Genomic DNA, 41,472 nt, shown 5'->3' on the forward strand with positions numbered 1-41,472 from the left:
TTCAGGCTCAATGGCGCTTTTACTGTATCCTGCTTTGTTAGATTTACAAATGAGTCACCCTTCACTTATTATCAAGCTAATAGCAGCGCCAAATCACCAAATTTTAAATGACATTCAAAAAAGTAACATAGACTTGGGCATTGTCACCGACGTACCCAATATGCGTGAGTTTGATATAAATAAGCTCGCAAATGAAGAGTTATGTTTAGTGCTACCTAAAAATATCGCACCAACTGGCACATTAGCAGAAACACTTATAAATCAGGGCTTAGTCGATCATCCAGATGCCAAGCATTACCTATCGATGTACTTCGAGCAGTGCCAGGAGCCTAGCCTAAAAAAATTAGTTCCCACAGATATTCCCGTTGTCAGCTACATTAATCAGCTCAGTCAAATTCTTTCACCTGTCGCTAAAGGCTTAGGTTTTACTGTATTACCAAAAAACGCGCTTGAGAATTTTGCTCAAAAAGAACTGCTCACAGTTATTAAACCGCCAACCCCGGTTATTGAAACGCTTTATACCGTGAAAAAGAAAAACAGAACGTTGCCTGAACGCTATAAAGCGCTCATAAACGTGATACATAAACTAACGGGTGGTTAGCGTATAAAAGGGTGTCACTTAAAAGTCAGAGTTTAAAGGTTTGTCCACTGTTGTTTTAAGCCAATTAAATGAACTACGCCCAAACTTAGGCATATTAGCGAACTCCAAACCCAAAAATCAGGCGAGCGCCCTAATGGGTTATTAATGAATAAGAACCCGGCAACGCCTCGTGCTAAATAAACAAATGTAATAAGCATCAAAACTGGGCGCACAAATGGCAATTTAAATATAAGTCCAGCGGCAGAAAAAGCAAACAACGACCATGTTAAGAGCACTAATGCTATTGCAGATGTTATTAATGTAGGCTCAATGCTACCCTGCTCTGCACGTATTGCCATATATTCGCCAGCACCAAAAAAACGATATCAAGTAGCACCAAAGTAAATACAACCCAAATGTAACACAGCAGCAAGTGCACTTAATGCGCCCGCAATAATCAGCCAAATATTCATATATACTTCCATGCCAGCAGTTAACTTTTCTGACTTCATTACACATAACTTCATAAACAAAATCAACACACTAATTGGACTGGAGGTTATTCAAGTAAATAAACTCCCCATATTTAAAAAAACTAAACTTACTAAAGGTGCTCTTTAGCTTAAAAGACATTCATGTTCGAAATAAGTCAAATCAGCACTATTTATGATCTGTTTTGCCATTCTTGAACATAATGACTTATATTATTCAGTAAAATAGTCTATCTTATTGAAAGATAAATTTAGGAAATAAATTACCAGCAAAATGTTCTCAAAAGTTGTAATAATTTGCCTTACATTAAGTTCATTTTTGTCATTTGCCTTAGTGAGCGAACTTAAAACCGATACCTGTAAGAAAAATTTATCACAGTGTATTGCTGATCTATCAGCCACTTTAACGCACACGCCTGCTGCGACACACCTTTGGTTCCATCAAAAACTCACATTAATGGATTTGCTATTTAAAGCCCAAGAATATAACCGCTTGCATAAAGAAGTAGACGACTTGCTGACTCTGCCTTCATTGCCTAAGCGGGTTGAAATACACAGTTATATGTACAAAGTAAAACTTGCAAGCCAAGATGAAGAGGCAGATTTAAGTGAATATATTGAAAGTGTCGATGCCGCATTTTCAAACATGGCACAATGGGATGCGCAAAGTATTATTGATTACGCCACCTTTCAACTGTATACCGGTGATTATAAAAAAGGCTCATCACTGCTGTTAGAACTGGAAACCAAGTTTAACAATCACCCTAATAGCCATATAAAAAAACAAATTTATACAATATTAGGTTACCTAGCCCATAAACAAAATGATTTAGACGCTACACTCACTTATTTACAAATAGCATTAGAAAATGCAAAAAAAGATGATGATATTCATTACTTAGTTATGGCGCATTATAATATAGCGCGCGCACTGCATTTTATGGGCCGTTTAGATGAAGCATTACCGTTATTTCAAGATGTCATCTTACAAGCAAAAGCGATAAATGAAGCGTCATACCAAAGCTTAACAAATTTACGTATTGCTCAAATCGCTATAAAGAAGAAGCTGCCCGACACAGCCAAATCAGCAATCGTTAATATTGAGACCAAACACCTACTGACCCATGATCTCGCCCTTTACAATAAACTGAAACTACAGCTCTAAACTATGTAGCTTAATCGGCATTTCATTTTTTAAAAGCTGCAAGGTAATTCATTTGCTGCTCCAGCAAACAATGGTCAACCCATGTAAGCTGATGCTTTTTGGAACCATCTACAACTTCAATGCGCTCATGAGCGTACGGTGCTCGCTTGCAAACAAATGAGTAAAGCTAAAATGAACAAGCTGTTAGGAACCCTAATTAATCAATATGTAGGGTATTTTGCGTCACATAGTATTCGCTTGATAAGACTGATTAACAACTTCTGGCAATATGTTATTATTTCGGTGAAACCCCACTATGCGATTTACTTTTAATTGCTCACTTCTCACAAACTCTATAAATCGCTTACTATAACTGGGCAGTATTTTAGCGATGGTATTATCAAAAGCGACTTCCAAAAAGTCAGTTTGAAATATGATCCCATCTTGCTCAAAAAAGGCAAAGCTTTGACGCTTTGACCGTGTATTTTCTAAAACGTAAAAACGTACACCATCAATAACTTGTTCATTGGAGAGCGTTTTAAAATTGAATTTTTTTATTACCTCAGAAAAACGGGGAAAGGCTTTTATAGCACTAACAGTATAAGCGTCCGCATAAATTACCGCGCCCTGCTCAACATAAGGTAATAAACCTGAAATATGGTCACTGTAGGGGTGAGTAACATAGACCGCTGTAATGTTTTTCGCTGGGAAACGCTGTTTAATAGCATCGATTACGTGTTTCGATGATTTAGTATTTCTTGACACACCGAACACTGTAATATCGTTATTATTTATTTTCAATAGGGTGTTTCTAGTTGCTAAATCATCGGTGACTAAGTAGAGATCATTGGCTATCGCTTTAACCGTGAGGTCTAACTTTTTGCTTGAAGCAGCTTTAAAGTAGCCAGCGGGTAGCATTAACTTTCCTGTATCTATTTGCTCTATTTCTTCAAATTTTTCAATTCGAGTAATAAAACTAGGATTGACGTCCCCATTATATTTCTTGATAAGCGAATGAGCAAAATAGAAACCATTGTTATATCTGTAGTCGTCATAAAGATAAATGCGCTTTCTACTTTTATTGGTGATTGACACTAAACGCAAAGGCTCAATATTAAATATATATTCCATTGTGCTTTTTTCAGATGGGCGGTGAATTAACGTCACTGTATTGGCTTTATCATCCTGATGATATGCTATTTTTTCATCAGTATTCACTTCATTTATTAACGGCCTAACTGCCATAAAATCTAAATTCATCAACGTGAGATTCTTATACCGTTTAAAGCTATTCAAGCTTTGTTCAATTGCACTTTTCCCTAAAGAAATCCCATTGCGTTCGTAACGTAAGCTTTCTTCATCATTTTGAAAGTGCACTTCATCAAAATACTGGCCTCCAGTAAAATTATGAACAACATTTTGATAGTAATGCTGTTTTTTAGTATCAATCTCGGTGATTTTAAAAGCCTTATAGCGTGTAGGCGCTTGAAAATCCCATGACTGATAAGGATCACTTCGTCCTAAATAACTATGAGTTAATGAAAAGGTTTCAATAGAAGATGTACTTTGATAGTGAGTCTTAATTAAGCTGATAAATGATTTAGCCTCATTGGCATAGGTACTGAGAGTAAAGCTGCTAAGAGCCACTATCGAAAGAAGTGATTTAAAATAAACCCTCAAAATAAATTCCTTTTTATAGGTTAAGTGAGATACCCCACAAAACTTCCTGATAAAAATAGTAAATGCATTAAGCGGTTTATCCGCTAAATGCTTATATTTTAATTACGACTCTACTTAACAGTAGAGAGAATAAGGCTATCAATTTCGTTATTTACAGCACCAATGCTGCTGTTATTTAATATCACATAGCCAAAGTTTAAGTCGGTGACAGAGCGTGATAGCGAAACCCAACCCCGATTAAACCCAGCAAAGCCGAGACTATTGTTTTCTGCGTCCACGACATAGCTCATACTCCAACGTCCATTAGTGTTCGGAGCTGGCTTTATCATCTGATCAATAAGCTTTTCTGACAACAATGTTAAACCGTTATAATGACCCTCTTTGTTGCGTAATACAGCCATATTAAAGCGTGCTAAATCTCTGGGGGTAGTTTGCAAACCTGCCGCAGCTTTTTCGTTGAAGTACACCATACCCGTTATTCTGCCAGTATTATCATAAGGTGTTGCCGACTTATTCATTACCTTTTCAGTAATATTAAAAGTAGAATCCTGCATATTTAGTGGGCCGAATACATATTTCTGCATGTAGTCATCAAATGTCATGCCGGATACATCTTCAATTAGCAGCTGCACCACTGAATACCCACCACCAGAATAAGACCACTTTGTATCTGGCGCATGAATAAGTTCAACGGGTCCAGCATTATTGTTATCACCTTTTAGTGAATCAACAATAGAGGATAACTTTTCACGAGAGTCCCACCCTGAATAGGGTCCCAGCGACAAACCTGAAGTGTGAGATAGGACATTTCTTAACGTTACTTTTTGTACGTCAAACTCAGCGTTAGGAATCTGCCAGCGTTTAAGATATTGATTAATTGGCGCATCTAAATCGACTTTATCTTGGGCGACTAACTGCATTACCCCCCACGCAGTCACCAACTTAGAAATCGAACCTACATTAAACATTGTACGTTGAGTTATTTGTGTTTTCGTTGCTACATCTGCAAAGCCATAGGAACGAAACCCAACGAGTCCATTACCATTGACAAGCGCAATTGCAACACCCGGTGCTTTGTGTTTATCTAAAATTTTGGGAACGGCATTGTCCAAACGCGCTGTAAGCTCAGACACGTCAGTAATTTCTTCGGCAGTAACAAACTTGGCTAAAACAAGCGCCGATATTACTAAAATAGATTTAATCATAACTTTCCTTGTGGTTAAAACCCTTACAAAAAATGCTTAGGTTGTTGAATAGTCTATTTACCTTGAATTTCAGTATTAACTTTTTGGTTTAGGTTAAAATCTTTACCTAAAGAATCACAACAAATTGATTCTGTTGCAGTACAGCGTACTTATGTCGTTATGCCGAACTGACTATCCCTTTGCACCACTAAACGCAAGCAACTGTAGAATAAGATGGATAGTCGATGGGTGTAAAAGATTGAATGGTTATAAGGCTCTGGTTTTACCACTGTCTCGTTTACTCACGAACAATGTAATTAAAAAACCATCTAATTATCTAAGGTATAGCCGAGCAAACGTAAATCACTCACACAAAAGGAAAAATTTTACCCCATTCATTTATTGACAGTCTCTAGCTAGCCATTTTAGATAAAAATATAAAAAAGCCACCAATCAAAGTTAGAGCAACGATCACTACTATAGTGAGTGTTTTTGACTGTAACATTGATTCAATCAAACCTACTTCTGTTTGCATCTTTATTAATTCCTTTGGATCTACGCTATCTCTTGGCCTTGACTTATTTGTACCTGATTTCATTGGCAACTTTGCGTAAACGCTTTTTAATTAAAAGCTGATCACAATAAACAGAAAAAAAGCTACCAACCAAGAAAGAGGCTAGCAGTAACACCCAATATAGCGGCGACTGAACTCCTGAAGCCAAAAGAAATAAATTAAACGGTATAACAAAAAACAAAAATCCTAATACTTTTATAAATTCTCTGAACAGTTGACTACTAGAGTTTGCTTCACCGATAAATGATTGAAGTGTTTGTTCTCGCGTATCACACAAATTAGGAAATGTCTTTTTTAACCATTTTGAATAATTCAATTTTCTATCCTTAACTAATTAGTAAACCTAACAAACTTTTAGATTAACTCGTCTTAACTTTATTTCTATTGATACATCAAAAATAGCCGAGTTCCTATTTCGGGTCAATTGTTCAATTTAATTTCACGAAAAATATAACAAGAGGATATGCTGTTTTTTAGAGGGGGCTTCTAATGGTTGAGTGACGTGTTTTGATGGCAAGGCCCATAGTTAGTTAAAACTACATAAAAATTACTCTGCAACAAAAGCTTACTATAGCAGCCTTGTAATAAACCGTTTCATGTTTTGGAACAGAAAAACAAAATTTTATGTTTTGGTCGATAAACTATGCCGATTTATTCAACAGTCATAATTCTGTAATCTAACTAAAGGATAATTTCTATTCAATTTAACTAATACCAATCCGCAATAATACTTAATTAAGCGAATTGGTATAACGACTAAAAGACGACTGAATTAAATGAACACCGCTCATGTGAGATTGAACTTCGCATTACAATCTCTTGAAGATCCATTGTCGGCTGCAATGGCCCACACATCTGAATTCGATAGCTTGCATTTAGTTGCTAATGATCAGCACGAGATAAACCTTGTCTGCGCTTTACCAGATGACGCCCATGAGAATGATATTATTTCAGTTAATGTCACCCATTTGCTTGCAAGAAATGCCCGTTACACAGCAGCGCACACCGTTACTCAACAAGACCTTGAAGCAGGTGAAGTCAATTTAGTGTTATCTAAAATAGATGTGCCTGAAGGCAGCAATGAGTTTGTGATGCAGTTAATGCTGCATGGTTTACATGCAACATTGAAAGACAGTGCCCAGTTTGATGTTGTGATCTCCCCGCACGAAAAAGGCTACGTTGAGCAGCTACCTGCGACAGCTAACATACCTAAAAACCACTCGATTCGCCATTTTTTTGCTAGTTGTAGCAGTGCGTTATTATCTATTTTTTAGCACTGGTAAACGAGGACTAATCAGCAAAACTAACTTTGCCCATTGTCACATTGGGAATACCTTGTGCTGTATTACCAAAACGCATCTGCCCCCCGCTGAGACATTCATTCGCTAGAATGGCAAATAAAACGGCTTCTTTCGCGTCAGGGTTAATACCCAGTGCTTGCGTATTTTGAATCGCCGTTAACTGAGGGCATAAAGATAGAATATGTTCCATCAACAATGGGTTGTGAACCCCACCTCCACTGGCATATACACTCACACTATCTAGAGCTGCACTACTAAGGTTAATTGCATCGGCAATTACCTGCGCTGAAAAGCGTGTTAAAGTGGCCATTACATCGCTGTGTTTCAGCTCTGTTGTATTAGATAAGGCCTGTGCACGTGCTAAATATTGCATGTTGAAAACTTCAGGGCCGGTTGTTTTTGGAAAAGGCTGTTGAAAAAACAAGTCATCACACAGCGCATTTAATAATGCTTGGTTTATCTGTCCTTGGCGCGCTATTTTACTGTCAACATCGTAGCTCAGTGGCTTAAAATACTGCTGAATATAAGCATCCATAATGGTATTCCCAGGGCCTATATCTGAGCTAAATACGGCACGTGCATCTGCGGATTTCGGAAGATAGGTTAAATTAGCAATGCCTCCCATATTAAGCAAAATGCGATTTTCATCACGGCTGGTAAAAAACAAGTAATCACCATAAACAGCAAGCGGAGCACCCTCTCCCCCTGCAGCAATATGTTTTTGACGAAAATCCCCCACAGTGGTGATACCTGTAGTGACGGCTATATGATCGCTATCCCCGATTTGTAGCGTGCCATGACCAAAACTGTCTTGCCCATGTTGGCTTTTAGGGCAGTGATAAATTGTTTGACCATGACTGGCGATCACATCGATAGAATCAGCTGCCACGTCCCACTTTGAAAGGCACTGGTTTACCATAGTGCCATGTAACTGACCAATCCATGGGTGCAATAAAGTTATCTGCTCTAGGTCGCATTCACGTTTGGCAAATACCGTTTTAATTTTTTGTTTATAGTCGTCATCATAAGGCACTGTATCAAACGCTAACAATGCTATTTTAGTGTTCATACCATGGTTTGAAATTTTGCACAGTGCCACGTCAAGGCCATCCAACGAAGTGCCACTCATTAGGCCAATAATAAGCTTATGCGATTTATTCGCGCTTTCATAAAGCTTAGCAATGTGTGGGTGCATGTCGGTTACCTTTTAATAATTGAATAAACTTACCGAACGTCATACTAATAGTAAAAATAATTACTGCAATAAATAAAATTGCTTAAAAGGGATACCTATCATTGTTATTTTAGTGTTTTAGCCTAAGCTAGCATTAGGTCGAGTTTTTTCCACGATACCAAACGTAAAATAGTTTGTAACAATGGCAGTATTCACATGACCCCCTTTAAAGCGCACACTGCCCTGTGCGCTTTTAATTATAGTTGCCGATTGCACGCCCTAATTACTTGGTTAGACTACAAGGATGTGTTGTTGTGACTTTTTTATCCTTTATCTTCACCAGCGTTAAGTAAACACCCACAGCACTTATACCCAGACCTAAAATAGCAGGTACAGTGATTGCTTCGCCAAACATAATCCAAGCCCATAGTGTTGTTACGGGTGGCGTTAAATAAATAAGACTCGACACCCGCGTTGCAGAACTTTTTGATAAGATCTGCCAATAAAGTCCGTAAGCGCCAAGAGTAGAAAATAGTACGAACCAAGCAACTGCATAAGCAAAGTTAAGGCTAATTTCGGGTACTATACCGCCATTAAAGTAGGCAAGTGGCATAAACAACACACTGGTGATTAAGCACTGTATAGTAAGCGATGGCAATAGTGTCACTTTACTCGGTCTCGCCTTCGCTACAAAGGTTGCAACAACAATGCATACCATACTAAGTAAGGCCAAAGCGTAAGCAAGTAACGGCGAATCATTTAACCCACCAACCACAGTGACTGCGACACCAATAAACCCTAAGCATAAACCTACCCACTGTTTAAAAACAACCTTCTCAGACAACACAATACCAGCGAGAGCAGCGGTGACTATAGGCTGTAAAGAGGCAATTAACGCTGCGGTTCCTGGAGAAACGCCCATATCAATTGCTGCGATGATTGTTGCTAGATAACCAAACATAGCAAAGCCACCAATTACACATTGCTGTATTAAATCCCGTGTAGTTAGTTTTGCTAAAACCTTTAGTGTAAAGGGGAGCAAAATGACGGAGGTGATTAAAAACCGCCAAAACAAAACGGTAAAAATGGAACCAGTATTAGACGCCAACGTCCCTCCGATAAAGCCAGAACTCCATGCGGCGACTAAGCCTATTTCTAATACCGGTATTGATTTCAACTTATTAAACACATTCACCCCAAAAGTAAAACGATCACTCTACTTGCAATGGTAGAGTGATCGTTTTACCATGTCAACTATGAACAAGACTCAAGAAAAGATAGCCAGCGCTTTAGAAACTGCTTTCGCCCAACATGGCTTTGCAGAACAAGGTGTTGATGCGTTAAAAGAAGCCACAGGGGTAAGCTTAAGAACCCTGTATAAATACTGTCCCTCAAAAGAAGCGATGATAGTCACTGCACTTGAGTACCGTCACACTCGGTATTTAAGCACTATTTTCAACTCATTAAATGACAGTGATATCCCAATAGCTGAGCACGTATTTAGTCAAATAGAATTCTGGATGAACAAATACGCCCCAAGCGGCTGCCTATTCCACAATGCAGTAGCAGCCTACCCAAACAGTGAAGCTTTATCAGAGCTATTAACTCGCCATAAATTTGAAGTGGCCAATAGGTTAGCGAATGCTCTAGATCTTAAAGGTTATGAAGATGAGCTATTACTAATACATGAAGGGTTGATGCAAAGCTGGCCTTTACTTGGGAAAAAATCACTCATAATTGCACAGAAATTGGTAAGTGAGTGCCGATAAAGGCGAGATCTTTCGGTAGAACTGTGTGCGTGGGAATTTTCGCTATACCCACGACTCGTTTTGATTATAAGTATATTGGCGGCCTATCACCTATGCAGATCTAAAGCCTGTTTACAGCCAGACTTCGCTCGTGTTTAGCACTGTTCTGGGTGTTACCAACATAAAAGCACCTAAATTAATGATGATTTTTTAACTTTTCTACTCGATATCATTACTACTGTAAACGCTTAAGATTGGATAGTCAGCCTCACCAAACGACACCGTAAATGAACGTCTTTCACCTCGGTCTAATTTAACTCCTTCAGTCATAGATACAGGAGCTTTGCGTTGGCCATCAGCAAACAGTGCCATAAGGTGTGAACCTTCGAGTATTCGAGATCCAGAAGCGTCATTACGTACCGTAACAACCGCTACGCGATGACCTTGCTCACTACTCATTAGCACGGTGTTGAGCAGCGTAAAATCACTGTTTTTTGGTCTAGTATGCGCATCATTCTCGAATGCGAATTGCACGCCTTGCAGTGCAACTTGGTCAACAGATAACACCTGATTATTTGCATTAACACTGAACCCTGCAAACAGCAAAGCAACACAAGGGAGTAATAAGTTTTTATTCATGCTATTCCTTATAAATAAGTAACTCAAATATCAATTACTGTGAATTATCTAATTCAATAAATCTTAAGTTTATAACTACACACTGTGATTATCTGCTCATCTGCATACGGTTATATCAATCATATTGCGCTCTACGCTTCTAGGTCAATTTTCATTAATATAACCTCCTGCCCCCTAAGTAAGCATTTACATCTCTTCAAAGTAGAGGTTTATATGGGCTTTGTTAGCCAGCTCAATCACTTGTGTGTGTTCATCTTCATGGCAAAGAAACAAAATTAACGCATCTGAACCATCATTTATTGCAAGCATTTTAAGTTTCACTGATTGCAAGCAATCAAACAGCGTAGGGGAATGCTCAACACACTCTCTACCAACTAAAGCACCAAAACCATAATTTGTTTCCCTGTAAAAAGCCTCAAGATCTTTAAACAAACCTGACGTTTCAAAACCAATGGGCGTGAGCTTTTGTAGTAGTGACAAAACAAGCAAAGGCTCAGAGCGATTATCGACACAAACAACGGCATTTGCACTACTCAGCGCTCTCACTAATGCATCAACAGGGGTTATATCATCTACAGATTCAATAAAACAATTGTCTTTCTCAAACTCACTAATATCGTCGAAATACGCATCAGGCGAAAAACAATATAAATTAAGCGACTTAACTACCGCGTCATTGTTGTTTGATAGTTTTTTCCCTAAAACGACGAGGGGTTCGGCTTTTTTACCCAAACACAGCTTAAGCAAAAGCGTATTTATCAAATCCATGTGCTTACTCTATACCCAATAAAATAGTGACATGTTCTATCGTGCATTATTAGGTACATTAAAACAATAGTTACTTTTATGGACTACCAGCGTTTGTACTTTAAACTATTGGTTAATTAAATTAATCCACTCAATTGGATTCGAGACAATGAATTGATATTTATTGCCATCTTTTAATACGATTTCAATTGCATCATGTGTATAAGGCAAAATACCCGCAACTTTACCAGTGCACTTACTCACTTTTACAATTTCACGCCGTGCAAACGTATAAGGCCCTAACCCAAATTGTGCATTCAACGGCGCAAAATGAATATCGGTGTTGGTTAGCCAAAATTTGCCGTCGGCTTTGATTGCCCCCTGTTGAATCGTGGCGATGGTCGATTTGATTGTTATTGCATGCATAATAGTATTCCTTTATGTAGTGATGCTTTTAAGTCATTACCAAGTGACAACATTTAAGCTGACTGTATTACCTTTCTCTTGGTTTGCCTACCGTTAAGTAGTGCGCCCAACCACGTATTTTTAACTAATAATAAATAACTTATTTGACCTATAAATAATGTAACCACCACGCTAACTATAAACTTTACTAAAACTGGCCAATTAGTATTAATCAATGGCATCTGAATATAAATCAGCACTGGCACATGTATTAAATAAATCCAATATGATGCATTTGAGATGCTGCGACTGAGCTTACTTTGGTGATTTAAAAAACGATGCCCAAGTAAAAACGTTATGGCGGTTAACAAAATAACACTCAGTCCTTGTGATAAAACATGCAATACATGTAGCTCTCCCGCTGCGGCAAAATACCCCGTAGTTGCGGCGGCAATCACGTCATCTAAGCTTGGCGCGGCTGGTAATAAAGAAAAATAACCAGTCAGTGATAGTGCAACACCCAAAATAAGAGGCCATAAGTACTTATGATATGACCAAATGAGCTGCTGTTTTTTATTAAGCCCCACTCCCAACCAATAAAAACTGCCGTAAAAACCATACGACCATAACTGTGGCGTGAGTTTATCAGGAGCAGGAAATGGAATAGATTGCCCCATTAATGAAAACGTTAACACGATGGGAAGTACAACCCACATAAATAAAGGGTGAGCGCTAAGCGCATCGAATTTATTGCCTAATAAGTTAGTTGTTTTCAACAACCAGTGAATTAAGCAAAACTGGAATAAGTTCCACAAAAACCATAAGTGCATAGTGCTAACAACAGGCTCTTTAATAACTTTAAACACAGCAAAAATCGGCGGTATTGGATTAGCTATACCGGCTCCAAAACTCAAGGCATGGTAGTAAACAGCAAAGCTTAACGGTAAAAATACAATAAAAGGCAGTAGAATATGTTTACTGCGATGATGTAAAAAGCGCGCGTTGCTCGATTTATCTATTAAAAGTGCACTGCAAAACCCTGCAATAATAAAAAATAACGGCATCCGAAATAAGTGCAGCGTATGCGTAATATAATCAAATAGACCATGTGTGCTTGGGTCTGCCGTAAACCAAATATTGCGAAAGAACGGACTGTAGGCTAAAGCGGCATGAAATACGATGCCGAGCAATAGCGCGAGGCTGCGTAAATTATCAATGTAGTGTAATCGACTGTCTTTATTCATTAATGTGCCCAACTAACTTTTATTAATCAAGCATAAATGAATGAGGTTTCATGGCACTAGTCACAAAGCTCATAGACCGAGCTATGACAGATGTCACTGTTTTTACAACGCGAGTTCTGCAATAATTGCTAAAAAAATATGGCCACAGTAATGGAATCAACTATACGACATACAACCGATTGGCATTTCTCAACATTGGCATCGTGGCTTGGGGTGACATCGGCGTGTGCCTATTATGCCAACTCAGAATTAGCACTATATTTGCAAATCATAGTAAGTGGTTCCATTTTAGCTATTTTGCTGTATGTGTTAAAACAACCCAACAAATTTGTTCACGGCGTAGCGCTTGGCTATTTCCTGCTTGTTTTGGCAATGATACAACTGAGTTCAACATCCTTAGTTTTTATCCACCTAGTGATGTTTACCGCGGTTTTTAGTCCTCATTTTTCGCTTCCTAAGATACTGGCTTGTGTTGTGGCCGCCATGCTGGTGTATGGTTTAACGCATTATGCGCGCTGGGAAAATGGCATTCCTTGGATCACGTTTACAATTTGGTTTTTCTTTTGCTTGATGAATTGGTTTGTCAGTCGCCGGATTGTCGAAAGTTTAAATACACATTACCAATCCCGCCAAAACTACAAAGAGTTAAAAGCCACCCAACACATGATGGGGGCGATGCATGCAGCGCAAGAGCGACAAAATATATCACGCGAGCTCCATGATTCACTCGGCCATAAGCTTACCGCGCTCAGCATTAATTTAGATTTTGCTAAAAGAGCTGCAAATGAAGCCACCGTTGAAACCCTCTCTCTTTGCCACCAACTTAGCCAAGAAGTATTGGCAGAGGTGCGCGAAATCGTTTCCACTCAGCGCAATGACAAAACGATACTTAAGCAAGCTCTTGAGGCCATTTGCGAACTAACACCTAATTTACACTGTGATCTCCAACTAAGTAAGGAGACAGAGCAGCTCCCGCAAGACTTTGCCCTGTGTGTATTGCGGTTTACCCAAGAGATGATCAGCAACACCCTTAAACATACCCAAGCAAACCATTTTACTTTGCAGGTGAATGTCACCCACGTGAACCAACAGCCGCTGTTAATTGCAAAAGCGTATCACAATCAACCAGAGACCCATTTACCAAAACAAGGGAACGGATTAGCAGGATTAAATGAGCGAATGGCACAATTTGGCGGTGAATTTTCACAACATCTTGAGCAAGAAACATTGATCAATACCATGACCCTACCACTAAATTTAGAAGAAAAAAGCCATGATAAAGTGCCTACTAGTTGAAGATCAGACCTTAGTTCGTTTAGGCCTCGCTAATTTACTCAACCTCGATAGCGCCATTAATATCGAAGCCCAAGCTGAAGATGGCTTACAAGCGCTTGCACTATTAGCTGAGCATAGTTTTGACATTGCTTTACTCGATATGAGAATGCCGAATTTAGATGGGCTCGGCGTGCTGCAAAAAATGCGTGAAAAGGGTGATAAAACCCCTGTGCTGATCATCACCACATTTGAAGATTGTGATGTATTAGTCAAAGCCCTTAATCTAGGTGCTCGTGGCTATGTGCTTAAAGACATTGAACTTGAAGAACTCATTAGCGCTATCAAGCAGGTCGTTGCAGGTGAGCGAGTATTGCAAAGTGCGGTGACTGATTTTTTACTCAAAAAGCAACTAAGCCCTCAGTTCTGCTTAACAGGCAAAGAACAAACCGTATTGCAGTGTTTGTCTTTAGGCATGTCGAACAAAGTGATTGCCAAAAAGTTAGATAACTCTGAGGGGACTATTCGTAATCATGTGTCACAAATCCTTGCTAAATTAGAGGTAAAAGACCGCACTCAGGCCGTTATAAAAGCTATTAATCAAAACCTAATTTAACACGCGAACAACACCAAATTACTATTTTTGATTAGGGTATATTGATGAACACAAAACGCTTTTTAAGTGTCACTATTTGTCATTAGGCTTGAGTGGTGCAATCAACATAAATAAGAGTAAACAAAACCAACTAATAAACAAACAGGCGACTATCCATGCGAGTTTTTCTTGGCGTCCCACTTTTTGTGACCTAGCAATGAGTATGATTGGCATCACCCACATAATGAATAAAACAAGCAGCAAGGGAAACCAAGATATAAATATTTCAGCAATGTTATCCATTATAAATTCCTTTTTTAGCCTCTGATGAGCCCATAAATTTACCCATGCTTATGGTCTAACCATAACCAAATTCCTAAACCTATTCAATCAGTAAGCTAATTTTCATGACGGATAGTTTATAACTTGTTTATTTAAAACTATTACAGTGAGTTTTATTCACCAAGCCATCTTAATTTGGCCTCTTTCGCTATGTCATCAAATTCAGCTTGCGTGATGTTTCTGCTGGCTAAATCATTTTCAGCTGACCAAACGACTTTCTGATAGTCAAACTCTAAAGCGGCAAGAATATAACCAAGTTTTCTTTCAGTAATCGTGTTTTTATGAAAGTGATACATCGCTAATTGTTTATTCCACGACTCACCGTCTGGCGGCGGTGGCAATGTAAAATCAAGCGTAAGTAGTCTTTCATCTGATATTTTTAAACCGTTTGCTATTGACCCTTTAGCACACTCATAAAGCATATAATCAATTGAGTCTTGTAAGCCATAAAAGTGCCAATCATAACCGGCATTACAGCCTCCTACGATTTTTCCCTCTTTATCAGTAATATCAATTGCGCGTTCAGCACAACCTAAAAGGAAAACCAAAACAACAACCACTGTTAATACATTTCGATACATCAATGAACGCCTCTAAACACGTAATGTGCGCAACATGCGGCACATACATAGCTTGTTAAAATCAGAGTTGTAGCCAACACTATCAGCTGTGATATTCACGCTTTATTCTATTTCACGTTACTCTGACTTAATTAACCCAAAACTGAAGTGAAATAGTTAATTTTGTCACCCATTAAAAAGAAATATTATGCTATTTGCATAAAAATTTGGGTGAAACAATGTGTAGCGCAGCGAAACCGTGCAACTATTAGCACTACAATGTTTTTACAAAGTGATTAATGATCGATTTTTTAATTTCTGGGGCTGTATCTTGGCTGAAACCGTGACCAGTTTTATAAGAGTTATGAACTACTTTATGCTTAAAATGCTTATTTTTTAAATAAACCTCTATGTCTTTAGACATTTGAAAAGATGGCCAAACTTGATCACTTTCTGCTGAAATCAAAAGTATTGGACCGTTAATATTTTCAAATTTGAATATTGATTTATTTACCTGAGTTTTATTTTTTAATGCAACTCTAAACCTGTCGATTAACTTTGCATTTGAATCCAACTCTAGGCCTAAAGCTGGAATATCTTGGCCTTCAATTGTCCAAGCCGACTTCGGTATTGTTAGACCATGCCAAGCAACCTTACTTGGCGTTGTAACAACCACAGATTTAATACGGGAATCCATACTTGCTAATAAAAATGCAGCCTCTGAACCTCTAGAGCCACCAACCACACCAATTCTAGATGAGTCTATTAAAGGATGAGTTTCTAAATAGTCAACTGCATCAATGAAATATTCCATTGGTATTTGATCTAGCGTTTGAGAAATACCTTTTTCTTTAAAATAAGCTAGCCCTAATACAGCAACACCGTGAGGTGCGATCATTTCACCATTAGCATTACCAGTACCTAATCCGCCCTCAGAGCCACCAAAGGCAATTACTACAGGAAGTTTTTTCTCAGTTTTTGGTAAATATAAATTAGCAACTAAGTTTTTATACTCGACTTTATTCACCTCGTAATCATCATTCTCAGCTTTTAGTGAAAAAGAAATTAATGGAATAATGAGTAGTAATAATATGGATTTATGCACGCTGTTTCCTTGTAGTGCTAACAAGCCTAGATTAACTCGTTTTCAATTTATTATTATTGATGATTCAACCATAGCTGAGTTCCTATTTGGGTTCAATCGGTTATCGCTATTTCACGTAAAATATAAAAAGAGAATGTGCGGTTGTTTTAATAGCTGTTTTAGAGGGAATTACAGGTGCTTGATTGGCATATTTCGGCTAAAAAGGCTCCCCTTTTTAGTGCAGCCTATTTTTCAGCTTTGCTATTTATGAACATTGAAAGGAATAAATTTATTTTGGCATTTAAAATACAATAGCGACCTAACGACAGCCGCAAATATCACCGTTGCAGCCTTGCAATAGTGATTACCCATACAGAGATAAACCAACAATTGAATTAATACTCTAAAACCCCACTTCTTTATTATTGAAGATCACAAAGCAACATATTAGTTCTTACAACGAATAGAGAGGTTTTATGCAGGCCATTGAAAACAGACAATTTACTCTAGCATCGCGCCCACATGGCAAACCAACGAACGATAACTTTTCATTTAAAAAGGTGACTGTTCATGCCTTAAAACAAGGCGAAGTATTATTACGCACCATTTATTTATCGCTCGATCCCTACATGCGTGGTCGCATGAGCGATGCAAAATCATATGCTGATCCTGTAGCAATTGGTGAAGTGATGGTGGGTGCGACTGTGTGCCAAATCGAGCAATCAAATAACGATAAATTTGCAGTGGGTGATTGGGTGCTGGCCTATACAGGTTGGCAAGACTATGCCATTTCAGATGGTGAAGGCCTGATGCCGCTGGGTAAAAATCCAAGTAACCCTTCTTATGCACTTGGCATTATGGGCATGCCTGGTTTTACCGCTTATATGGGGCTACTTGATATTGGCGCTCCTAAAGAAGGGGAAACAGTGGTGGTTGCTGCTGCAACTGGGCCAGTCGGTGCCACTGTTGGGCAAATAGCTAAACTTAAAGGCTGTAAAGTTGTTGGTATTGCTGGCGGCAATGAAAAGTGCCAATACGCAGTTGATACGTTAGGGTTTGATGCCTGTATTGATCACCGCTGCGACAATTTTAATGAGCAATTAGCCAACGCTTGTGACGCCGGAATTGATGTTTATTATGAAAATGTAGGCGGAAAGGTGTTCAATGCCGTATTACCCTTACTAAATACAGCAGCTCGCGTACCGCTGTGCGGATTAGTATCGCAATATAACGCGACTGAGTTGCCACAGGGCCCAGATCGTATGGGGGCGCTAATGGGGCAAATACTTACTAAGCGTATAAAAATGCAAGGCTTCATTATTTTTGATGACTACGGCCATCGTTATGATGAATTTGCCACTGACATGCAAAAGTGGCTGAGTGAAGGAAAAATTCATTACCGCGAACATTTGGTCACTGGCTTTGAAAACACCCTCACTGCATTTAACGATATGATTGATGGCAAAAACTTCGGCAAAACCGTTGTACAAGTTAATCAACCACTTTAAATTTACCCTGCGCAGCAAGGGCTGCGCTTTTAAGGACAACCATGATTAAATTACACCACCTAAATAAGTCACGTTCTAAACGCATTATTTGGTTACTTGAAGAGCTAGAGGTCGATTACGAAATTGTTGCGTACCAGCGCAACAGTGACACTTTTTTAGCGCCTGATGAATTAAAAAACGTACATCAACTGGGTAAGTCACCGGTAATCGAAGACGACGGTTTAATTGTCACTGAGTCAGGCGCGATTACTGATTACCTCATTACTAAATACGGTAATGGCAAATTTGCGCCACAAGCGGGTACCGCTGACTATATTGACTATCAACAGTGGCTACACTTTGCAGAAAGCTCTGCCATTTTACCGCTTTTACTGAAAATGTTTGTACAAAAAGATGGCGCTAAAACACAGTTTTTAGAAGGCTACGCCGATGCAGAAACAGCCAAAGTAATTAGTTACTTTGATGACCGTTTAGCGGATAAACGCTACTTAGTAGGTGATACGCTGACAGGTGCCGATTTCATGATGTCGTTTATTGTTGAAATTGTGAAAAACTCAGGTCAATTAGGCCACTTTAAAAATCTAGTGAAATACGACGAGCAATTACACTCTCATGAAAAATTTCATACCACTGAAGAACTCGAGCAAAAATATGGATAATGCTTTCTAAGCATTTACAAAAGGGGCTGTAAAGCCCCTTTACGCTATATACTCAAACCACCTCAATCAACTAAACGGTAACCGACCGCAGGCTCTGTTAGTAAATGCTTTGGGCTAGCGGGGTTTTGTTCGAGCTTTTGTCTTAACTGGGCCATATGTACGCGCACATATTCAGGGCGATTAATATATTGCTCCCCCCATACATGGCTTAATATTGCATTATGAGTAAGCACTTTATCTTTATTTTGTAGCATCAACAGTAAAATTGCATACTCTTTTTTGGTCAGTTTAACTTCTTGCTGCGCAACTGTAACAGTATGCTTATGTGGGTTAACCTTAATACTGCCGCAAGTTAAAGCTAAGCGAGTATGTGTATTAGTGCGTAATAACACGCGAATTCGCGCCAGTAATTCATTAGCGCTAAAAGGTTTAGTTAAGTAATCATTAGCGCCATTATCAAGAGCGGTTACTTTTTCAACTTCGCCATCACGTGCTGACAGTACCAATACGGGTAATTGACTCCACTGCCTCAGTTCGAGTAACCAATCTTGACCATCCATATCTTGTAAGCCTAAATCCAATAATACTAAATCAAACTGTTGTTCACTTAAAAGCGCAAAACCATCCAGCCCTTTAGCCCTCACACTCACCTGATAACCGCTGGCAGCTAATAGGGTTTTAAGAAAGCTTTGCAACGGCGGCGAGTCTTCTAAAGCTAAAATATTAATCATTTAACTTACTCCATGCTAAGCAAGCGCTGGCAGTTTGTTGTTGGCCATTTATATCTAACATAAAGCTACCATGGTGAAATTTAGCCACTACATCACAGATCACACTACCTAAACCAACACCTTGATCAGTGCTGGTTAGCACAGGGCTTGGCAATTGATTGGTAACGCAAAGTTGGTAGTCAACTTGTTGTCCATGATGTTGATAACTAAAGGTAAGCTCTGCGTGACCATCACCATAGCGACTGGCGTTTTCAAGCATATTCGCCAAGGCAATTTCAAGCAAGGTGATATCCCCTTCGCAGTTGTCTTGTTCACCTATGTGGGTTGCTAGCTCAAAATCAAATAATAGCTGCTGGCGACGCGCTTGGGCTTCGCTGATCAAAGTTTGCAAGCTAATCGTTTGCCATTGCAAGTCTTCGCCCATCTTATTAACCCGACTAAGCTCCATAACTTTATCAAAATGTTCGTTAAGAATTTTACTCTGTTCATAAATATTATGCGCTTGCTCTGCGGCCATTGCCTCATTGAGCACAATGTTTTTATCCGCTAGCATGCTTGATGCCCCCATAATAGTCGCAAGCGGGGTTCGTAAATCATGTGACAGACTGCGTAATAAAGCATTTTTAGCACGCTCGAGTTCAGCTTGCACTGATATAGCAGCTGACTGTTGGCGTAGCTGCGTGTTCTCATGTGCCTGATATAGCACTGAAATTGAAGTATTTAAAAATGCACTTTTCGCCTCATCAAGTGGTTCTGAGGCTATAAAACCGCCCCAACGACTATCAACTTCACCGATCGCAAAGTAATGTGTTGATTGTGCATTTTGAGTCATTCTAGCTTGTTGCCAATCAAGTTCTATCTGTAAGTGTTGCTCAATTACCGCCTGGAAATAGTCGCGCTGATTGTCTACTTCATCGAGTCCATTTAATCCTTTAGCAAGCTCGTATAGGCAACTGGTGTTACTCGCATGATGTTTGATATCACTAATTTTACGCGTAAGCTGGCCTGCTAATTGGCTTATCACCAACCCCACTATCAGCATTACTGCAAAGGTCACAACATATTCAATATTTTCAATATGAAACGTGAAATACGGGCTAACAAAAAACCAATCAGTACAAGCCACACTGACTAGGGTGGTCATAGCCGCTACGCGACGATTACTGCGCAGTGCCACTAAAGTAACCCATAACAGTTGCAGCATTACAATGTCAGTAGTGGTAAACCAATCACGCACCGGAAAAATAGCCAACACAATCAGTATTGGCATGAGCACACTTGCAGCAGTTGCACTGAGGTATTGTTGTATCTTCATTATATCGCTCGGTAAAGGTTTACACCTTAGCTTACTGCGATTACTGGGTGGCGACTATAAAGTTTTTATAAAGATTTTTATCCTAAGTATTAAATCTTTATAAAGCTTAGCGCTGAGCCACTGACTTTTAATTTGCACAGCTTACACTCTGCTGGTCTTTTAATTTTATTGAGTAATGAACATGGCGCAGTTTGCAGTTATTGGTTTAGGGCGGTTTGGTGTCACTGCCTGTTTAGAGCTGGCTCATCACGGCCATAATGTTTGCGCTGCAGATATAAGTGACAGCACGGTAAATCATTATGCAAATCAACTTAGCTATACCGTCGTAATTGATGCCAGCGATGAAGCGCAATTAGCACGCCTTGATCTGGTCAGCTGCCAGGCAGTACTGGTTGCCATTGGCGAAAACATTGAAGCCAGTATTTTATGTGTATTACACCTTAAAAACCTAGGTGTAAAAGAAATTTGGGTAAAAGCCTGCACAAAAAGTCACCACCAAATTTTGAGTAAGTTGGGTGTCTCTCGAATTATTCACCCTGAGGAAGAAATGGGTGTACGCGTTGCACAAGCTCTAAATTATCCAATGGTGAATCAATATTTTGCCTTAACTCAAAGCACATTTATTGTAGAACTGGCGATTGATTTACACTTATCAGGGCGCACCATCGGCTGGTTATTAAAAGAACGTGGCAGCGATATTAAGCCACTGACTCTGCGCCGTGACGAAAACTTCAATACCGAATTAAACTTAGATACCGAGCTGCGCCATGGCGACAGTTTAGTGCTTTTAGGCTCAAAAACCTACCTAACCAAACTAGCCAAAAGGTTCAAAGCGCTATGATCAATTGGCAGGCAAATAGCTACCCCAAAACCTTTGTACAAGGTAGCCGCTATAAACAGCGCAAGTTAAATCCACCACTTATTCTAACCTGTGGTTTTATTGTTTTAATTATTATCGGCACCGGTTTATTACTGACTCCGCTTGCCAGCATACAGCCGCTAAGCTTGATGCAAGCTATGTTTACCGCCACTTCTGCGGTAACAGTTACAGGGCTGGTTGTCATTGATACTGCAAGTGCACTGACGGTATTTGGCCAAAGTGTGGTTATGGTGCTAATTCAAATTGGTGGTATTGGCTTTATGACAGTCGCGGTCATTTCACTGTTGAGCTTAGGCAAAACTTTGGGCTTACAACAGCGGTTACTAGCAAGTACAGCGCTTGATACTAACGACTTATCAGGTGTGATCAAAGTGGCTAAGTATGTGGTGGTGTATTCTTTAATTATCGAAAGCATCGCTTTTGTACTGCTTTGGGTTAGTTGGTTTGATGACTACGGCTTTTGGCAGGGCGCTTATCAAAGCCTATTTTATACCATTTCAGCCTTTAACAATGCTGGTTTTGCTTTGAGCTCTGATAGCCTTAGCCAGTTTCGTGGTGACTTGATGGTCAATTTAGTGATCACCGCATTGTTTATAATCGGCGGATTAGGCTTTACTGTGCTGATTGATATTTACCAGCAGCGCCGCTGGCAGAAGCTAGCAACCAATACCCGTATTGTGTTGCTTGCAACTTTAATCATCAATAGCTTAGCTTTTGTACTGATATTTTTATTTGAGTATTCAAACCCGTTAACACTGGCAAATTTACCTTTGAATGAGCAGCTTATCAGTGCATGGTTTCAAGCTGTAACCCCACGTACCGCTGGGTTTAATACGTTACCAATTGAATCGCTGACTACCGACTCAACATTATTCACTATGTTGCTAATGATGATTGGTGGCGGCTCTGTAAGTACAGCAAGCGGTATAAAATTGGGCACTTTTGTTATTTTATTATTAGCCATGTACAGCTACTTACGCCAACAAGCCACGGTGACTGTGTTTAACCGCCAGCTCAGTGACAAGCTAGTGATAAAAGCATTGAGTGTGATGATTTTATATATGTTTATCGCCTTCACCAGCATTATGATCATCGCACGTATTGAGCCACTCGCGGTAATGGATATTAGCTTTGAAGTAATTTCAGCTCTGAGTACCGTTGGTCTTTCAAGAGGCATCACAGGGGAGCTTGGGACTGCAAGCCAATGCTTGATTATATTATTAATGCTAATTGGCCGTGTTGGCCCACTAACGTTTGCGTATTGTTTTGCCAGACAAAAAAAGCAACCGCTAACTTACCCAGCCACATCAATACAAATTGGCTAACAACAATTTAAATACTTACCAAAGGGAAAAATGATACTAAAAGCTATATTCCTGCGATTTCACGCTCGGTTATGCACTCGTCTGAGGCCATTTCAAATTCGCGACATATAAGCGGGCGGTTTTCGTAGATTGAACACATTAAGGTATTGCGGTCTAGGGCTTGGCACCAGCCGTCATCCGCGCGCTTCATCACTTCACTGCCCCATTGGTCATAATCAATATAATGAAAAGGCACGCCGGTGTCTGTGAGTATTTGCACCTCTAGTTGGCAACAACACGCTTGGCAGTTACTGCATAAGACAGGCTCATTTTCAGTACTGACGACGATTGGGATCTGATTAGGTATGACGGTCTGGGGCATAGGTGCTTACTTTTAAGAATAAGCCCCTAGCATACCTGAGTGAGCCTATCGCGCCAGTAATTTTGCTTTTATTTCGCTGTAACGCTGCTGCTCACATAGACCAAAACCGCTGAGCTGACGTACCTTATTGCGCGCAAAAAGAGGAACGCTCATTCCGGCTAAAAAACGACATTGAGTTTCAATACCCACATCATGAATCCCCTTGGTTGCAAGGTGCGCGAGTAACTCATCTACTTTTTTATAGATTATCTCATCAGCCGCAAACTCATGTGCTAATGAATACTCAAGTGTGACCGCCTGCCCACGACACACAGAGCAATGTCCGCATTGCTCTGGCGCCTGATGGTCGTCAAAATAACGCGCTAAGTTATAACTTAGGCAACTTTTGAGTTCAAAAAAGCGGATCAATGCTGCAATTCGTTTTATTTCGGCCTGCTCTTTATCTACAAAATAATCATGCAGTTGTTTTGCTAATTCAGGGTTACTAATAACCTCGTCATGTACTTGGTACACTTGGGTAATGCGCTTTGTTTCAAGCGTAATTAAATTCTTCTCGGCCAAGTAATCAAGGGCTGCAACAACGCGTTTGCGATCCACTTGAGCCGCTTGTGTTAGGCTATCGAAATTAAGCGTTCCCCATATTTTTTTAAACTGGGTGTGACTAAATATTTGGTTTAAAAACGCTTGCCTATCGGCATCAAACTGCGCAAGTAGCTGTGACTTATCAACTAAAAATTTATATTTAAAGTCAGCGTAATAGGCATAGAGCGGAGTTATCGCACCTTGTATTTCCAATTGCACTAATAAAGTTTTAAGCGCTAACTGGCGAATATTACTATCACTAGAGAGGCTATACTCTTGCATTTCCCATTGTTGATTCGCACTCGTATGCTGGCGAATATCATTTATCACATGCTCAATACCATTAAGCTCTGGGGTATCACCGTAAACAAAATTTTCAACCGTGTTCAAACCATCTAAATTAGCTAAGGTAAAACATTGCGACGGCTGCCCATCTCGCCCCGCACGACCAATTTCTTGGCTGTAGTTTTCAATCGATTTAGGTAAGTCATAATGAATAACAAAACGGATATCTGATTTATCAACGCCCATACCAAACGCAATAGTAGCTACAACTACGTTAATTTTACCCGCCATAAAATCATCTTGAATGCTATAGCGTAAAGTATCTTCTAACCCCGCATGGTACGCAACAGCCTGCAAGCCTTGCTGGCTAAGTGTATTAGCAACTTGTTCTGCACTTTGCTGTAAAGTGACATACACTATGCCGGGCCCACTTTGCTGCCTTACAATATCGCCCAGTATTGTGTCTTTATCGGCACTTTTAACACTCAACACTGATAGGTCTAAATTACTGCGATAAAACCCAGTCTGCACAATGCACTCAGGGGCGATAGCAAAGCGTTCGCTCATATCGCGTTTTACTTTTTTTGTTGCCGTGGCTGTTAATAACAATACCAAAGGGATATTTAACTCTTCGCGGTAGCGCGGTAACTTTAAATAATCAGGCCTAAAATTATGGCCCCACTCAGAGATACAGTGCGCTTCATCTACCACCAGCATCGAAATAGCGACTTGATTAATAAACTCACGGAAACGCTCATTTTTAAAGCGCTCAACCGACACCATCAGTATTTTAACTTTACCAGCGCGTACATCGCTCATCACGGTGTGGCTTTGCTCACTACTTTGGCTAGAATCTAAACTGGCGGCATAAATCCCTTTATTATTTAAAAAGCTGATTTGATCTTTCATCAAGGCTAATAAAGGCGATACCACCAAGGTTAGATTCGGTAAATGCAAAGCGGTTAATTGATAGCACAAAGACTTACCTGAGCCTGTAGGAAAAATAGCTAACGATGATTGATTATTTAACAGTTGTTCTATCGTTTGTTGCTGACCTGGGCGAAATTGATTAAAACCAAAGTGCTGTTCAAGTGTACCGTGCAATGAAGCCGTCATATTATCCCTTTGCTTTAAATTCCCTAATAAAGGAAATAGTAGCCGTAAATTTAACAAGCTGCCATGTTACCTTTTTTGCCGCTTGATTTCTTTGCTTTATACCCAAATCACCTCAAGCTGCGAGTTTCAGTTGGAATTAAAAGCGATTTAGGCAAGGCATTGATTTGCAAATAATAGTGGTTCTATTGTTAAAATCAATAACGCAGTATAAATCGCTTTTAAACCAACCCGTTGGGCGTTTCACAGGAACTTGCTCTCATCGTTGTTGCTTCTTAAAAGGGAGTGCCATTCCTGCAAAGTAACGCCTTGATATTAAGCCCCTGTGAAACGCTGAATTCTGCATCTTGAGGTAATTTGGGTATATTACTGACAAACCTGTTTAAAAGGCGCACAATAAGCCCGTTGCCAAGGTATTGCCCTAATGGGCGCTATACCTAAGTAGTTTGCCCAGACTATTTAGGTATTCTACTTTTTGAGGGCAACGTAATGATAACAACACATCCTAAAATCGTGATTATCGGTGGGGGCGCTGGCGGCTTAGAGCTTGCAACCCAATTAGGACACAAACTAGGGAAGAAAAAACACGCTGATATTTTACTCATAGATAAAAACCGCACACACATATGGAAACCGTTACTTCACGAAGTAGCTACGGGCTCTATTGATGCAGATTTAGATGGCGTTGTTTACTCAGCCCATGCAGCTAAACACCATTATCAATTTCAATTAGGCAGTTTTTGCGGCTTAAATAACACCACAAAAACCCTTACCTTAAGCCCATTACATGATGAGCTTGGTCATCAAATACTACCCCAGCGCACCGTTCACTATGATTACCTGGTTATTGCCATCGGCAGCGTTAGTAACGATTTCAACACCCCTGGTATCAAAGAACATTGCTTCTACCTTGATTCAAACCAACAAGCTGAACGCTTTCAACATGCCCTGCTCGATAACTTTACCCGCTTACACCAAGATGAAGACCCACAACATGCGTTAACCATCGCTATTGTCGGCGGCGGCGCAACGGGGGTCGAACTTTCGGCAGAGCTATATCATGTATCAGATTTATTAAAAATCTATGGTCTTACCAACATGACAGCCAAGCGATTACATATACACCTCATTGAAGCCGGGCCGCGCATATTGCCCGCGCTCTCTGAGCGTATTGCAAATTCAGCAAAGCGAGAGTTACTAAAATTAGGCGTGACTGTACGAGAAAGTACCCAAGTTAAACAAGCGAATGAGCAAGGCTTTATTACCCAAGATGACCAGCAAATCAGTGCTGATATCATGCTCTGGGCTGCCGGTGTGAAAGCGCCTGACTTTATTAAAGAACTCGGTATATTTGAGCTAACCCGCAATAACCAAATTAAGGTAAATGATTACCTGCAAAGTAACGCTGATGAGCACATTTATGTATTAGGCGATTGCTGTGCGTTTACTCAACAAGACGGGCAACAAGTGCCACCGCGGGCCCAATCAGCTCACCAAATGGCGCAATGTATTGAAAAGAATCTCATCGCAACGCTACGCCAACAACCACTGAAAAAATTTGAATACAACGACCATGGTTCATTAGTAAACCTCTCACGTTACAGCACAGTAGGCAGCTTGATGGGCAACCTCACTAGTAACAGCTTTTTCATTGAAGGACGTATTGCACGGTTCATGTATATTTCGCTTTATCGTATGCATCAGCGTGCTATACACGGCAGTGCCAAAACATTTGCTTTGTGGATCAGCGAAAAAGTCTTGCGTGTTGTTAGACCAAAAATGAAGCTGCATTGATGCTACATTAACTTTTTACCCCTTTTGCCTTACTTACCGCAGCTAATTATGTGCGGTAAGTTAATCACAGTAAAAGGACGTTCTGCAGTATTTTTGTTTCTAAATCAGTACTATAACTATCAACGTTAAATAGCGAATAACAAGCATGACAGCTGTGTTTTTGATAGAGTATATACTTTAGGGTCTGTTGACCTTTACGGATTAAAATTTGTTCAAACTAGGAGCGATTTAATCGCGGCGCGAGGTTTGTAACCTAGTGGGCTAAGTCAAAACCGAGCAAAGCTACCGCGTCCTGCTAACGCCCCTTACCTACATCCATGTAGGTAACAAAGAGTAAATCGCCCCTAGGCAGAACCCGAAGGGCAGCGCCTGTTTGGCATTGATGCTGCGTTATCACCTATTTATGGGGAACAACCACACTACATAGGTGCAGCCTTGCCTAAATACCAAACAGACTGCTGCAAATTTAACCTTGAAAGGTCAACAGACCCTAATAAATTTATATGTGTTTTTTGCATTTAAACACGCTTTTTAAAAAGCCCTAAAACACATTATTTAGCATTGTTAGTCAGTGCGTTAAATTAACTTAATTAAAAATAACGGCGTAGTAAAGAATCTACTTTTACCTTTTAAAAGTAAGCAACCTTGTCTACACTTAAATGTGTGGTGTAACAAACACTTATTAATAGATTTAAATAAAATCACTTTAAGTGCATGAAATGCTATCGAAACAAAATACTGTAATAAAAATACAATTTGAAGACTTTAAGGTGAGATAATGAGCTCTAAACCAGCTAACTGTGAAAAGTTAACTTGTAACCAATGTGCAGATGAAGACCAATTAGATTTTGATTTTACAATGGCTTTTCAACCGATTGTAGATTGCGACCGTCGCCGTGTATTTGGTTATGAAGCGCTGGTACGCGGCGTTAACAACGAGTCAGCTTACAGTGTTATTTCTCAAGTAAATGAGCACAATAGGTATACCTTTGACCAACAATGTCGTATTAGAGCCATCGCCTTAGCAGCAAAGCTTAAGTTAGACTCTGTATTAAGTATAAACTTTTTACCCAACGCAATTTATAAACCTGAGCGCTGTATTCGTACAACGTTGGAAGCGGCAAAAAAATATAACTTCCCAACCAATAAAATCATGTTTGAGTTCACCGAAGTCGAAAAAATTGACGACACCCAACATATAAAACGTGTTGTTGAGTATTATCAATCGCTGGGCTTTACAACTGCCACTGATGATTTTGGCTCAGGGTATTCGGGATTAAATTTATTGGCAGACTTTCAAACTGACATTGTTAAATTTGACATGGAGCTCATTCGTAATATTCACTTGAGCAAAGCACGCCAATTAATAGTAAAACACAATATTGCCATGCTCAAAGAAATGAACATCACACCGCTTGCTGAAGGTATTGAAACTATAGAAGAGTATCAATGGCTTCACAATGCAGGCATAAGCTTGATGCAAGGGTACTTATTTGCAAAACCGGGGTTTGAGTCGCTGCCCGAGGTGAACTTTTCTCCGCTGGATTCTCTTTAACCCCCAGCACTCATATTCACAGTGGCTAAAAAGTGAATTGTTTTTTAATAAAATTAGCAATCACATTGATCGATTCGTTTTTAACCTGCGTAATGGTATGTGAAGGGTATGGAAGTGGGCACCGCGGTGTCGCACAATTTAGTCACCTTCACCATAATTGTATTTTTAGCACAGATATAAAAGCGTATTGTTAAGCCCAATACGCTTTTTTCTTTTTTCCTCTAGAAAACTTTTATTATTAAGTAGTTGTTCAGATTAATTTCGTTAATGTACCCACTCACTCCTGTTGATACCCCTAACGACATGTTTGTTGTTTAAGCAGTTTAACCAGCTCATCTTAGAGCTGGTTTTTTTTTGCCTAGTTACTCATAAGTAGTCATGTTAAAGTTCGCATAATTTGCTGGGTATCACGTTTGTACCCATTGTTGGTTTGAATTTAATTACTAGGCAGCACTATGCGTCATTACTTTATACTTATAACACTTCTTTTTGTATTTGTTTGCTCATTGCATAGCAATGCAGAAGAACCACGCCCTGCCCCAACAGAGCAACAACAAGAGCAAGCGTTAGCACAAGTGCAAAAACCGATGTTTCAGCCACTGATGGAGCGCTACATTCTTGATGAACTCAAAGCCGTGCGTCAAGACCAACAAAAGCTTCGCGAAGATGTGACAAAACAAGTGACTCACGCGCAGCTGGATACCGCAGATAGAGCACTCACATACACAACGGATACAATTAACAATGTATTTTTTATTATTACCGCAACTGCATCTATTTTAGTGCTCGTAGGTTGGAACTCGTTGCGCGATGTTAAAAATAAAGTAGAAGATATTGTAAATACGCGTGTAAGCGTTATAACCAATGAATACGAAGCGCGCTTAAACACCTTTGAAGAAAAGCTGCGTGAACGCTCTGAAGAAATACTGAAAAACCAAGAAAAAATATCCGTTACTAATGAGGTTCATTCATTATGGATGCGTGCGAATTTAGAAAGCGACGTATCAAATAAAATCGAAATATTTGATGAGATCCTTAATCGTAAACCAGAAGATGTTGAGGCAATTGCATACAAAGCTGATGCTTTATTAGAACTAAACGAAACAAAGCAAGCAATTGAGTTGTGTAATCAAGCAATTGATATCGACAGTGACTACGGCTACGCCTATTGGCAACGAGCTTGTGCGTATGCGCTTACTCACAAACATGCTGATGCATTAGCAGACATTAAAATGGCGCTGGATTACTCACCTAACTTACGCAACGAGCTATTGCATGAGAGTGCATTTGCAAGCTTGCACGACAATACAAGCTTTAACATTATTTTATCAGGTGAAAAAGTTTAACGGTTTAGAAATCGTTCAATAGCCTCAGTGAGCAGTTCATCGAGCTGCTCTTCAAAAACATCAATACTTGTTTTAAAGTGACCTAAATACGCTTGAGCTTGCTGCTCTGAAAGTGATTTTTGATTAATGCTGTACTGGCGTTCTGGCTTTGTTTTGTCAAAGCGTGGTACAAAATGGTAGCCGGCAAAATAAGGCGGAGTAATTTGCTGATTCGCGTATTCACAAAAACGCTCAATAGTGTCTGCACCGGTAGGACCTAAACAACCCGGCTCAACACGATAAAGTAAACGCAGCTTTTTATCATCCGCTAATTCCATGCCCTTACTCCTATACTTTGTAATTATGTGGTAAAGCACAAACTAAAAATCATTTAGTTTGGTTGTTCTTATCTAAAAAATAATACTTTGGTTACTTTGCCGTTTTCGACTTTGTAACTTGATACAAACTCAGAGCGCTTATCAACAATGTTTGGATCCTTTGTGCAGGTCTCTGAGAGTTCATGGTCTATTACAATATTACCAGTCACTATACGTTTAATTGGTGATGACTTAACACATTTTAACTTTTTAAACATAATGCCATAACGGGCAATTAGCTTTTCTTTACCTTTAAATAGCAGCTCATTGGGAAACACATAAAACTCAACATCCTCTGAGTACATACTGACAAATGCATCAATATTGCGCGCGTTATATGCCTTAATTAACTTTTCAACAACCGCTAATGCCTCTCGAGATTGCTTAGCTTTCTCTTGCTGTTTTAAGGTAAGAGCCTCTTTGGCTTTTTCAACAGCTTGTACTGCTTTTTCAATGGCTTGTTCTTTTTCTTCCTTAGTTTTTGGTGCATCAACAGGTTTGACTTCTTGCGTTCCTAACACCTTACTGCTATCTACAACATCAACCATATTCGCCGTACTTGGGTCGCTTACAATAGGTTGCGTCGGCTCAATATCAGCTTCTACTGCCTCTACGACTGCTTTTTTTTCTGGTGTTAAGGTAATAACGGCAGGACTATCTTCTAACGCTTTTTGCTGTACAACGGCGTCGCTCTTTTTAATCTCAGTCTTTTTTTGAGGCGCTTTATTAGGCTGCTCTGAACTTTGCTCTGCCTCAACGGCTAATAATGACCCTGAAGAGAGTAAACTGATTGCAAAAAATAACGATTTCATACTGTTCCTGAATAATTGAAGAAACAATAAAATAGCAAAAATTGTGCCTTCAAGATAGTAGTTATCGCCAGGCAAGCAATTTACCAATATTGCTCAACGGTTATATTCCCTGGTTCTTTGCGGCGGTTTCGACTGTAGCCTTGTTCAATCAGCAGTGTTGTTGTGTCTTTCACCATGTCGGGATTACCGCAAATCATAAACTGCGCGCTATGCGGCGTTGGTACTAACTCAACATGTGAAAACAACGTCTGAGCCTTAACGTGATCAGTGATCCGACCGTGCAACCCCATATCGGGATGTTCACGGCTCACCACAGGTACATACTTTAATCCTGCGTGTTTTTGCTGCAATGCAGCAATCGTATTTCGATAACTTAAATCGCTGTTCAACCGCACTCCATGCACTAAAGTTACTTGCTTAAATTGCTGCCATACATCACCTTGCTCAAGCATCGACAAGAAAGGACCTATCGCAGTACCTGTACTGAGCATCCATAACTGTTCGCTTTGCGGGACTTCATCTAAGGTAAAGAACCCACTTGCGCGACGCTCTATCATCACCGTATCACCTGGTTGAAGCTTGGCTAATTGTTGCAATAGCAAACCATCTTGAACGTTAATTAAGTAAAACTCTAAATCTGCCGAACTCGGTGCATTTACATAAGAGTAGGCACGCGCAATGCGTTTATCACCTTGCATCATCGACAGCTTAGTAAACTGCCCTGCCTTAAAAGGCTCAACGTCGGCATTAACAATTAAGCTAAATAAGGAATCACTGTACCAAACAACATCTTTGACGCGTGCATCAACCCAATTAGACATAACAATCCCCTTCGGCATAGAATTTAAAGTGTTTTGCGTTATGTAACAGTGGCAAGGGAATAGAATGGTGTCAATTTTAACCAACCAGAACTTAAAATAAACCCCGCCTTAGTAACCCACATGCGGTGCTAACGCCGCCTACAACTCTCAGATCAATATTTTACTAAGCTAAGAAAAACGTTTAATTAAGGGCTTGCAACCGTTCAGAATACATAAAGTAACACAAATGCGAATCACTCACTTTTACGCACCTTAATAATGTAGTATCCTCTGCCTCCATTCTTTCACTCGGGTCAAAGGATTACCTATGTATGCCCAACCAGTAAATAAAGTGCCAACTCGTAACCCATTACTTAAGCTTAAAATGGCCTGCAAAGCCAATGTTTATGCATTGTGTGTAGTTGCTCGCTTTAGCGCAGCCATTGTTGGTGGCTATATTTTCACTGCTGTATTTACTTCACTATTGAGCCTCATTTTACCGCTAAAAAAATCCGATGCAGTGCTTTTGAGTATTAGCCTGACAATTTTAGTTTATAGCTGTGTGTTTATTTGGGCGTTTGCGGTTAAGTCTTTAAAAACCATTTGGATCACTATTTTACTAACATCATCAGCATGCGGATTGAGCATTGCCTTACTAAAGGGTTGGTTATGAAAGAGAGTTTTTTCCGTTCAATGACATGGATGCATACTTGGGTCGGGTTGCTAGTATGCTGGTTACTGTATTTAATATTTTTTGCTGGCACTATAAGCTTTTTTCGTGACGAAGTTACCTTATGGAATCAACCCGCACTGCATAGCATTCAAGCGCCACAGGAGCGTATTGCACAACAACGAGAGCAAATTATTGCAGGTGTTGATTATTTAAAAGCAACCGCACCAGAGTCAGGTCGTTGGGGTATTTATTTACCTACAGAGCGAGAGCCACAACTTAATTATGCCTACGAAAAGCCACGCCCAGAAGGCAAGCGTTTTGGCGGTTGGCAAGACCATTATATAAATCCAACAACCGGTGACTCATTACAACAACCCAGAGAAACCAAAGGCGGTAACTTTTTTTACCGGCTGCATTTTGACCTACATTATATCGATGTTAGAACAGCGCGTTGGATAGTCTGCTTTGCTAGCTTATTTATGTTGGTGGCGCTGATTTCAGGTGTTGTTATTCACAAGCGTATTTTTAAAGATATGTTTAGCTTTAGAAAAAACAAAGGCAGCCGCAGTTGGCTTGATGGCCACAACGTGTCGTCAGTATTAGCGTTACCTTTTCATATCATGATAACGTATACTGGTTTAATAACATTAATATTTATGTTGTTTCCATACCCTGCTATGACCGCTTATGATGACGGAGTTCGGGGCTTATTTAACGACGTTACTCCAACGAACGTACGTACTAAATCAAGTGATGTAGCAGCCCCATTAACGCCAATTGATAGTGTGTTAGATCAAATTTATACTAACTGGCCTAATGCAGACCTTACTCGATTCTCAATTAAAGACCCAAATAAAACGTCTGCAACAATAACCGTACGTGCCTCAACAGGCACACTCGTTCGCGACCAAACCCCGACCATGCTTTTTAATGGTGTTGATGGCAGCTTAATTGCAAAAAGCGTTGATGAATATAGCAGTACAGAAGTGTTTTATGATTCACTCACCGCTTTGCACACCGGACGTTTAGCAAACCCGTTACTGCGTTGGCTATACTTTTTATGCGGTATTGCTGGCTGCATTATGATAGCAACAGGCTGTATTATGTGGGCGAAGCGTATCCGCGAGCGGATGAAGAAAGACCAAAAAGCATCGTTTGGGCTCAAACTTGTTGAAGGTTTAAACCTTGCCACACTTATGGGCTTACCGTTGGCAACTTGTGCCTTCTTTATTGCTAACCGATTGTTACCACTTAGCTTAACCCAGCGAGCCGACAAAGAAATACTGGCGTTCTTTATTGCGTGGCTAGCTGTTGCTTTGTTTAGTCTTTTTAAACGAGCAAAAATGCAGTGGTATTTGTTAGCGTGGGTCAATGCAGTGGCTTGTATTAGCGTGCCGCTGATCAACGCACTCACCACCAAAGGCAATATTGTTAGTTATTTACTTAACTCACAATGGGCATTGTTTAGTTTTGATTTAGTGTGCTTAGTGTGCGCCCTGCTATTTGCACTACAAGCCAAAAAATTACGTACTCAACTGCACACACCCACGCCAACAACACGTTCAAATCACGTAACTAAAAACAGCCTTGTGGAGCAAAAAGCATGACCGAACTTTTGCAATTTAGCCTGTGTTTGCTGGCATTTAACTGTTTTGCGCTAGCAAAATTTAATCATTACCGTGACGTATTTAAAGCACGACCAAGCCAAAAGCAAAGTCAGCAGTTTTTGATCGCTGCCTGGATCAGTATTTTACTAAGTTTATTGCTGTGTGTGATAAAGCATCAAGGATATGGTGGACTACTATTTTGCGGCTATATGGCCTTAAGTGTTTTATTATTAATGATTTTTTATAGCTTTAAGCCTTCATGGGTAAAACACATGAGTGTACTCAATGTTGTTTTATTACTGCTAAGTGGCAGCTATTTTGTCGTTTATTAGGCTTAGTTAGTAAAAATGTGATCTGAACAAAACACAGGTCTTTATTACCGCTAATCGAGAAAAAAAAGGCAAGCTAAAAAGCTTGCCTGTATATCCAATAAACTGGTTATAAATTAGGGGATACGCATGTCAACATCAAGGTAATTAGACCTTAAATGGTAGGGTTAGAATCATAAACCTTAACCATTGCAGTTTTATGACAACCTACAAGTGCATGACATAAAACCCTTTGTTAGCGTGTATGCGCAACCCAAATAAGTGAATTGGTGTCAAAACCATGCTTTTTAGCCGTGGCAACAAAATCATCTTTAACAGCTTGGCTAACCGTAGGCGTACGCGATAACAACCACAAATAATCAGTGTTAAAACCAGATACAAACGCATACTGATAATCTTGTTGGTCCATTTTAAACACCACGTAAGAGCTATAAAACGGGCCAAAAAATGACACCTCCAAGTGCCCCACATCACTGGCACCGACAAACTTAGCCTTACCCTGTGCCTCGCTCCATTGACCTTCTTCGTCATTAAACCCTTTATTTATCACTTTAACAGAGCCATCGTCATTTAAGCTGTAAGTGGCCGTTACATTAGATAAGCCACGCTCAAAAGAGTGATCTAATCGGGCAACTTCATACCAGGTTCCTTGGTAACGCGTGAGAGAAAAATCATCAACAGGTTTTACGCCGTCAGGCAAGCCACTGCAACCAACAACAAACACACTACACAGCGTGATAAGCGCGGCCAAAAGGAATTTATTCATTAAGCTATATCCTTATCATTAAAAGAACCATTATCTTAGCGGCTTTTAAGCAAAGTTTAACGTATTTAATGGTAAAAAAATCAGTAAATACTGGTTGTTGATGAACGGGTAGGTTAGGATCAATTTTTTACTAACAAGATGTATAAATAAATGAAGATTTGGGTTGATGCTGACGCCTGTCCTGTGGTGATCAAAGACATTTTATTTCGTGCCGCCGATCGTACACACACCGACACTATTTTAGTCGCTAACCACGCTATGCGCATACCGCCCTCTAAATACATTAGCCGCGTGCAAGTATCATCGGGGTTTGATGTAGCTGATGATGAAATAGTAAAACGTGTATCAGCCAACGATTTAGTTATCACCGGTGACATTCCCCTGGCTGCTGAAGTCATTGAAAAAGGCGCACAAGCACTGAATCCTCGAGGTGAGCTATACACCTCAGAAAACATTCGCTCATTACTTAATGTACGTGACTTTATGGATACCATGCGTTCAAGTGGCGTAGAAATGAACGGCGGTCCACCACCACTTAGCCAAACTGACCGACAAAACTTTGCCAACAACCTCGACCGTATTTTAGCGCAAAATAAATGATAAACACTGCGACTAACCTAGGCATAGGTGATCCACATTTTAACGTGGCGGTTTACATTGCTAAAGCGCCACCTATGCCAGAATACCAAGATTTAGCAAACCTCACCCCACTAAACAAAGGCCAAATTAACACCATAAACCAAGCCTGTGGGAATGGTTGGCGCAAAGTATTTAATGTGTATGCCAAAGTGTTGTTTGCACTGCCCAGCGAACATTACAGCTTTGCCAAACAAGCCGCTACGTGGCAAATCTATCGCGATGAATTGCTATTGCAAGCAAACAGTAAAACCGCTCTATTATTTAGCCCGCCTCAATTAAACAACAATAACACTTTGCATATCATTGCAGGGCGCACCCATGCTAAAAACCTTATAAACCAAGGTTTACTAAATATAACGTTAGATTGGCTTGATGACGAGTTTGCTATTAATGAGCAACACAAAGTCATTGTTTGCCCATACTTTGATTACCGACAATTAAGTAATATAAAAATAGCCCGATTAAGCCAATTAGTAGCTAATTGCGCAAAGAGTGGCTAACCTTAAAATCAACTAACTTTAAAACTACGTTTACTATGAAAGTACTTGTTGTTGATGATATGCCACTTATGCGACACGTGTTAATCAACATGTTGCGCAAACTAAATTTTGAGCACATTACTGAGGCTACAGATGGAAAACAAGCCTTAGCATTAATGCAAAAACAAGCGTTTGATTTAGTAATAACAGACTTACATATGCCTAAAATGGATGGTAAAACGTTATTAACCCGAATTCGCGAAGACCTAATTTTAAGTGATACCCCAGTGTTGATGGTCACCTGCGAAGACAACAAAAAATCAATTAAAGAAATCATCGCAGCTAAAGTCACTGGTTTTATCATTAAACCGTTTAATCTAAACACGTTAGAAAATCAGTTAAAAAAAATAAACAAAGTACCAGAGCCTAAGCCAGATTGTTGACATAACGCACGGCAAAAAAGCGTCATAATCTTGTTATCGGTATATAACATAAAAAAAATAAGGTATGCTATTTTTTAAGCACTTTATGAGGGAACGAATTTCTGTTGGTCAAATTACGCCAGTATTTAGCAAACTTATGCGCTGTGATGCTACTTTGTATAAGCTACAGTGGCGATGCTGTGCCTTCTTTTGCAGCGAGCAAAGTAAACACCATTGAAATTAGCGCAGGCGAATGGCCTCCTTTTTTAAGTGAATCACTGCCTGAGCAAGGTGTAATTGCCCACCTTATTCGCGATGTATTTGCACAAGCCAACATTAAAGTAAACTTTACCTTTTTACCGTGGGGGCGTGCCTACCACGACACGCAAAAACAAAAATACGCCGCCACAGCCGTGTGGATGTTTGAAAAAGAACGCACCAACCATTTTTTGTTCAGTGACGCTGTGCTCAATGAGCGGTTTGTGTTTTTTCACCTACAAAGCCGTCCTTTTGATTGGCAATCGGTCAATGATTTAAAAGGCCTGATTCTTGGGGGTGGCCTTGCCTATAGCTATGGCGCTGAGTTCGATAAAGCACTCGAAGATGAAATATTTGAAATCTCACGCGTGAACAGTAGCGTGCAAAACTTTAAACGCCTCTCGATGAACAGAATCGACGTTTTCGCCGAGGAGCAAAGCGTGGGTTATCATGTTTTAAACAACGAACTTGCTGATATTGCAAATACAATAACCCATCACCCAAAGCCACTGTTAATCAATCAAAGCTTTTTACTGTTCCCTAAAGACGGGGAGAAAAGCCAACAGCTGTTAACTATTTTTAACCAGCAATTAGCCCAATTTAAAAAGGATGGTCGCTACCAAAGCTATTTTAATGGCCTTGACAGAGGGGACTATCGCCCCGCTCAAACGCAAAGTGATGACGAGCCTTAGATTACTTACAAAATAGGCACAAATTCAGCTTTAGTATTAACGTGATTTTTGCTCCAATTATTAAAGGCTTCTTCGTACCGTGGGTAGTAATCTATTAGCGTATGAATAACCTGTTCAGCGCTCAACTTAATACACACATTAGTCGCTTCGTGTTGCAGTAATGCTTTTAACACCTGCTTACCCCGGCTGCTTTGCATTAAAAACCCAACCCACAACGCCGAGCTTCTATACATTCGTAATGTATCTGCGCCCTGCCAGCTTTCTTCAGAATCAATTAACACCGACAACATAAACAGGCGCTCTTTAAAATATCGGCTGGGTACGTTAATGACTTTCTCACTATCAAAGTAAAGTGTATTTTCAAATACTTCGGCGAGTCCCTCGTTTAACCACTTTGGCATCCTGCCAATCAGCCGATAATTAAATACATGCATTGCTTCATGCACGGCGGTTGTTAAGCTTTGCTCAGGGTAACGGCTGTTATATTTAACAAAAGCCGTGTTACTCGCGCCAAAATAAACACCAATATTGGTGGAGGAAGAGGAGCCAAACTGCGATATGTAATCCCGATAATAACGCGGTGGCAATACCACTAAGTTAATTTTATAGGGCATAGGAGCACTCACTTGAAAGAAACGCCGATATTGAGTGTAAGCAGTACTTAAACGCGTTTTTAAGGTTTGATGGTAATCATCGCTCAACTTAGGGGTAATTAAATTAACCGTCGCATAATTACTTAGCCTAAATTGTGATTTTTCAAACTCGAGGTTGTCATCCAATAACGATAAACGCTCTTTGGCATCAGCCGCGGCCTCTTTGTCGTGCCAATTTAATTGGCATGAGTCTTCTACTTCGGGTTCTTTGGGTTTTGCTTTTTTATATACCGGGGCCGCAGGCGCTGGCCGTTCGACAAGGCGTTGCGCTTTAACACGCTTGATTGGTTGTTCGGCAGGTTTTTCGACCACTTGCATTGAGGTTTGCACAGGGTTAAACCACTGCATTACAGCATCCACCCAGCCTAAGCGAACAGCTGCAAAACCTAGCAATACAACGATAATTACGCGGGTTGGAAACGACGACGGCTTTTGCTGCATTACTCACCTCAAAAAGTAAAAAATCAGTGTAGCGACTTTAGCCATAATAAAGAACAATTAAGAGGTCTAAACAGTTTATATAGTATAAATAGTATAAATAATCCCTATGCCATCACAATGTTGTTAAAGCCAGCCTAATGGCGACTGGCTAGGTTGACAGCTTAACTTGCCACTAACGTGGATTTTATTTCATCAAAAATACTGGCATCGTCTACTGTTGAGGGCACGTTGAGTTCTTCGCCATCCACCAGCTGGCGTAAGTTTTTACGTAATATTTTGCCCGATCGTGTTTTGGGTAATCGTGCAACATGTACAATGGTTTTTAAACAGGCAATCGCCCCTATTTGCTCTCTTACCAGCGTAACGAGCTGCTGCTCAACAAGGCAGGCTTCATCGGTGTAATCGTCTTTTAATACGATCATCGCCATGGGTAGCTGGCCTTTGAGTGAATCGTTTACACCAAATACCGCGCATTCAGCAACGGCATCGTGAGAAGCAACAATTTCCTCCATTTCACCAGTTGATAAACGATGCCCAGCCACATTAATTACATCGTCTGTGCGGCCCATAATAAACAAGTAGCCGTCGTCGTCGATATAACCGCCATCACCTGACAAGTAGTAACCGGGGTATTCATTTAAGTAACCCGCTTTAAAACGTTCGTCATTTTGCCAAATAGAGGGTAAACAACCTGGTGGCAGAGGCAGTTTAATCACCACGGCACCACTTTCGTTGGGGGCACATTGCTCGCCTTCCATATTTAATATTTGCACATCAAACCCCGGCGTTGGCACTGTGGCACTGCCGGGTTTTGTTTCAAGGATTTCTATACCAATAGGGTTACAGGCAATGGCCCAGCCGGTTTCGGTTTGCCACCAATGATCAAGCACGGGCAACTGTGTATGCTCTTTAAGCCAGTTATAGGTAGGAGGATCTAATCGTTCACCCGCCAAAAATAACCGTTTTAATGATGAGGTATCGTATTGCTTAAAGCCCAGCGCTTTTGGGTCTTCTTTTTTGATGGCTCTAAATGCAGTGGGCGCGCTAAATAAGGCATTTACTTTATACTCAGCCACGACCCGCCAAAAGGCACTGGCATCAGGCGTGCGCACTGGTTTTCCTTCATACAGCACCGTCGTGCAACGATAAATCAGCGGGGCATACACAATATACGAATGCCCGACAACCCAACCAATATCAGAGGCCGCCCAAAATACTTCACCGGGCTTCATGCCGTAGACGGTTTCCATGCTGTAATGCATAGCCACTGCATGACCGGCATTTTCTCTTACCACCCCTTTTGGTGTGCCCGTAGTACCAGAGGTATACAAAATGTATAACGGGTGATCTCCTTGCAAGGCAACAGGGGCAACGGGCTGGGCTGTTTGCATTGCCTCTGCCCAATTAATATCACGCCCAGGTATAAGCTTGGCCGTAACGTACTCACGCTGATGAATAACACAGTGGTCAATTTTATGGCTTGCAAGCTCAAGCGCCCTATCAATCAGCGATTTGTATTCAATAACCGTGTTTACCTCAACCCCGCACGATGCACTGAGCACTAACTTAGGTTTTGCATCGTCAATTCTGACCGCCAACTCATGCGCCGCAAAACCACCAAACACCACAGAGTGAACAGCACCAATACGTGCACAGGCTAACATTCCAATCACCGCTTCTGGGATCATGGGCATATAAATCACCACACAATCGCCTTGCTCTACCCCTAAATCACGCATAACACCTGCAAACTTAGCCACTTCTTGTTGTAGTTCAAAGTAGCTGTATTGCTTTTGAGTATTGGTTACAGGCGAGTCGTAAATAAGTGCAGTTTGTTTACCAAACCCCGCATCAACATGTTGATCAAGCGCTAAGTAACAAGTATTGAGCTGCCCATCGGCAAACCAATGGTAAAAATTATTTTCATCTTGCGTATACGCTGTGGACGGGGGAGTAAACCAAGGAATTCGCTTACTTTGTGCTAACCAGAATTGAGCCGGATCATTTAAAAACTGTTTGTATTGTTGTTGGTATTGGCCTGACATAAAGGGCTCCAAAACTATAAATGTGTGAGAGACCCTATAAAATGTAGGTGCTTTGTTGAACAATTTATATGCGACCTTGGTCGGCAAACTGTAGCAAAAAACTCGATAATCCCGTGATCCATGGCCTGTAGCTATGCGCGATCAATAAAAAAGCTGAGCAATTGCTCAGCTTTTATCAATCCACACGCTACGTAGCGTACGTTAACTAACCTGAGCTCTGGTTAAGAGATGTACTAGGGCCTGTTGACCTTTGCGGATTAAAATTTGTTCAAACTAGGAGCG

General features: G+C 40.2%; 42 protein-coding genes and 1 pseudogene (1 of these 43 running past the window's edge). 20 read left to right on the forward strand and 23 right to left on the reverse strand.

Translation table 11 applies throughout. The annotated features are described in order from the left end of the window. Positions 1-601, forward strand: partial view of a LysR family transcriptional regulator gene (locus tag CSC79_RS00815; RefSeq protein WP_099292990.1) — the 3' portion only. It extends 290 nt beyond the left edge of the window; 601 of the gene's 891 nt are visible here — the last part of the coding sequence; its start codon lies off the left edge, out of view; it ends in the stop codon at positions 599-601. A 32-nt stretch (positions 602-633) separates the two neighbouring features. Here the strand turns inward: CSC79_RS00815 and CSC79_RS00820 are convergent. Then, a pseudogene (locus CSC79_RS00820) lies at positions 634-1,053 on the reverse strand (hypothetical protein). A 337-nt stretch (positions 1,054-1,390) separates the two neighbouring features. Between CSC79_RS00820 and CSC79_RS00825 the strand changes: the two are divergent. Beyond that, entirely contained in the window at positions 1,391-2,236 is an 846-nt protein-coding gene (locus CSC79_RS00825; RefSeq protein WP_143483805.1) for a tetratricopeptide repeat protein, read from the forward strand. Positions 2,237-2,458: 222 nt separating this feature from the next. On the opposite strand, the gene CSC79_RS00830 is transcribed toward CSC79_RS00825, so the two are convergent. The 3 genes from CSC79_RS00830 to CSC79_RS00845 form a co-directional block, all read right to left on the reverse strand. Beyond that, the gene (locus CSC79_RS00830) at positions 2,459-3,895 is read right to left on the reverse strand and encodes an MBL fold metallo-hydrolase (RefSeq protein ID WP_143483806.1); all 1,437 of its coding nucleotides are present in this window, start codon (positions 3,893-3,895) and stop codon (positions 2,459-2,461) included. A gap of 110 nt (positions 3,896-4,005) precedes the next feature. Next, a complete protein-coding gene (locus CSC79_RS00835; RefSeq protein ID WP_099292996.1) occupies positions 4,006-5,100 on the reverse strand; it encodes a serine hydrolase domain-containing protein in 1,095 nt (364 codons plus the stop codon). A 557-nt stretch (positions 5,101-5,657) separates the two neighbouring features. Continuing rightward, positions 5,658-5,969, reverse strand: a complete 312-nt coding sequence (locus tag CSC79_RS00845; RefSeq protein ID WP_099293000.1) for a hypothetical protein — start codon at positions 5,967-5,969, stop codon at positions 5,658-5,660. Positions 5,970-6,429: 460 nt separating this feature from the next. Here CSC79_RS00845 and CSC79_RS00850 point away from each other — a divergent pair, with 460 nt between their 5' ends. Next, entirely contained in the window at positions 6,430-6,927 is a 498-nt protein-coding gene (locus CSC79_RS00850) for a hypothetical protein (protein ID WP_099293002.1), read from the forward strand. A gap of 16 nt (positions 6,928-6,943) precedes the next feature. Here the strand turns inward: CSC79_RS00850 and CSC79_RS00855 are convergent, their stop codons facing one another. Together CSC79_RS00855 and CSC79_RS00860 are read right to left on the reverse strand one after the other, a co-directional pair. Continuing rightward, complete coding sequence (locus tag CSC79_RS00855) at positions 6,944-8,149, reverse strand: anhydro-N-acetylmuramic acid kinase (RefSeq protein ID WP_099293004.1); 1,206 nt, start codon at positions 8,147-8,149, stop codon at positions 6,944-6,946. Positions 8,150-8,411: 262 nt separating this feature from the next. Beyond that, positions 8,412-9,317 (reverse strand): DMT family transporter, encoded by a 906-nt coding sequence (locus CSC79_RS00860; RefSeq protein ID WP_180270363.1) that lies wholly within the window; start codon positions 9,315-9,317, stop codon positions 8,412-8,414. 67 nt (positions 9,318-9,384) lie between these two features. On the opposite strand from CSC79_RS00860, the gene CSC79_RS00865 reads away from it, so the two are divergent. Continuing rightward, on the forward strand, positions 9,385-9,897 hold the full coding sequence (locus tag CSC79_RS00865) for a TetR/AcrR family transcriptional regulator (protein ID WP_099293008.1): 513 nt from the start codon (positions 9,385-9,387) through the stop codon (positions 9,895-9,897). A gap of 198 nt (positions 9,898-10,095) precedes the next feature. Here the strand turns inward: CSC79_RS00865 and CSC79_RS00870 are convergent, their stop codons facing one another. The 4 genes from CSC79_RS00870 to CSC79_RS00885 all read right to left on the reverse strand — a co-directional run bounded on the left by CSC79_RS00870 (position 10,096) and on the right by CSC79_RS00885 (position 12,911). Further along, positions 10,096-10,515 (reverse strand): hypothetical protein, encoded by a 420-nt coding sequence (locus CSC79_RS00870; protein WP_099293010.1) that lies wholly within the window; start codon positions 10,513-10,515, stop codon positions 10,096-10,098. Positions 10,516-10,701: 186 nt separating this feature from the next. Continuing rightward, on the reverse strand, positions 10,702-11,283 hold the full coding sequence (locus CSC79_RS20035; protein ID WP_180270364.1) for a hypothetical protein: 582 nt from the start codon (positions 11,281-11,283) through the stop codon (positions 10,702-10,704). A 105-nt stretch (positions 11,284-11,388) separates the two neighbouring features. Beyond that, positions 11,389-11,688 (reverse strand): hypothetical protein, encoded by a 300-nt coding sequence (locus tag CSC79_RS00880; RefSeq protein ID WP_099293012.1) that lies wholly within the window; start codon positions 11,686-11,688, stop codon positions 11,389-11,391. A 53-nt stretch (positions 11,689-11,741) separates the two neighbouring features. Beyond that, on the reverse strand, positions 11,742-12,911 hold the full coding sequence (locus CSC79_RS00885; RefSeq protein WP_099293014.1) for an acyltransferase family protein: 1,170 nt from the start codon (positions 12,909-12,911) through the stop codon (positions 11,742-11,744). 150 nt (positions 12,912-13,061) lie between these two features. Here CSC79_RS00885 and CSC79_RS00890 point away from each other — a divergent pair, with 150 nt between their 5' ends. Both CSC79_RS00890 and CSC79_RS00895 read left to right on the forward strand, forming a co-directional pair. Beyond that, the gene (locus tag CSC79_RS00890; protein ID WP_099293016.1) at positions 13,062-14,207 is read left to right on the forward strand and encodes a histidine kinase; all 1,146 of its coding nucleotides are present in this window, start codon (positions 13,062-13,064) and stop codon (positions 14,205-14,207) included. Next, positions 14,185-14,799 carry a response regulator transcription factor gene (locus CSC79_RS00895; protein ID WP_099293018.1) on the forward strand — a complete coding sequence of 205 codons (615 nt, stop codon included), beginning with the start codon at positions 14,185-14,187 and terminating at the stop codon, positions 14,797-14,799. Before CSC79_RS00890 ends, CSC79_RS00895 begins: the two co-directional genes overlap by 23 nt. Before the next feature lie 72 nt (positions 14,800-14,871). Here CSC79_RS00895 and CSC79_RS00900 read toward each other — a convergent pair whose 3' ends face one another. From CSC79_RS00900 to CSC79_RS00910, 3 genes are all read right to left on the reverse strand, one after another. Next, positions 14,872-15,081, reverse strand: a complete 210-nt coding sequence (locus tag CSC79_RS00900; RefSeq protein WP_099293020.1) for a hypothetical protein — start codon at positions 15,079-15,081, stop codon at positions 14,872-14,874. 152 nt (positions 15,082-15,233) lie between these two features. After that, entirely contained in the window at positions 15,234-15,701 is a 468-nt protein-coding gene (locus CSC79_RS00905) for a hypothetical protein (protein WP_099293022.1), read from the reverse strand. Positions 15,702-15,954: 253 nt separating this feature from the next. Next, on the reverse strand, positions 15,955-16,785 hold the full coding sequence (locus CSC79_RS00910; protein WP_099293024.1) for an acyl-CoA thioester hydrolase/BAAT C-terminal domain-containing protein: 831 nt from the start codon (positions 16,783-16,785) through the stop codon (positions 15,955-15,957). 455 nt (positions 16,786-17,240) lie between these two features. Here CSC79_RS00910 and CSC79_RS00915 point away from each other — a divergent pair, with 455 nt between their 5' ends. Together CSC79_RS00915 and CSC79_RS00920 are read left to right on the forward strand one after the other, a co-directional pair. Beyond that, the gene (locus tag CSC79_RS00915; RefSeq protein WP_099293026.1) at positions 17,241-18,272 is read left to right on the forward strand and encodes an NADP-dependent oxidoreductase; all 1,032 of its coding nucleotides are present in this window, start codon (positions 17,241-17,243) and stop codon (positions 18,270-18,272) included. A gap of 41 nt (positions 18,273-18,313) precedes the next feature. Next, positions 18,314-18,931, forward strand: coding sequence for a glutathione S-transferase (locus tag CSC79_RS00920; protein ID WP_099293028.1), 618 nt, complete (start codon positions 18,314-18,316; stop codon positions 18,929-18,931). A 62-nt stretch (positions 18,932-18,993) separates the two neighbouring features. Here CSC79_RS00920 and CSC79_RS00925 read toward each other — a convergent pair whose 3' ends face one another. Further along, positions 18,994-19,662 (reverse strand): response regulator transcription factor, encoded by a 669-nt coding sequence (locus CSC79_RS00925; protein WP_099293030.1) that lies wholly within the window; start codon positions 19,660-19,662, stop codon positions 18,994-18,996. Then, entirely contained in the window at positions 19,655-20,977 is a 1,323-nt protein-coding gene (locus tag CSC79_RS00930) for a DUF4118 domain-containing protein (RefSeq protein ID WP_099293032.1), read from the reverse strand. Before CSC79_RS00930 ends, CSC79_RS00925 begins: the two co-directional genes overlap by 8 nt. Before the next feature lie 181 nt (positions 20,978-21,158). Between CSC79_RS00930 and CSC79_RS00935 the strand changes: the two genes are divergently transcribed. Together CSC79_RS00935 and CSC79_RS00940 are read left to right on the forward strand one after the other, a co-directional pair. Continuing rightward, complete coding sequence (locus tag CSC79_RS00935; protein ID WP_099293034.1) at positions 21,159-21,818, forward strand: TrkA family potassium uptake protein; 660 nt, start codon at positions 21,159-21,161, stop codon at positions 21,816-21,818. Further along, a complete protein-coding gene (locus tag CSC79_RS00940) occupies positions 21,815-23,182 on the forward strand; it encodes a TrkH family potassium uptake protein (protein WP_099293036.1) in 1,368 nt (455 codons plus the stop codon). Before CSC79_RS00935 ends, CSC79_RS00940 begins: the two co-directional genes overlap by 4 nt. Before the next feature lie 43 nt (positions 23,183-23,225). On the opposite strand, the gene CSC79_RS00945 is transcribed toward CSC79_RS00940, so the two are convergent. Together CSC79_RS00945 and CSC79_RS00950 are read right to left on the reverse strand one after the other, a co-directional pair. Further along, entirely contained in the window at positions 23,226-23,543 is a 318-nt protein-coding gene (locus tag CSC79_RS00945) for a YkgJ family cysteine cluster protein (protein WP_099293038.1), read from the reverse strand. Positions 23,544-23,588: 45 nt separating this feature from the next. Next, a complete protein-coding gene (locus tag CSC79_RS00950) occupies positions 23,589-25,526 on the reverse strand; it encodes a RecQ family ATP-dependent DNA helicase (RefSeq protein ID WP_099293040.1) in 1,938 nt (645 codons plus the stop codon). A gap of 486 nt (positions 25,527-26,012) precedes the next feature. Here CSC79_RS00950 and CSC79_RS00955 point away from each other — a divergent pair, with 486 nt between their 5' ends. The 3 genes from CSC79_RS00955 (at position 26,013) to CSC79_RS00965 (ending at position 30,218) form a co-directional block, all read left to right on the forward strand. Further along, positions 26,013-27,317 carry an NAD(P)/FAD-dependent oxidoreductase gene (locus CSC79_RS00955; protein ID WP_099293042.1) on the forward strand — a complete coding sequence of 435 codons (1,305 nt, stop codon included), beginning with the start codon at positions 26,013-26,015 and terminating at the stop codon, positions 27,315-27,317. A gap of 778 nt (positions 27,318-28,095) precedes the next feature. Further along, on the forward strand, positions 28,096-28,872 hold the full coding sequence (locus tag CSC79_RS00960) for an EAL domain-containing protein (RefSeq protein WP_099293044.1): 777 nt from the start codon (positions 28,096-28,098) through the stop codon (positions 28,870-28,872). A 455-nt stretch (positions 28,873-29,327) separates the two neighbouring features. Continuing rightward, positions 29,328-30,218, forward strand: coding sequence for a tetratricopeptide repeat protein (locus CSC79_RS00965; RefSeq protein ID WP_099293046.1), 891 nt, complete (start codon positions 29,328-29,330; stop codon positions 30,216-30,218). Here the strand turns inward: CSC79_RS00965 and CSC79_RS00970 are convergent. The 3 genes from CSC79_RS00970 to CSC79_RS00980 all read right to left on the reverse strand — a co-directional run bounded on the left by CSC79_RS00970 (position 30,215) and on the right by CSC79_RS00980 (position 32,207). Beyond that, complete coding sequence (locus CSC79_RS00970) at positions 30,215-30,535, reverse strand: hypothetical protein (RefSeq protein WP_099293048.1); 321 nt, start codon at positions 30,533-30,535, stop codon at positions 30,215-30,217. The genes CSC79_RS00965 and CSC79_RS00970 overlap by 4 nt on opposite strands. A 68-nt stretch (positions 30,536-30,603) precedes the next feature. Next, on the reverse strand, positions 30,604-31,386 hold the full coding sequence (locus CSC79_RS00975; protein ID WP_099293050.1) for a nuclear transport factor 2 family protein: 783 nt from the start codon (positions 31,384-31,386) through the stop codon (positions 30,604-30,606). A gap of 80 nt (positions 31,387-31,466) precedes the next feature. Beyond that, the gene (locus tag CSC79_RS00980; RefSeq protein WP_099293052.1) at positions 31,467-32,207 is read right to left on the reverse strand and encodes a ferredoxin--NADP reductase; all 741 of its coding nucleotides are present in this window, start codon (positions 32,205-32,207) and stop codon (positions 31,467-31,469) included. A 307-nt stretch (positions 32,208-32,514) separates the two neighbouring features. Here CSC79_RS00980 and CSC79_RS00985 point away from each other — a divergent pair, with 307 nt between their 5' ends. The 3 genes from CSC79_RS00985 to CSC79_RS00995 are packed head-to-tail and all read left to right on the forward strand — an operon-like array spanning position 32,515 to position 34,798. Next, a complete protein-coding gene (locus tag CSC79_RS00985; protein ID WP_099293054.1) occupies positions 32,515-32,859 on the forward strand; it encodes a hypothetical protein in 345 nt (114 codons plus the stop codon). After that, complete coding sequence (locus CSC79_RS00990; protein WP_099293056.1) at positions 32,856-34,466, forward strand: PepSY-associated TM helix domain-containing protein; 1,611 nt, start codon at positions 32,856-32,858, stop codon at positions 34,464-34,466. Before CSC79_RS00985 ends, CSC79_RS00990 begins: the two co-directional genes overlap by 4 nt. Next, a complete protein-coding gene (locus CSC79_RS00995; RefSeq protein ID WP_099293058.1) occupies positions 34,463-34,798 on the forward strand; it encodes a DUF3325 domain-containing protein in 336 nt (111 codons plus the stop codon). Before CSC79_RS00990 ends, CSC79_RS00995 begins: the two co-directional genes overlap by 4 nt. 232 nt (positions 34,799-35,030) lie before the next feature. Here the strand turns inward: CSC79_RS00995 and CSC79_RS01000 are convergent, their stop codons facing one another. After that, on the reverse strand, positions 35,031-35,561 hold the full coding sequence (locus tag CSC79_RS01000) for a lipocalin family protein (RefSeq protein WP_099293060.1): 531 nt from the start codon (positions 35,559-35,561) through the stop codon (positions 35,031-35,033). Between the two features lie 150 nt (positions 35,562-35,711). Here CSC79_RS01000 and CSC79_RS01005 point away from each other — a divergent pair, with 150 nt between their 5' ends. The 4 genes from CSC79_RS01005 to CSC79_RS01020 all read left to right on the forward strand — a co-directional run bounded on the left by CSC79_RS01005 (position 35,712) and on the right by CSC79_RS01020 (position 38,051). Beyond that, positions 35,712-36,161 (forward strand): YaiI/YqxD family protein, encoded by a 450-nt coding sequence (locus CSC79_RS01005; protein ID WP_099293062.1) that lies wholly within the window; start codon positions 35,712-35,714, stop codon positions 36,159-36,161. Next, positions 36,158-36,700 (forward strand): hypothetical protein, encoded by a 543-nt coding sequence (locus CSC79_RS01010; RefSeq protein WP_099293064.1) that lies wholly within the window; start codon positions 36,158-36,160, stop codon positions 36,698-36,700. Before CSC79_RS01005 ends, CSC79_RS01010 begins: the two co-directional genes overlap by 4 nt. Before the next feature lie 35 nt (positions 36,701-36,735). Then, positions 36,736-37,122 carry a response regulator gene (locus CSC79_RS01015; protein ID WP_099293553.1) on the forward strand — a complete coding sequence of 129 codons (387 nt, stop codon included), beginning with the start codon at positions 36,736-36,738 and terminating at the stop codon, positions 37,120-37,122. 104 nt (positions 37,123-37,226) lie between these two features. Continuing rightward, a complete protein-coding gene (locus tag CSC79_RS01020; protein WP_237113932.1) occupies positions 37,227-38,051 on the forward strand; it encodes a transporter substrate-binding domain-containing protein in 825 nt (274 codons plus the stop codon). 5 nt (positions 38,052-38,056) lie between these two features. On the opposite strand, the gene CSC79_RS01025 is transcribed toward CSC79_RS01020, so the two are convergent. Next, positions 38,057-39,145 (reverse strand): hypothetical protein, encoded by a 1,089-nt coding sequence (locus CSC79_RS01025; RefSeq protein WP_099293066.1) that lies wholly within the window; start codon positions 39,143-39,145, stop codon positions 38,057-38,059. 161 nt (positions 39,146-39,306) lie between these two features. Further along, the gene (locus tag CSC79_RS01030; protein ID WP_099293068.1) at positions 39,307-41,190 is read right to left on the reverse strand and encodes an AMP-binding protein; all 1,884 of its coding nucleotides are present in this window, start codon (positions 41,188-41,190) and stop codon (positions 39,307-39,309) included. Positions 41,191-41,472 lie beyond the last annotated feature (282 nt).

Source organism: Pseudoalteromonas sp. 3D05 (assembly GCF_002723455.1).
Classification (GTDB): Bacteria; Pseudomonadota; Gammaproteobacteria; order Enterobacterales; family Alteromonadaceae; genus Pseudoalteromonas.

Bases quoted from the DNA above. Each gene is read 5' to 3' on its own strand.
- CSC79_RS00850 (WP_099293002.1), top strand. From the start codon at position 6,430: ATGAACACCGCTCATGTGAGATTGAACTTCGCATTACAATCTCTTGAA.
- CSC79_RS01015 (WP_099293553.1), top strand. From the start codon at position 36,736: ATGAAAGTACTTGTTGTTGATGATATGCCACTTATGCGACACGTGTTA.
- CSC79_RS00905 (WP_099293022.1), bottom strand. From the start codon at position 15,701: ATGTATCGAAATGTATTAACAGTGGTTGTTGTTTTGGTTTTCCTTTTA.
- CSC79_RS01010 (WP_099293064.1), top strand. From the start codon at position 36,158: ATGATAAACACTGCGACTAACCTAGGCATAGGTGATCCACATTTTAAC.
- CSC79_RS00880 (WP_099293012.1), bottom strand. From the start codon at position 11,688: ATGCATGCAATAACAATCAAATCGACCATCGCCACGATTCAACAGGGG.
- CSC79_RS00930 (WP_099293032.1), bottom strand. From the start codon at position 20,977: ATGAAGATACAACAATACCTCAGTGCAACTGCTGCAAGTGTGCTCATG.
- CSC79_RS00990 (WP_099293056.1), top strand. From the start codon at position 32,856: ATGAAAGAGAGTTTTTTCCGTTCAATGACATGGATGCATACTTGGGTC.
- CSC79_RS00940 (WP_099293036.1), top strand. From the start codon at position 21,815: ATGATCAATTGGCAGGCAAATAGCTACCCCAAAACCTTTGTACAAGGT.
- CSC79_RS00855 (WP_099293004.1), bottom strand. From the start codon at position 8,149: ATGCACCCACACATTGCTAAGCTTTATGAAAGCGCGAATAAATCGCAT.
- CSC79_RS01000 (WP_099293060.1), bottom strand. From the start codon at position 35,561: ATGAATAAATTCCTTTTGGCCGCGCTTATCACGCTGTGTAGTGTGTTT.
- CSC79_RS00870 (WP_099293010.1), bottom strand. From the start codon at position 10,515: ATGAATAAAAACTTATTACTCCCTTGTGTTGCTTTGCTGTTTGCAGGG.
- CSC79_RS01025 (WP_099293066.1), bottom strand. From the start codon at position 39,145: ATGCAGCAAAAGCCGTCGTCGTTTCCAACCCGCGTAATTATCGTTGTA.
- CSC79_RS00925 (WP_099293030.1), bottom strand. From the start codon at position 19,662: ATGATTAATATTTTAGCTTTAGAAGACTCGCCGCCGTTGCAAAGCTTT.
- CSC79_RS00920 (WP_099293028.1), top strand. From the start codon at position 18,314: ATGATTAAATTACACCACCTAAATAAGTCACGTTCTAAACGCATTATT.
- CSC79_RS00895 (WP_099293018.1), top strand. From the start codon at position 14,185: ATGATAAAGTGCCTACTAGTTGAAGATCAGACCTTAGTTCGTTTAGGC.
- CSC79_RS00915 (WP_099293026.1), top strand. From the start codon at position 17,241: ATGCAGGCCATTGAAAACAGACAATTTACTCTAGCATCGCGCCCACAT.
- CSC79_RS00975 (WP_099293050.1), bottom strand. From the start codon at position 31,386: ATGAAATCGTTATTTTTTGCAATCAGTTTACTCTCTTCAGGGTCATTA.
- CSC79_RS00960 (WP_099293044.1), top strand. From the start codon at position 28,096: ATGAGCTCTAAACCAGCTAACTGTGAAAAGTTAACTTGTAACCAATGT.
- CSC79_RS00985 (WP_099293054.1), top strand. From the start codon at position 32,515: ATGTATGCCCAACCAGTAAATAAAGTGCCAACTCGTAACCCATTACTT.
- CSC79_RS00950 (WP_099293040.1), bottom strand. From the start codon at position 25,526: ATGACGGCTTCATTGCACGGTACACTTGAACAGCACTTTGGTTTTAAT.
- CSC79_RS00935 (WP_099293034.1), top strand. From the start codon at position 21,159: ATGGCGCAGTTTGCAGTTATTGGTTTAGGGCGGTTTGGTGTCACTGCC.
- CSC79_RS00965 (WP_099293046.1), top strand. From the start codon at position 29,328: ATGCGTCATTACTTTATACTTATAACACTTCTTTTTGTATTTGTTTGC.
- CSC79_RS00900 (WP_099293020.1), bottom strand. From the start codon at position 15,081: ATGGATAACATTGCTGAAATATTTATATCTTGGTTTCCCTTGCTGCTT.
- CSC79_RS20035 (WP_180270364.1), bottom strand. From the start codon at position 11,283: ATGGATTTGATAAATACGCTTTTGCTTAAGCTGTGTTTGGGTAAAAAA.
- CSC79_RS00955 (WP_099293042.1), top strand. From the start codon at position 26,013: ATGATAACAACACATCCTAAAATCGTGATTATCGGTGGGGGCGCTGGC.
- CSC79_RS00890 (WP_099293016.1), top strand. From the start codon at position 13,062: ATGGAATCAACTATACGACATACAACCGATTGGCATTTCTCAACATTG.
- CSC79_RS01030 (WP_099293068.1), bottom strand. From the start codon at position 41,190: ATGTCAGGCCAATACCAACAACAATACAAACAGTTTTTAAATGATCCG.
- CSC79_RS00970 (WP_099293048.1), bottom strand. From the start codon at position 30,535: ATGGAATTAGCGGATGATAAAAAGCTGCGTTTACTTTATCGTGTTGAG.
- CSC79_RS00885 (WP_099293014.1), bottom strand. From the start codon at position 12,911: ATGAATAAAGACAGTCGATTACACTACATTGATAATTTACGCAGCCTC.
- CSC79_RS00865 (WP_099293008.1), top strand. From the start codon at position 9,385: ATGAACAAGACTCAAGAAAAGATAGCCAGCGCTTTAGAAACTGCTTTC.
- CSC79_RS01005 (WP_099293062.1), top strand. From the start codon at position 35,712: ATGAAGATTTGGGTTGATGCTGACGCCTGTCCTGTGGTGATCAAAGAC.
- CSC79_RS00835 (WP_099292996.1), bottom strand. From the start codon at position 5,100: ATGATTAAATCTATTTTAGTAATATCGGCGCTTGTTTTAGCCAAGTTT.
- CSC79_RS00945 (WP_099293038.1), bottom strand. From the start codon at position 23,543: ATGCCCCAGACCGTCATACCTAATCAGATCCCAATCGTCGTCAGTACT.
- CSC79_RS00995 (WP_099293058.1), top strand. From the start codon at position 34,463: ATGACCGAACTTTTGCAATTTAGCCTGTGTTTGCTGGCATTTAACTGT.
- CSC79_RS00980 (WP_099293052.1), bottom strand. From the start codon at position 32,207: ATGTCTAATTGGGTTGATGCACGCGTCAAAGATGTTGTTTGGTACAGT.